At 46.5% G+C, this 57,671-nt stretch carries 56 protein-coding genes and 2 pseudogenes (2 of these 58 cut by a window edge); 26 read left to right on the forward strand and 32 right to left on the reverse strand.

What is annotated here, in order from left to right; genetic code table 11:
- The 4 genes from MHO32_RS07820 to MHO32_RS07835 form a co-directional block, all read left to right on the forward strand.
- Positions 1-2,401, forward strand: the 3' portion of a protein-coding gene (locus MHO32_RS07820; protein ID WP_239211081.1) for a GH92 family glycosyl hydrolase. The gene continues 20 nt to the left of window position 1, outside the view; 2,401 of the gene's 2,421 nt are visible here — the last part of the coding sequence; the start codon falls outside the window, past its left edge; its stop codon occupies positions 2,399-2,401.
- A gap of 47 nt (positions 2,402-2,448) precedes the next feature.
- Complete coding sequence (locus MHO32_RS07825) at positions 2,449-5,154, forward strand: GH92 family glycosyl hydrolase (RefSeq protein ID WP_045454298.1); 2,706 nt, start codon at positions 2,449-2,451, stop codon at positions 5,152-5,154.
- A gap of 72 nt (positions 5,155-5,226) precedes the next feature.
- The gene (locus MHO32_RS07830; RefSeq protein WP_021484329.1) at positions 5,227-7,683 is read left to right on the forward strand and encodes a GH92 family glycosyl hydrolase; all 2,457 of its coding nucleotides are present in this window, start codon (positions 5,227-5,229) and stop codon (positions 7,681-7,683) included.
- Between the two features lie 89 nt (positions 7,684-7,772).
- Positions 7,773-10,253, forward strand: coding sequence for a GH92 family glycosyl hydrolase (locus MHO32_RS07835; RefSeq protein WP_239211085.1), 2,481 nt, complete (start codon positions 7,773-7,775; stop codon positions 10,251-10,253).
- Between the two features lie 64 nt (positions 10,254-10,317).
- Here MHO32_RS07835 and MHO32_RS07840 read toward each other — a convergent pair whose 3' ends face one another.
- Positions 10,318-10,683, reverse strand: coding sequence for a VOC family protein (locus MHO32_RS07840; protein WP_239211087.1), 366 nt, complete (start codon positions 10,681-10,683; stop codon positions 10,318-10,320).
- Positions 10,684-10,764: 81 nt separating this feature from the next.
- Positions 10,765-11,631 (reverse strand): LysR family transcriptional regulator, encoded by an 867-nt coding sequence (locus tag MHO32_RS07845; RefSeq protein WP_239211089.1) that lies wholly within the window; start codon positions 11,629-11,631, stop codon positions 10,765-10,767.
- 103 nt (positions 11,632-11,734) lie between these two features.
- Between MHO32_RS07845 and MHO32_RS07850 the strand changes: the two genes are divergently transcribed.
- Both MHO32_RS07850 and MHO32_RS07855 read left to right on the forward strand, forming a co-directional pair.
- Positions 11,735-12,346, forward strand: a complete 612-nt coding sequence (locus tag MHO32_RS07850) for a LysE family translocator (RefSeq protein WP_239211091.1) — start codon at positions 11,735-11,737, stop codon at positions 12,344-12,346.
- Between the two features lie 108 nt (positions 12,347-12,454).
- Positions 12,455-12,805, forward strand: coding sequence for a rhodanese-like domain-containing protein (locus MHO32_RS07855; protein ID WP_239211092.1), 351 nt, complete (start codon positions 12,455-12,457; stop codon positions 12,803-12,805).
- A gap of 79 nt (positions 12,806-12,884) precedes the next feature.
- Here MHO32_RS07855 and MHO32_RS07860 read toward each other — a convergent pair whose 3' ends face one another.
- Both MHO32_RS07860 and MHO32_RS07865 read right to left on the reverse strand, forming a co-directional pair.
- The gene (locus MHO32_RS07860) at positions 12,885-13,967 is read right to left on the reverse strand and encodes an AarF/UbiB family protein (RefSeq protein WP_239211095.1); all 1,083 of its coding nucleotides are present in this window, start codon (positions 13,965-13,967) and stop codon (positions 12,885-12,887) included.
- Positions 13,968-14,095: 128 nt separating this feature from the next.
- Positions 14,096-14,965 carry an SDR family oxidoreductase gene (locus MHO32_RS07865; protein WP_017818456.1) on the reverse strand — a complete coding sequence of 290 codons (870 nt, stop codon included), beginning with the start codon at positions 14,963-14,965 and terminating at the stop codon, positions 14,096-14,098.
- A 187-nt stretch (positions 14,966-15,152) separates the two neighbouring features.
- On the opposite strand from MHO32_RS07865, the gene MHO32_RS07870 reads away from it, so the two are divergent.
- Positions 15,153-15,698 carry a TetR/AcrR family transcriptional regulator gene (locus tag MHO32_RS07870; protein ID WP_017818455.1) on the forward strand — a complete coding sequence of 182 codons (546 nt, stop codon included), beginning with the start codon at positions 15,153-15,155 and terminating at the stop codon, positions 15,696-15,698.
- 92 nt (positions 15,699-15,790) lie between these two features.
- Here MHO32_RS07870 and MHO32_RS07875 read toward each other — a convergent pair.
- A pseudogene (locus tag MHO32_RS07875) lies at positions 15,791-16,246 on the reverse strand (LysR substrate-binding domain-containing protein); the annotation flags it as partial.
- On the opposite strand from MHO32_RS07875, the pseudogene MHO32_RS07880 reads away from it, so the two are divergent.
- From MHO32_RS07880 to MHO32_RS07890, 3 genes and pseudogenes are all read left to right on the forward strand, one after another.
- Positions 16,239-16,493: pseudogene (locus tag MHO32_RS07880) on the forward strand (enoyl-CoA hydratase/isomerase family protein); the annotation flags it as partial. The pseudogenes MHO32_RS07875 and MHO32_RS07880 overlap by 8 nt on opposite strands.
- Before the next feature lie 216 nt (positions 16,494-16,709).
- On the forward strand, positions 16,710-17,141 hold the full coding sequence (locus MHO32_RS07885; RefSeq protein ID WP_239211096.1) for a DUF2000 domain-containing protein: 432 nt from the start codon (positions 16,710-16,712) through the stop codon (positions 17,139-17,141).
- 340 nt (positions 17,142-17,481) lie between these two features.
- Positions 17,482-19,218 carry an ABC-F family ATP-binding cassette domain-containing protein gene (locus tag MHO32_RS07890; protein ID WP_239211098.1) on the forward strand — a complete coding sequence of 579 codons (1,737 nt, stop codon included), beginning with the start codon at positions 17,482-17,484 and terminating at the stop codon, positions 19,216-19,218.
- A gap of 45 nt (positions 19,219-19,263) precedes the next feature.
- Here MHO32_RS07890 and MHO32_RS07895 read toward each other — a convergent pair whose 3' ends face one another.
- Together MHO32_RS07895 and MHO32_RS07900 are read right to left on the reverse strand one after the other, a co-directional pair.
- Positions 19,264-20,148 carry a glutathione S-transferase C-terminal domain-containing protein gene (locus tag MHO32_RS07895; RefSeq protein ID WP_239211100.1) on the reverse strand — a complete coding sequence of 295 codons (885 nt, stop codon included), beginning with the start codon at positions 20,146-20,148 and terminating at the stop codon, positions 19,264-19,266.
- 63 nt (positions 20,149-20,211) lie between these two features.
- Positions 20,212-20,751, reverse strand: coding sequence for an NADPH-dependent FMN reductase (locus MHO32_RS07900; RefSeq protein ID WP_010646864.1), 540 nt, complete (start codon positions 20,749-20,751; stop codon positions 20,212-20,214).
- A 149-nt stretch (positions 20,752-20,900) separates the two neighbouring features.
- Between MHO32_RS07900 and MHO32_RS07905 the strand changes: the two genes are divergently transcribed.
- Complete coding sequence (locus MHO32_RS07905) at positions 20,901-21,851, forward strand: LysR family transcriptional regulator (RefSeq protein WP_239211102.1); 951 nt, start codon at positions 20,901-20,903, stop codon at positions 21,849-21,851.
- A gap of 116 nt (positions 21,852-21,967) precedes the next feature.
- Here the strand turns inward: MHO32_RS07905 and MHO32_RS07910 are convergent, their stop codons facing one another.
- From MHO32_RS07910 to MHO32_RS07935, 6 genes are all read right to left on the reverse strand, one after another.
- Positions 21,968-22,399, reverse strand: coding sequence for a VF530 family DNA-binding protein (locus tag MHO32_RS07910; protein WP_005436283.1), 432 nt, complete (start codon positions 22,397-22,399; stop codon positions 21,968-21,970).
- Positions 22,400-22,564: 165 nt separating this feature from the next.
- On the reverse strand, positions 22,565-24,169 hold the full coding sequence (locus tag MHO32_RS07915) for an ABC-F family ATPase (protein WP_078609968.1): 1,605 nt from the start codon (positions 24,167-24,169) through the stop codon (positions 22,565-22,567).
- 206 nt (positions 24,170-24,375) lie between these two features.
- Positions 24,376-24,834 carry a hypothetical protein gene (locus tag MHO32_RS07920; RefSeq protein WP_009697950.1) on the reverse strand — a complete coding sequence of 153 codons (459 nt, stop codon included), beginning with the start codon at positions 24,832-24,834 and terminating at the stop codon, positions 24,376-24,378.
- Between the two features lie 13 nt (positions 24,835-24,847).
- Entirely contained in the window at positions 24,848-26,521 is a 1,674-nt protein-coding gene (locus MHO32_RS07925) for an LruC domain-containing protein (protein ID WP_239211104.1), read from the reverse strand.
- A gap of 236 nt (positions 26,522-26,757) precedes the next feature.
- Entirely contained in the window at positions 26,758-27,177 is a 420-nt protein-coding gene (locus tag MHO32_RS07930) for a VOC family protein (protein ID WP_239211106.1), read from the reverse strand.
- 4 nt (positions 27,178-27,181) lie between these two features.
- Positions 27,182-27,982, reverse strand: coding sequence for a PhzF family phenazine biosynthesis protein (locus MHO32_RS07935; protein WP_239211108.1), 801 nt, complete (start codon positions 27,980-27,982; stop codon positions 27,182-27,184).
- A gap of 346 nt (positions 27,983-28,328) precedes the next feature.
- Here MHO32_RS07935 and MHO32_RS07940 point away from each other — a divergent pair, with 346 nt between their 5' ends.
- The 8 genes from MHO32_RS07940 (at position 28,329) to cydX (ending at position 34,711) form a co-directional block, all read left to right on the forward strand.
- On the forward strand, positions 28,329-29,285 hold the full coding sequence (locus MHO32_RS07940; protein WP_009702263.1) for an MBL fold metallo-hydrolase: 957 nt from the start codon (positions 28,329-28,331) through the stop codon (positions 29,283-29,285).
- Entirely contained in the window at positions 29,275-29,589 is a 315-nt protein-coding gene (locus tag MHO32_RS07945; protein WP_009702264.1) for a hypothetical protein, read from the forward strand. The genes MHO32_RS07940 and MHO32_RS07945 overlap by 11 nt, the downstream gene beginning before the upstream one ends.
- A complete protein-coding gene (locus tag MHO32_RS07950; protein ID WP_010453176.1) occupies positions 29,577-30,443 on the forward strand; it encodes a DUF692 domain-containing protein in 867 nt (288 codons plus the stop codon). Before MHO32_RS07945 ends, MHO32_RS07950 begins: the two co-directional genes overlap by 13 nt.
- Complete coding sequence (locus MHO32_RS07955; RefSeq protein WP_085319608.1) at positions 30,436-31,167, forward strand: HvfC family peptide modification chaperone; 732 nt, start codon at positions 30,436-30,438, stop codon at positions 31,165-31,167. The genes MHO32_RS07950 and MHO32_RS07955 overlap by 8 nt, the downstream gene beginning before the upstream one ends.
- Positions 31,164-31,763 carry an HvfX family Cu-binding RiPP maturation protein gene (locus tag MHO32_RS07960; RefSeq protein WP_045374304.1) on the forward strand — a complete coding sequence of 200 codons (600 nt, stop codon included), beginning with the start codon at positions 31,164-31,166 and terminating at the stop codon, positions 31,761-31,763. The genes MHO32_RS07955 and MHO32_RS07960 overlap by 4 nt, the downstream gene beginning before the upstream one ends.
- A gap of 88 nt (positions 31,764-31,851) precedes the next feature.
- Positions 31,852-33,447 (forward strand): cytochrome ubiquinol oxidase subunit I, encoded by a 1,596-nt coding sequence (locus MHO32_RS07965; RefSeq protein ID WP_239211111.1) that lies wholly within the window; start codon positions 31,852-31,854, stop codon positions 33,445-33,447.
- A 9-nt stretch (positions 33,448-33,456) separates the two neighbouring features.
- Positions 33,457-34,593 (forward strand): cytochrome d ubiquinol oxidase subunit II, encoded by a 1,137-nt coding sequence (gene cydB / locus MHO32_RS07970; RefSeq protein ID WP_009701255.1) that lies wholly within the window; start codon positions 33,457-33,459, stop codon positions 34,591-34,593.
- Between the two features lie 10 nt (positions 34,594-34,603).
- On the forward strand, positions 34,604-34,711 hold the full coding sequence (gene cydX / locus MHO32_RS07975) for a cytochrome bd-I oxidase subunit CydX (RefSeq protein ID WP_005453120.1): 108 nt from the start codon (positions 34,604-34,606) through the stop codon (positions 34,709-34,711).
- 75 nt (positions 34,712-34,786) lie between these two features.
- Here the strand turns inward: cydX and MHO32_RS07980 are convergent, their stop codons facing one another.
- The 6 genes from MHO32_RS07980 to MHO32_RS08005 form a co-directional block, all read right to left on the reverse strand.
- Positions 34,787-35,281, reverse strand: coding sequence for a GNAT family N-acetyltransferase (locus MHO32_RS07980; RefSeq protein ID WP_009697959.1), 495 nt, complete (start codon positions 35,279-35,281; stop codon positions 34,787-34,789).
- A gap of 95 nt (positions 35,282-35,376) precedes the next feature.
- Positions 35,377-35,844: an Sbal_3080 family lipoprotein gene (locus MHO32_RS07985; RefSeq protein WP_009697960.1), complete on the reverse strand. Its 468-nt coding sequence runs from the start codon at positions 35,842-35,844 to the stop codon at positions 35,377-35,379.
- Between the two features lie 144 nt (positions 35,845-35,988).
- Positions 35,989-36,453, reverse strand: a complete 465-nt coding sequence (locus MHO32_RS07990) for an NUDIX domain-containing protein (RefSeq protein WP_239211112.1) — start codon at positions 36,451-36,453, stop codon at positions 35,989-35,991.
- A 30-nt stretch (positions 36,454-36,483) separates the two neighbouring features.
- The gene (locus MHO32_RS07995) at positions 36,484-36,813 is read right to left on the reverse strand and encodes a hypothetical protein (RefSeq protein WP_005453130.1); all 330 of its coding nucleotides are present in this window, start codon (positions 36,811-36,813) and stop codon (positions 36,484-36,486) included.
- A 141-nt stretch (positions 36,814-36,954) separates the two neighbouring features.
- Positions 36,955-37,503, reverse strand: coding sequence for a nuclear transport factor 2 family protein (locus MHO32_RS08000; protein WP_239211113.1), 549 nt, complete (start codon positions 37,501-37,503; stop codon positions 36,955-36,957).
- Between the two features lie 11 nt (positions 37,504-37,514).
- Positions 37,515-38,489, reverse strand: coding sequence for an alpha/beta hydrolase (locus MHO32_RS08005; RefSeq protein ID WP_038899290.1), 975 nt, complete (start codon positions 38,487-38,489; stop codon positions 37,515-37,517).
- Positions 38,490-38,680: 191 nt separating this feature from the next.
- On the opposite strand from MHO32_RS08005, the gene MHO32_RS08010 reads away from it, so the two are divergent.
- On the forward strand, positions 38,681-39,586 hold the full coding sequence (locus tag MHO32_RS08010; protein WP_038899289.1) for a helix-turn-helix transcriptional regulator: 906 nt from the start codon (positions 38,681-38,683) through the stop codon (positions 39,584-39,586).
- A gap of 145 nt (positions 39,587-39,731) precedes the next feature.
- On the opposite strand, the gene MHO32_RS08015 is transcribed toward MHO32_RS08010, so the two are convergent.
- Positions 39,732-42,155, reverse strand: a complete 2,424-nt coding sequence (locus tag MHO32_RS08015) for a formate C-acetyltransferase/glycerol dehydratase family glycyl radical enzyme (protein WP_239211114.1) — start codon at positions 42,153-42,155, stop codon at positions 39,732-39,734.
- A 2-nt stretch (positions 42,156-42,157) separates the two neighbouring features.
- On the reverse strand, positions 42,158-43,099 hold the full coding sequence (locus MHO32_RS08020) for a glycyl-radical enzyme activating protein (RefSeq protein WP_239211118.1): 942 nt from the start codon (positions 43,097-43,099) through the stop codon (positions 42,158-42,160).
- A 254-nt stretch (positions 43,100-43,353) separates the two neighbouring features.
- Between MHO32_RS08020 and MHO32_RS08025 the strand changes: the two genes are divergently transcribed.
- Entirely contained in the window at positions 43,354-44,028 is a 675-nt protein-coding gene (locus MHO32_RS08025; protein WP_239211120.1) for a fructose-6-phosphate aldolase, read from the forward strand.
- Positions 44,029-44,137: 109 nt separating this feature from the next.
- Here MHO32_RS08025 and MHO32_RS25760 read toward each other — a convergent pair whose 3' ends face one another.
- From MHO32_RS25760 to MHO32_RS08045, 5 genes are all read right to left on the reverse strand, one after another.
- Positions 44,138-44,272, reverse strand: coding sequence for a hypothetical protein (locus MHO32_RS25760; RefSeq protein WP_005453163.1), 135 nt, complete (start codon positions 44,270-44,272; stop codon positions 44,138-44,140).
- A complete protein-coding gene (locus MHO32_RS08030) occupies positions 44,269-44,697 on the reverse strand; it encodes a ribosomal maturation YjgA family protein (protein WP_239211122.1) in 429 nt (142 codons plus the stop codon). The genes MHO32_RS25760 and MHO32_RS08030 overlap by 4 nt, the downstream gene beginning before the upstream one ends.
- Positions 44,684-46,024 (reverse strand): cell envelope integrity protein CreD, encoded by a 1,341-nt coding sequence (creD, locus tag MHO32_RS08035; protein WP_239211123.1) that lies wholly within the window; start codon positions 46,022-46,024, stop codon positions 44,684-44,686. Before creD ends, MHO32_RS08030 begins: the two co-directional genes overlap by 14 nt.
- 75 nt (positions 46,025-46,099) lie before the next feature.
- A complete protein-coding gene (gene creC / locus MHO32_RS08040; RefSeq protein WP_239211144.1) occupies positions 46,100-47,542 on the reverse strand; it encodes a two-component system sensor histidine kinase CreC in 1,443 nt (480 codons plus the stop codon).
- Positions 47,542-48,252, reverse strand: coding sequence for a response regulator (locus MHO32_RS08045; protein ID WP_239211124.1), 711 nt, complete (start codon positions 48,250-48,252; stop codon positions 47,542-47,544). Before MHO32_RS08045 ends, creC begins: the two co-directional genes overlap by 1 nt.
- A 261-nt stretch (positions 48,253-48,513) precedes the next feature.
- Between MHO32_RS08045 and MHO32_RS08050 the strand changes: the two genes are divergently transcribed.
- Positions 48,514-49,026 (forward strand): DUF2799 domain-containing protein, encoded by a 513-nt coding sequence (locus MHO32_RS08050; RefSeq protein ID WP_050907231.1) that lies wholly within the window; start codon positions 48,514-48,516, stop codon positions 49,024-49,026.
- 26 nt (positions 49,027-49,052) lie between these two features.
- Here MHO32_RS08050 and MHO32_RS08055 read toward each other — a convergent pair whose 3' ends face one another.
- Together MHO32_RS08055 and MHO32_RS08060 are read right to left on the reverse strand one after the other, a co-directional pair.
- Positions 49,053-49,511, reverse strand: coding sequence for a GNAT family N-acetyltransferase (locus MHO32_RS08055; RefSeq protein ID WP_009697975.1), 459 nt, complete (start codon positions 49,509-49,511; stop codon positions 49,053-49,055).
- Between the two features lie 91 nt (positions 49,512-49,602).
- Positions 49,603-50,073 carry a GNAT family N-acetyltransferase gene (locus tag MHO32_RS08060; protein WP_026000275.1) on the reverse strand — a complete coding sequence of 157 codons (471 nt, stop codon included), beginning with the start codon at positions 50,071-50,073 and terminating at the stop codon, positions 49,603-49,605.
- Positions 50,074-50,205: 132 nt separating this feature from the next.
- Here MHO32_RS08060 and MHO32_RS08065 point away from each other — a divergent pair, with 132 nt between their 5' ends.
- The 3 genes from MHO32_RS08065 to MHO32_RS08075 all read left to right on the forward strand — a co-directional run bounded on the left by MHO32_RS08065 (position 50,206) and on the right by MHO32_RS08075 (position 53,365).
- Positions 50,206-51,396, forward strand: coding sequence for an MFS transporter (locus tag MHO32_RS08065; protein WP_239211125.1), 1,191 nt, complete (start codon positions 50,206-50,208; stop codon positions 51,394-51,396).
- Complete coding sequence (gene yidZ / locus MHO32_RS08070; protein ID WP_239211130.1) at positions 51,371-52,342, forward strand: HTH-type transcriptional regulator YidZ; 972 nt, start codon at positions 51,371-51,373, stop codon at positions 52,340-52,342. The genes MHO32_RS08065 and yidZ overlap by 26 nt, the downstream gene beginning before the upstream one ends.
- Before the next feature lie 183 nt (positions 52,343-52,525).
- On the forward strand, positions 52,526-53,365 hold the full coding sequence (locus MHO32_RS08075; protein WP_171358541.1) for a class I SAM-dependent methyltransferase: 840 nt from the start codon (positions 52,526-52,528) through the stop codon (positions 53,363-53,365).
- Between the two features lie 88 nt (positions 53,366-53,453).
- Here MHO32_RS08075 and MHO32_RS08080 read toward each other — a convergent pair whose 3' ends face one another.
- The gene (locus MHO32_RS08080; RefSeq protein WP_239211132.1) at positions 53,454-53,795 is read right to left on the reverse strand and encodes a hypothetical protein; all 342 of its coding nucleotides are present in this window, start codon (positions 53,793-53,795) and stop codon (positions 53,454-53,456) included.
- A gap of 113 nt (positions 53,796-53,908) precedes the next feature.
- Positions 53,909-54,799, reverse strand: coding sequence for an alpha/beta hydrolase (locus tag MHO32_RS08085; protein WP_199450259.1), 891 nt, complete (start codon positions 54,797-54,799; stop codon positions 53,909-53,911).
- Between the two features lie 148 nt (positions 54,800-54,947).
- Here MHO32_RS08085 and MHO32_RS08090 point away from each other — a divergent pair, with 148 nt between their 5' ends.
- Entirely contained in the window at positions 54,948-55,865 is a 918-nt protein-coding gene (locus MHO32_RS08090; RefSeq protein ID WP_009699284.1) for a LysR family transcriptional regulator, read from the forward strand.
- 8 nt (positions 55,866-55,873) lie between these two features.
- Here the strand turns inward: MHO32_RS08090 and MHO32_RS08095 are convergent, their stop codons facing one another.
- Positions 55,874-56,749, reverse strand: a complete 876-nt coding sequence (locus tag MHO32_RS08095) for an aspartoacylase (protein WP_239211134.1) — start codon at positions 56,747-56,749, stop codon at positions 55,874-55,876.
- A gap of 61 nt (positions 56,750-56,810) precedes the next feature.
- On the reverse strand, positions 56,811-57,671 hold the 3' portion of the coding sequence (locus tag MHO32_RS08100; protein WP_239211135.1) for a 6-carboxytetrahydropterin synthase. It continues 18 nt past the right edge of the window; 861 of the gene's 879 nt are visible here — the last part of the coding sequence; its start codon lies beyond the right edge, outside the window; the stop codon is at positions 56,811-56,813.

Below are 57,671 nucleotides of genomic sequence, written 5' to 3' on the forward strand. Positions count from 1 at the left end.
CTCTTTGGCTATCCTGGTTGGTCTGACGGGTGGCTTGGCAGGCTGTAACAGCGACAACGATTCTTCCTCTTCACTGCCGGGCGATCCAATTGTTGATCTCGCGGTGTTGAAATACGTCGATCCAATGATCGGCACAGCAGCTTCTGGTCATACATTCCCGGGCGCGACGGTACCGGCAGGTATGGTTCAACTGTCTCCAGATACTTTCATCGGCTCTAACACAGACCATGAATCAGGACTTAACCCTTGGCACTCGGCTTCTGGCTACTGGGATTCATCCAACTACGAAACTGGCGAAGTAGTTAACACTGACGTTCCGCTGTACGGCTTCTCCCATACTCACCTTTCAGGTACAGGCGCAACGGACTTAGGCGACATCTTGGTTCTGCCATACGCAGACATGGCGAACACACAGCTGAACTCTTTCGACAAAGCCAATGAAGAAGCAAGCGCAGGCTACTACAAAACCAAGCTAAACCAAGGTCAAATCGAAGTAGAACTGAGCGCAACCAAACGCGTTGGCTTGCACAAATACACCTTTGCTGATGGCGCTGACCGTAACGTGAAGTTCGATTTGGGTCATACCCTAATGAACAACAACGGCAAATCTTTGAAGAACAAAGTAGAAGTGGTGGACGAATACACCATTCGCGGTCGTAAAACATCAACAGGCTGGTTCCAAGGGCAAGATCACCAAGGTCAGGACATCTTCTTCTACGCGAAATTTAACCAACCAATCGCCAAAGCACTGTTAGGCGAACAAGATCTAGAACCAACGCGCGAAATGCGTGATGGTGCGGTTTACTCAGGCGATGATCTGACCGCTTACCTAAACTTCGGCACTGGCGAAGAGCCAATTGAAATCCGCGTCGGTATCTCCCCAGTTAACTGGCAAGGCGCACAGAAAAACTTAGAAGCAGAAGCACCAAGTTTCGACCTAGCAAAAGTGAAAGAAGACGCAGAATACGCGTGGGCTGAGAAGCTAGCGAAAATCAAAGTTGAAGGCGGCACTGAAGCAGAGAAAACCAACTTCTACACTGGCATGTACCACATGATGATCGCGCCAATCGAGTTCTACGATGTGGATGGTCAATACGTGGATATGCTTGGCACGGTGCGCACGCTGAAAGATGGCGACACACCAAACTACTCGATTTACTCAACGTGGGATACGTTCCGCGCCGTTCACCCAATGTGGACCATCATCGACCCAGACCAAGCAACGCTATACGTGAAAGACTTGATTCGTAAATCCAACGACGAGTTTGGTTTATTGCCGAAATGGGAAGGTCATGGTTCAGAAACCGGCACCATGATCGGCTACCCATCGGCAGCGATTCTGGGCGATGCGGTGACCAAAGGCTTGATTGATGCAGAGCAAGCTTACACCGCATCAGTGAAATCAGCGCGTTACACACCGCATGAGTACCCACAGATTCATGACGACATACTAAGCTCACTTATGGCAGGTCAGTTGAACTACCACGAGAAAGAACAGTGTGTTCGTTACCCGAACTGGAACTCAGTGTCGTACTCGTTGGAATTCTCATTCTACGATTGGACGATCGCAGAAATGGCGAAAGCTGCTGGCGATATGGACGCGTATGAAGAGTTCAAAGCTCGTTCTTACAACTCTTTGAAACACTGGGATGCGAAAGCTGGTAACGCTGACGGTACGGGCTTCTTCGTACCAACAGAACTGAAAGAAGGCGACCCATGTGCGCTGAAATACGCTTCAACTGACTTCGACCCTTACAAGTCTGACGCGTTCTACTACACAGAAGGTAACGCGTGGCAGTGGCAATGGGCGTTCATGCAAGACTTGGACAAGCTGACTGAAATCATGGGCGGCACGCAAGGTCTGAACGACAAGCTGAACAACCTATTTACTGCCGATCCAAATGGCGGCGAAGCACACCAAGACATGACAGGCTACATCGGTCAGTACATTCACGGTAACGAGCCTTCGCACCACGTCATCTACTTGTACAACCGTACTGAAGAGTCTTACAAGGCGCAGGAATACCTAGACCAAGTTTACGACCAGTTCTACAAACCGACGCCAGACGGCATCATCGGTAACGAAGACGTAGGTCAAATGTCGGCGTGGTACTTGATGTCAGCACTGGGCTTCTACCAAATCTCGCCAACCGATCCAACCTACAGCATCGGTCGTCCAATCTTCGACAAAGCGACGGTAGACATTGGTTCTGGCACCTTCACGGTAACGGCTGAGAACAACGGTCCAGACAACATGTACATCAAAGAAGTGACCATCAACGGTAAGCCTCTGGATGTGTACAACACCTTCCAGCACAGCGAATTCAAAGCAGGCGGCGAACTGCACTTCGTGATGACAGCTGACAAGTCTGAAGCAATGCAAGCCAACCTAGGCGAATAATGATTTTGAGGGGACCTCATGTCCCCTTTTCTCGTGGAATAAAAACAATGAAACTAAAAAGAACCCTACTCTCTACTGCAGTGTTAACCGCCATGCTTGGTCTTGCTGGTTGTGGCAGCGACTCTGATCCAGAAACTCCAGTTATCTCTACCCCTACTTTGGAATTCGTTGATACCTTGATCGGCACCAAAGGTCTTGGCAACGTCAACCCATCTCCAGTCATGCCAGAAGGTATGATTCAACCTTCACCAGATAACTTCGATCCAAACGGTTGGAATGGTAAAGGCTCGCCTGTTGAATACGATCCTGTGCACAGCCTGCTTTCTGGCTTCTCAATGACTCACATTTCCGGCGCAGGTAAAGGCGACCTAAACGACTTCGCTTTCTTGCCATACACCGGCTTCAATACCGATGCCGTGACCATGGATAAAAGCTCGGAAGTGGCAGAAGTTGGTTACTACTCGGTTGATCTTGTAGAAACTGGCGTAAAAGCTGAACTGTCGGCAACCGACCGCGTGGCGTTCCAGCGTTACACCTTCAAGCCGGGTGAAGACCGCAAAGTGCGTATCGACCTGCAACACGAACTGTTGGAGCAATACGGCAACCATTCTCGCAGCATCTACTACAAACGCGTTAACGACACTACAGTCGTAGGCGCGCGTACCTCAAACGAATGGGGTCAATGGCAAACCGTGTTCTTCGCAGCAGAATTCTCTGATCCAATCATTGAAGAGAACCTGTACACCAAGCTGGCTTCTGAGAGCAAACTCACCCCAACTGACGCTACCGAAGTCGGCTTGGAAGACTACCGCGGCTACGCAGAGCACAAACCAATGCCGGGCGAACCAGAACCTGACCCAGAACGTTTGGCGAAACGCGCAAACGATGTCCTGACTCATTTGAACTTTGGTAAGAGCGATGAGCCATTGGTAGTCAAGGTAGCGATTTCTGGCACTGGCGTTGACGGCGCACTGAAAAACCTAGAAGCAGACACCAACGGCTGGGACTTCGACAACGTCGTACAACAAAACCGCGTGGCTTGGGAAAACATCCTTGGCGAGTTTGAACTGGAAGGCGGCAACAAAGCCGACAAGACCATGTTCTACACCTCGCTCTACCGTACGTTCGTTGCCCCATTCCTATACCAAGACGTGGATGGTAAATACCGTGGCATGGATGGCAAAGTGCACCAAGCAGAAGATGGCTTAGTGAACTACTCAGTGTACTCAATGTGGGATACCTTCCGCGCCGCACACCCACTGAAAACCATCATCGATAAAGACCGCGCGATTGAACACGCACGCGATCTATTGAACAAATACCAAACGGGCGGCGTGCTGCCAAAATGGGAACTGCACTCAGATTACACTGGTGAAATGGTCGGTCATCCTGCGGTTTCGGTTATCGCCGATATCATGGTCAAACACCCAGAAGCCTTTACTGCCGCTGAGTTTGATTTGGCACTGAAAGCCGCTGACGAAACCGTCAACTTCAACCTTGATAAAACAGAGAGCTGGGTGCCTTACCAAGACGCTTGGAACGGCGACAAACGCTTCACAGTAATGACGCGTCATAACGACTACCAAGAAGACGTCGGCTTTATTCCAGCTAACACCAAATGGGCGCCGGATTCTGGTGACAAACCGGGTTACGTGGAAGGCTTAAAAGTCGATAAGTACGACGAGCTTGTGAACGAATCGGTGTCTTACGGTCTTGAGAACGCTTACTACGACTGGTGTATCGCTCAGATCGCTAAACTTGCGGGCAACGACCAACAGTACGACCGCTACATGGCACGTTCTGAATCGTTCAAGAACTACTTCGATTACAACCCAGAGCAATACGGCAAACTGCAAGACACCAAAGGCAACGCATTGGGTGCGACGGGCTTTATGCGTCCGGCTTACATGAACAGCGGCAGCAAGGTTTGGGCGAACAACCTGAAAGCCGAATGTTTGGACGAGAACATGGCGCTGTCTATCCCAGACGGTATGGACTACAACGCGTGTAAAGACCGCAAAGCACTCAACGAAAGTGACGTGTTCTGGCCTTACCGCGCCGAGCACCGTGGTGAAGACTTCACCGAAGGCAATACATGGCAATGGACATGGTTTGCACCGCACAACTTGAACGGTCTGGCTAACGTGATGGGTGGCGAGCACATCGACCGCACTGACTTCTCTCTTCCTGAAGACGTAACCGAACAAGGCAAAGCGGCATTCCTCGCTAACCTGAATGCGCTGTTTAATGCGGACTCCAACGCCGATACGAGCCAATCACACGACATGTCTGGCTACATCGGTCAATTCGTGATGGGTAACGAGCCTGATCACCACGTTCCTTACCTATACAACTGGACGGCGGAACCTTGGAAGACACAAGAAATCGTCGATCAAGCGATGAACGAGTTCTACCACCCAACGCATGAAGGTCTGATTGGTAACGAAGACGTCGGTCAGATGTCGGCGTGGTATGTGATGTCTGCATTGGGCTTCTACCAAGTCACGCCGGGCGAAGCAAGTTACACCATCGGTCGTCCTCTGTTCGACAAAGCCGTGATTCCAGTCGCGGACGGTAAATTCACCATCACCTCAGAAAACAACAGCCAAGAGAGCATCTACGTGAAGTCGGTGACCATCAATGGCAAACAATTGAGTGACAACTTCAGCTTCGCGCACAGCGATTTGAAAGACGGTGGTGAGCTGCATTTCGTTATGACTTCAGACAAATCTGAAGCGATGAAAGCGCAGTAACTGATACCCATCCAAATAACGAAAGGGGGCATCTAGCCCCCTAAAAAACTTCACTTCAGTGGAACCATAAAAATGAAACTAAAAAGAACCCTTATCTCTACCGCTATACTCGCTGCCATGTTTGGTCTTGCTGGTTGTAACAGTGATGACGACAACAGCAAATCTGGAACCCCTTCCCTTGATACCACACTAACTCAATACGTCAATCCATTGATTGGTACAGGTGCAGACGGTCACACCTTCCCGGGGGCGGTTGTGCCTTACGGTTTGGTACAACTATCTCCTGATACCGAAATGGAAGGCTGGGGCTCTGCTGCAGGTTACTTCGACCACGGCAAGCTGACTGAAATCCCAGTGTATGGTTTTTCCCACACTCACCTTTCTGGAACAGGCATTACCGACCTTGGTGATATCTTAGTTCTGCCTTTCACCAAGAAAGAAAACGCCGTTTTCAATACCTTCGATAAAGACAACGAAACCGCAGAAGCGGGTTACTACGCGGTTGAACTGAACAAAGGCGAAATCAAAGCTGAGCTAACTACCACGCAACGTGTTGGCTTCCACCGCTACACCTTCAAAGAAGGCACTACGCCACACATCAAGTTCGATTTAGACCACACCCTCAACAAAGGTCACTTCAATAACCGCACCATGAAGGGCGATTTGGAGTTTATCGACGCTTACACCATTCGCGGTTTACGTAGCTCGAATGGCTGGGCGAACAACCAGCACGTCTACTTCTACGCCACCTTCAACCAACCTATCGTCAAAGCCATTGCTTTAGTTGACGGCGCAGAAACGGAAATCGATGTAAACAACGACAACATCGACGCAGTGAAAACCATCGCTTACCTAGAATTCGCACCATCATCAACACCGCTAGAAATCCAAGTAGGCTTGTCACCCACAGGCACAGAAGGTGCGGAGAAGAACCTAGAGGCAGAAGCGAAAGACGTGTCATTTGATACTGCGCGCGCTCAAGCCAACGATGCATGGCACCAAGAGCTTAGCCGCATGATGGTATCTGGCGGCACAGAAGATCAGAAAGAGATCTTCTACACCGCGCTTTACCACGCCTCTATCGCGCCAATGATTTTCCAAGATGTCGACGGTCAATACCCAGCGATGCGCACTCGCATTCAAAAAGACGCGGGCGACACACCAAACTACTCTGTGTACTCCATGTGGGATACCTTCCGTGCAGCGCATCCACTGAAAACCATTATCGATCCAGAACGTGCCGAAGAGTTTGCCAACGACTTGATTCGTAAATACGAAGATGGTGGCATCTTGCCGAAATGGGAACTGCACAGCCATTACACTGGCACTATGATCGGCTTCCCTGCGGTTTCTATCATTGCTGACGCGATGGCGAAAGGTTTAGACATCGACCCACAACTGGCCAAAGAAGCGGCTGAGTTTACGGTGCGTTACCACGAGGCGTCTGAGTTCCCAGATTGGACGGAAGACAACAACATCGGCGCAGCAAACGTTGTGCAAGTGAAAGTGTACGAAGAAAACGGCTTTGTTCACCACGGTTACTGGAACAGTGCGTCATACACGCTTGAGTTTGCTTATGGCGACTGGGCAATGGCAGAAATCGCGCGCATGGCTGGCGATGTAAAACTTCAAGAAGAGTTTATGACTCGTGCCGACAACTGGCTTAACCATTGGGATGCAGAGACAGGCTTCTTACGTCCGAAAAACCACCCGCTAAGCTCATCACCAAACAAACCGCCTTTGGAGTTCAACCAGCCGATTGATGAAGAGCGTTTGGATGAGTGTGAAATGGTTGAATGGCCTGAAGGCTCAGGCGTGATGAAAGAGAAATGCCCATTGCTACCATTCGACCCTTACTACGTGGACGAGTTTGCCTACACCGAAGGGAACGCGTGGCAATGGAAGTTCCAACCAATGCACGATTTCAACCGTCTGAAACAAGAAATCTACCAAGCAGACTTGGCGCAAGGCAAAGACACCACGCCAGAGAAAGCCTTCCGTGAAGACTTGGACGAGCTATTCAATGCGCGTTCTTCAAACACAGGTGAAGAACTGCCAGACCTAACGGGTTACATCGGTCAGTACATGCACGGTAACGAGCCATCGCACCACATTCCTTACCTATACGCGCTAACCGATGAGCCATGGAAAGCGCAAGAGTACCTAGACCGCATCATGTCAGAGATGTACACCAGCGAACCAACTGGTTTGATCGGTAACGAAGACGTGGGTCAGATGAGCTCTTGGTACTTGATGTCGGCAATGGGCTTCTATCAAGTGACGCCTGCGGATCCGGTCTACACCATTGGTCGCCCGATGTTCGATGAAATCACCATTCCAGTGGAAGGCGGCGAGTTCAACGTCATTGCAGACAACAACAGCCCACACAACAAGTACGTGAAGTCCGTAACCATCAACGGCAAGCCGCTGGATGCCAACTTCACCTTCAAACACAGCGAAATCAAAGCGGGCGGCGAGCTTCACTTCGTCATGACGGGTGACAAGCAAGAAGCGCTTCAAGCTCAGTAACGTTTTATGTAATTCGTGTTTAAAGAATAAGCAGATAGATTAACTCGGTGGCAGGAAGTGAGGCGCTTCCTGCCTAAGGAATCAAGATTATGAACTTTACGAAAACCGCTATCGCCACCGCTGTGATTGCAAGTGTTATTGGTTTGGCTGGCTGCAACGATGACGACGATAACACCTCACCAAGCGTCGATACTTCCAATCTAAAATACGTCGACCCATTCATTGGGACAGGGTTTAACGGACACACCTTCCCGGGGCCTGTTGTGCCAGAAGGCATGGTGCAACTTTCTCCAGATACCGAGCTTATCGGCTGGCACTCTTCATCAGGTTACCACTTTGATAAAAAGACCTTGTTTGGCTTCTCCCACACTCACCTATCCGGCACGGGGATGGGCGGCTTAGGTGACATTCTGTTCCTGCCGTTTACCGAAAACAAAGCTAAGTACATCGAAGACAGCGACGATTACCGCGAAGCGATTTCGGTCAAGATGGACAAAACCTCAGAAGTGGCAGAAGCGGGTTACTACTCTGTGAAGATTGCAGAAAACGGCATCAAAGCTGAGCTTACTGCTTCTGAACGTGTCGGCTTCCATCGTTACACCTACCCACAAGGTCAACCACAACGTTTGAAGATTGACCTCAACTCCATCCTAAACAGTGACTGGGGTTCGACCTCTCTGCGCAACAAACTGACGGTGAGCGAAGACGGTCATACCATCACAGGCGAGCGCGATGCAGCGCACTTCTCTGGCTGGGCGAAAAACCAAAAAATCTTCTTCTATGCAACTTTTGATAAGAAGATCAAAGACGTCTACATCCTTGCCAATGGTGAGCCTGTTGATGGCCTAACGGCAGAGCACGTTTCTGAATTGATTTACGATGACCAAGGCAATGCCATCAAGCGTGTCAAAGCGGACGTCACTGCCTACATCGAATTTGAAGATGAAGGCTCACAAGAGTTGAATGCTCAAGTGGCGTTATCTGCGGTTGACCCACAAGGCGCAGAAAACAACTACGATGCTGAAGCAAATGTCTCTTTCGATACTGCGCGTAACAACGCACGTGAGAAATGGGCAAAAGCACTCAACTTCTCTATCGAAGGGGGCACAGAAGATCAGAAAGAGATCTTCTACACCGCGCTTTACCACACCAAGATTGCGCCGATGGTGCATCAAGACGTGGATGGTCGATTCCGTGGCATGGGCAAAGGCTCGATTCGTGAAGGTGAAGGGGAATACTCCATCGCTTATGGTCAAGCAACAGAAGAGCAACCAAACTTCTCAGTTTACTCTCTATGGGATACCCAACGTGCATTACACCCACTAAAAACCATCACTGAACCAACCCGCGCGGTGCAATACGCGAAGAACCTAGTTCAGAAGTACACTGAAAGCGGCTTGCTGCCGAAGTGGGAGCACTTAGGTGACGAAACAGGCACCATGGTTGGCTACCCAGCGGTAGCAGTGATTGCGGATGCGATGACCAAATTCCCAGAAGAGTTTACTCAGCAAGAGAAAGAGCTGGCACTGAAAGCCGCGATCGACTCTTCGACTTACGACAACTACCCGGTACTGCAAGCAGATTGGGATCAGGGCGTATTGGATCGCACTTTAACCAAGCACATCGACTACATTGAGAAAAACGGCTTCACGCCTGCTATCCAGCGTGTCGATGGTGAACCAGTATTTGAAGACTACACGGTTGAGTCTGTTTCTTACGGTCTAGAAAACGCGTTCTACGATTGGGCTATCGCGCAAATCGCCAAAGCAGCCGGTGATACTCAAGCGGAAGAGCAATATCTTGAACGCTCAAAAGGCTACAAAAAATACTTCGATTACAACCCAACTGAATACGCAGAACATGGCGTGACGGGCTTTATGCGCCCAGTGATGATTGATGAAACCTTCATGACGCCATTCGACCCATACGGCACAGAACACGAGACAGGCAACTACACCGAAGGTAACGCGTGGCAGTGGACTTGGTTTGTACCGCATGACATCGCGGGCTTAAAAACCATCATGGGTGGCGATGCTGAGTTCCAGAAAAACCTAGAAGCAACCTTCACCGCAGAAAGCCAAGGCACTGAAACACCGGATATGTCTGGTTTGATTGGTCAAGTTGCGTTTGGTAACGAGCCTTCACACCACATTCCTTACCTATTCAACTGGACCGCAGAACCATGGAAGACGCAACAAGTCGTCGACCACATTCTTGATGACATGTATTTCGCTGCCCCAGAAGGCGTAGTTGGTAACGAAGACGTGGGCGCCATGTCCGCTTGGTATGTGATGTCTGCATTAGGCTTCTACCAAGTGAACGCAGCAGAACCTATTTACACTGTGGGTCGTCCGCTATTTGACAAAGCAGTGATTCCGGTGAAAGGCGGCACGTTCACCATCACCACAGAGAACAACGCCGATGACAACATGTACATCAAGTCCGTCACCATCAATGGCAAAGCTTTGGATAACGGTTTCTTCTTCGACCATTCCGAGTTCAAACCGGGTGGTGAGTTGCACTTCGTGATGACGGGCGATCAATCAGAAGCGATGAAAGCGCCTCAATAAACCTCTATCACTCTTCCCTCTTCAAAGGTCAGTTCGCAAGCGCTGACCTTTTTTCATACACAAATCAATCGATGTTCTGACCAATGCGCCACAGCACGCCACTAGGATCGTGCAAACAGAATTCTCGCATCTTCCAAGGTTGATCAACCAGTTCCGTCATTTTGGCTCCAAATGACGCCAGATCAACACTCGAAACATGTTCATGCCAACTGGCAACATCCTCCACCAACAAATGCATCATGAAATTATTGCAGTGTTTTGGTTCATAAAAATCTTGCAACAAGAATGAGCAACCGCCCTTGAAGAAGTACGCCACACCACCAAAATCCGAAGGCATCTCAAAACCCAACGCCTGATAAAAACGCTTTGATAGCTCATAATCTTTCGCCGGAACAAAAGATTTAATTTCAACAATATTGAGGTTTTCCATTTCCTAAATTTCCATTATGTAGCACGTATTCAACCACTCTAGGTAACTCAGCGCGCCCTGACTAGGGTCTCTCTTTGTTTCTTAGGTGCAAGGCACACACTCCGCCATTTGGTTTTGCAGCCAATGGACAAATTTTTGTTCCAGTTCAGAACGTGCTTTGTCTTGAGTCAATAAGACATAATCATGCCCTGACGGCACAAAACCAAATGGCGCGACAAGGTTGCCACGTTTGAGATCATCCATCACCAAAGGATAAGAGCCCATCGCCGCACCTAAACCGTCGACTGCAGCTTGAATGCAGAAATAGAAGTGTGCAAAAGACTGTTCTGTTTTTCCGTTTATCGACGCTTCACCAGAGCGCTGCATCCATTCTTGCCAAGCTTCAGGTCTGGTTTGGCTGTGTAATAGCTTCACGGAGTTCAAATCACTTTTCACTTGCTGCCAGTAGTCTGGTGAAAACACTGGACCTACCCACTCTTCCACTAACTTGGTTTTTGGGTAGTGATACAAAGGCTCAAAGTCATCTCGACGAATCGCCATAGCAAGCCCCGTCGAGCCAAGTGTTACAGGTCCTCCCGCAGTCGAAAGACGAACATCTGCGTCACAACCATCATTAAACGCGGAAAGCCTCGGCATCAACCAACGCATGGTTAACGTTGGCTCACAAGAGACTTCAAGGTATTGATGCTTTTCCTGTACCAGCTTATTCATGCCAGTTTCCAACGCTTGGAATGCTTGCTCGGTGTAGCTTTTCAGCATCTCACCCTCTTTAGTGAGCAGCATATTGCGCCCCTGTTTGTAGAACAGAGGTTGAGCCAGATAGGTTTCCAACACTTTGATCTGCTTACTCACTGCGCCATGCGTAATATTGAGCTTGTTTGCTGCTTCACTAAAACTCGCAGACGATGCTGCGACATGGAAAACATGAAAAGATTTAAGATGCCTCATCTGTGACTTTTTCTCACACTTAGCGGAATTTGTTTCGATTATAGTCTCCGAACTCTCGACCTACAATTGCCCCATTCATAACAACAAAGAAACAGGAAACACCATGGAGCTTTTCAGCCTTGCCTTATTAGGCATACTCATTGTCATCAGTCCCGGAGCCGATTTTGTCTTGGTTCTTAGAAACAGCCTCAACAGGGGCAGACAAGCCGGAATTTGGAGCGCCGTGGGCATCAGTCTTGCGATTTCGGTGCACATTACCTATTCATTGCTTGGCATCAGTTACTTAATTTCACAGAACGAATGGTTGTTCAGCTTGATTCGCTACTTAGGTGCGGCTTATCTGATCTATCTCGGATTGAAAGGGATTTTTGGGGCTGATTCTCAGCAGAAGATAAAGGGGGAAACACAAGAAAGCATCTCCATTTGGCAGTTCTTTTTCCAAGGCTTTTTGTGCAACGTACTTAACCCAAAAACCATGTTGTTTTTCTTAAGTATCTTTAGCCAAGTCATCGACCCGAATGCAGCATCGCAGCACTTAGCTTTAGGCTACGGAGTCTACATGATTGCGCTGCACGGGATTTGGTTTTCTATGGTTGCCATCTTGTTTACCTCACCGCGATCACAGAGCTTATTACTGCGCGTGAAACGCAGGTTGAACCAAGCTTGTGGTGCTGGCTTACTGGTGTTTGGTGCCATGTTAGGATTGAAGTCATAACACGCTGAGTTACGACATTTCGACCAATGCCACATCGAAGTTTGATAATCACACGTATAATCCTCGTCAAGACTATTTAGGGCAATTGACCTTGAGGAAAGGAACTCAATGAAAAAACTACTCCCGATCATATTCACTTGTTTGAGCTTAGCTTTCAGCGCGCCATCGGTATTGGCTTCTGAACGTGCAGTGCAGGGTTGGCAATGGATTGAGCAAGGCGCAATGGTTGTCGATGTGCGTACACCACAAGAATTTGCCGATGGTCATTTAGACAACGCGGTTAACTTCCCGCTTTCAGAGTTGGATAAACACTTTGCTAATGTCGAGAAAGATACGCAAATCGTGCTCTACTGCCGCAGCGGTAATCGCTCAGGGCAAGCGTATCAGTACCTACAATCGCAAGGATTTACCAACCTTCATAACGCGGGTGGCTTGGCTGAGATGCAACAAGTGAAGTAATGCCACTTAGCACCTGCCTAGACTATGGAATGGAAAAGCACACCGCTCGTGTGCTTTTTTGTTTTCTCGACGCCGAAAACTAAAGTTGGTACTGCAGCACCAATTCGTGTTTCTCTTGGTAGGTTTGAATCAGTTCGGCTTTACTCTTAGCGGCATTTTGATAAAACAACGCACCTCCTTCAACCAACAAATCATAATGTTGCTGCAGCATATCTAAAACAAACTGCACACGTTTAATTGTGTTTGGCGTGCAACTCTTACCATCCAAATCATCTTCAATATCGAGCACATGCGAACGAAACATCTCAAGCGTAAAAAGATGTTCCAACTCAGCATCAGATTTTAGCGCTGTTTGTATCTTTTCCATCGACGTTTGCACTCGCTCTACGATTTCTGGCACGGCATAGTTTTGAACTAACCAGTCCCGCTTATATTCAAGCATCTTAAAGCCTTGTTGTTTCACGTTTTTGAATAGCTGCACTGCCTCTTTTCGGGAATAATTTTGCTCCAATAACCAACCAGAGAAGAAGCGCGTTTCAAACCGCTCACAAGCATCAAACATAGGGTCATGCATACCATTGCTGTTGAACTCTCTTAACGGGTCAAACCGATACATATAACCAAAATCGAACAACTTTAGCTGACCTTGTTTATCCACCAGCAAGTTCCCTGAACACAAATCCCATTCAAACAATCCACTTCGCTCACAGACAAATAGAGTCGAGAATAACTGCCTTAGTAAGTCCTCAGTTAGGGCTTGAATAGGCGAACCCTCAATCCAATCTGAAACAATGATTCCTAAACGATAATCAGCATAAACAGTCTCAACAATGTGTTTAAAATCCTCAGCTAGATTCGGATTGTCTTTTTGAGTTTGAAAATCAAGACGGCGTTGAACTTCATTCAGAAAGGAGTACTGACCATCAGGGTTTTGCACTTTCGCCTGTGGGCGTTTTTTCTTGAGCGTATAGTCTCGTCCGCCGACACGAATATGAAATACCTGCGCCGTCAAACCACTTTCAAACGTTTCGACAACATACTCTGAGTTCGCTGTCGTAAACGCCAAGATTTCTGGTGGCAATGGACATTGATCCACATTGCCGACAATTAAGTTTTGATCACTTAAGTCAAATACTTGCTGCTGTAATTGGCGTTGGTTCATGAAGTGCTCCCTGCTAACGATTCAGATATTGTTTACTTTATCGACAATGAAGCACATGACCTCCCCCTTTCTGACCAAAGTCATGGTTGAGTACTTGGGTGGAGTCCTGTTTAAATCGATGAATTGATTCAGCTGTTGTCTTCTTCAGAGAGCTTGCGAAAGTAGTCTTCCAGTCGATGATGCCCATAAGTCGGCGCGATGTTATCTCCACCTAGCATGGTCAGGAAGAACTCAGCAGGACCGCCCCACTTCTCTGGTAGGTGGCTTACTATTACGAGAGCAGCTCTGCGTAACAAATCCGGCAAATGCGTATTTTTCTCCGGCTTATTCTGAGATTTGAATGCAAGCTGAGCAATTTGGTTTACTGAAAACACATTCGGTCCGCCTACGTTAATCTCCGTTTCAGTGCTATCGATAGCCTCAACACAAAATCTCGCCAAATCTTTTCCGTGAATGGGGTTAAGCAAGTTTTCACCATCGCCAAAAGTAAACACTCGACCCGATTTCGCCATGTTGTACACCTCGGTAATATCAGAGAAAAAACCATTCGGACGAATCACACAAGGGGTTAATTTTGTTGATTGCAAAAGTCGACTCGCAAAGCGCTCTTTCGCCTCTAGCAGACGAACTTGAGGATATTTCTGAGCATTGAACGCAGAGATATAAATGAATTTACCAACACCTGCTCGCTCTGCTTCTTCGAGTAAGTTCAAGTTTGCTTGGTAGTCGACATCCAAATAACCTAATCCATCTTGCTGACGAGTAATGCCCAAGCATGAGATAACAACGTCCACACCCTCGCAAACTCCTTTTAGCTCATCGGGGTGAGTCACCTGAGCTTCTACTGCCTGCGACTCTTGTAAGCCCATCGCAAGGAGCTTGGTTTTGCTTCTCGCCAACGCTTTAAACTCGGCGTGCTGCGCCATGAGAAATTCAACAATATTCGATCCTAAATAACCCGTTGAACCGACAATTAAAATTCGAGGCTGCGTTTTCATATCGATGTTTCCTATTCTTGGTAGAGGAACAAGACAAAGAGTCCCTTAGTCTTTATTTGGACCAATTGGTCTTTTTAAGTTAGTACGATTCAAACACAAGGTAAAGATCTTTCTTGCCCACTTGGTCTAAAAAAAGAATCTTGTGATATACTGCCGTGATTACGCTAACCATCGAAAAGAGAAAAATATGCCTAAAATCGTCGATCACGATAAAAAACGAGAAGAAATAGCGCTAAAAGCAACAGGTATATTTCTTGAATTTGGCTACAAAAATCTTGGGATGAGACAGCTTTGTGAACAGCTTGGCATGAGTAAAAGTGCGGTCTATCACTACTACAAAAGTAAAGATGAACTGTTCAAAGCCGCTACCGAGGCAATGGTTAACTTCGATGCAGAAATATTGGCAGGAAGACCGAGCTCAACAAGCGCTAACCCTGAACAACAAGCAGAGAACTTTGTATTAATTTTCCAACAGATGGCACCGCGTTTCTTCCAAGAGATGAAGTTAGTGTCTGATTATATTGATGTGATTGGGCAAGAAAACGTAGCTACCGATCCATGCATGTTACTAGCGAATCAAAAGTACATGACGATGCTAGAAAACTACGTTTCAGCACAACACAAAGAATCACTTTATACCCTAATGCTTGGACTGCTAAACCATCAGTTGATGTTAGGTAAAGCACTAGAAGAAGCGTTTATTATTGAGCAAGTTGAGCGCATTTTAGTTTAGATTCAAACTCGCCTTTAAAATCAACGTGAAAGAGGCTCCGTCGAGCCTCTTTTGTCTAGGTTAATATGATGAAGCCTAGTCGCTTAATAGCTCTACTTCCCTCGCCCATACATCTTATCGAAGTTTGGGATGTTCTTTTCCCAAATGGGTGTCTCTTCTCCCACAATGGATTTGAGTGTGTCGATAAATAACTTGGTTTTGATTGGTGCATCTCGGTGCGGGTACACGGCGTAAAAGGTACCGAAATCATCAATGTTCAAGTGCGTCATGATCGGCACTAGCTTGCCTTGTTTGATTTCGTCTTGAACCATCTGTGCGGTCACCACAGCAAGTGTGTTTCCTCCTGCTGCGCTTCTTGCCAACATTTCCACATCATTCACTTTATAAGCGACATTAAGCTGAAAATGCTGTTGTTTACCTTGCTCATCTTGATAGCCGAATTTATCGAATAACAAACCTGGGGCGGCGTAAATAGTGGCGGGTAAAGATTCCAACTTCTCCAGACTGTTCACCTCACCATGCTTTTCTAAAAACGCAGGGGCGGCAACATTGGGCGTGATTAGCCAACTAGAAGTGCGTGACATCGTAATGTACAAAAAGATCATCGCAACCTCTATCAAAGATGAAGACGCAGGAGCAGAGCTAGAATTGCGTTACTTCTTAGAGCGCGCAAAAGAGCAAAAAACCGCAGCGATCATCGGCGCGTTCCTAAAACACGGTGGTCAAACAGAGCGTGAAGCGAAAGACATCCAAGGCATCTTTGTTGATACTGCGGCAGAGCTAAACAAACAATAAAACTCGGTTCATCATCAGCTTAAGGCACCTACCGTCCGTTGGTGCCTTGTCTATTAGAAAACTTGGGAAATCTTATTGCATGAAAAACGATTAAAGCATTCGTTTATTGCAAACTTGGCTTTTCGACAGCAATGTTAGAAACAAAATTGCGCGTGCGAGGAAATACAATGGAGACAGTTAAACAATAGCCAGATTACTAGAGAAACGAGGTCCTCCATGAATCAACTTCCCAACGAAAACCAAAAACGATTTGTTGCCGTAATCAGTAAAAAAGTCGAAGTGGGACGCGCCGTTAACGTATTAGGACACTTGAGTGTAAGCCTTGCCAATCAACTTTCTGATGGAGACGCAGTCTACACCGACTATCGCGACCTCGACGGCAATGTTCATCCAAACATCTCCCACTATCCGTTTATCGTCTTGAGAGCGGATAACTCCAACAAAATCAGAAAACTTCGCCAAGAAGCACTCGATAAAGGCATCCCCTTCTCCGATTTTACTCACACCATGGTAGAAGGCGGCTCTGAAGTTCAACAACAAACCACCAAAAACACGCCGGAAGCTGAATTAGAATACTTGGGTATTTGTTTGTTCGGCGAGACTGAAACACTTCGAGAATTGACCAAGAAGTTCAGCTTATATCGCTAAAAGCGCGTGATACCTTGGTGATCCTCTCATCATTTTTTCATCAAGCTATCTGTACATTGCCACTTTTAGGGTTAGAATCTAGCGCATCTATCAACCCAAAGTAGCAACACTTACAACGAAATTAAGGAGGAATTTATGTCTTTGTGGTGTTCAATCAACCCACGTTTTTATGGCATGAAGGACCGCTCAAGAGTTTCAGATTTCGCGCTGCGATAATCTCGACTTGAGCGAATAATTACCTTTCGACGAAAACACGTCACCCGAGTACTTTCCCTCAAGCTCGAAGAATTATTGTCAGCTATGACAACGGCGTCTTACGCCCAAAATTCTTGAGAACACTATGAGTACTTTTTTAACTGCACAATCATTAACCCTTTCTCACACAGCAACACCAATATTCAAAGATCTAACGTTTACGATTCATCGTGGCGACAAAATTGGTCTTATCGGTCATAACGGCTGTGGTAAAAGCTCCCTACTCAAACTGCTTAGCGGTCAATTTGAACCAAGCCAAGGCACGGTTGCCAAAGCCAGTTCATGTTTGATGCGTTATGTTGAGCAGCATTTACCTGAGTCTTTAAGCACACATTCTGTCTTAGATGCGTTAGCGGAATCCTTATCCGATGATGAGATTTGGCGCGCCGAACTCTTATTGGATGAACTCGGATTTTCGACCACAGAACGACACATGCCGGTTGAGAATTGCAGCGGAGGTCAGCAAATGCGACTCCTGCTTGCACGTGCGATTATCCATCAGCCTGACTTGCTGCTTCTGGATGAGCCGAGTAACCACTTGGACTTGCCATCGCTCCTTTGGTTAGAGCAATTTCTATCAAACTGGAAAGGCTCATTCGTATTGGTATCTCACGATCAAACCTTACTCGATCGCGTCACCAACACCACTTGGGTCATGCGAGATCGCTCTCTGCATCATTTCTCTCTGCCTTGTTCTCAAGCAAGACAAGCACTGAAAGAGAAAAATGAAACCGATCAACTTCGCCATGCCAGCGAGCAGAAAGAGATCGACCGAATCGAAAAAAGCGCCAAGCGTTTAGCAACTTGGGGCAAAGTCTACGACAACGAAGATCTTGCTCGAAAAGCCAAGACGATGTTTGCGCGCAAAGAACGTTTAGAGGAAGAACAAACCGAACTGACAGAAGGCACACCGTGGGCGCTACAACTTCAAGGTGAATCAATGCCAGCAAATCGACTGTTAGAGGTTTTGCCTTTCTCGGTAACGCCACCAAACAGTGATTATCACTTGTTTGATATGGCAGAAATGCGCGTGAAAAGTGGCGACCGAGTTGCCGTTCTAGGCAGTAATGGTTGCGGTAAATCGACTTTGTTGAATCTGCTTTATCGTCAGTATGAAGCCATCCAAACCGACCTAGGCAACCAACATGAGAGTGTGACTTTCCACGATCGCTGTCGCTTGGGTTACTACGATCAATCCCTAAAGCAACTCGACGATCATCAATCCATCACGGATGCGTTGCAGTCGTTTGCCAGCATCAGTAGTGAACAGGCAAAACGTTCACTAATTGGTGCAGGATTTGAGTACGCAAGACACGAACAGAAAGTCGTCAGTCTAAGTGGTGGAGAGCGAGCAAGGCTGCTGTTTGTGGGCTTAACCCTCGCTCGTTATCACATGTTGTTTTTAGATGAACCGACCAACCATTTGGATATGGAAGGCAAAGAGGAGTTGATTGAAACTTTGCAAAACTTCGAAGGTGCCGCCCTATTGGTGAGTCACGACCGAAGCCTTATAGAACAAAGCTATAATCGATTCTGGTTTATTGAAAATGGCTTACTGACGGAGTATTTAAGCGCAGAAGATGTGTATCAACGCGTAACTGATACTGCACCGAAATCAGCCATATCGCATCATTGCAATGAAGTAATGTCGATGGAAACAAACACCGCGTCTGATGAGCAATCCGAAGAGCAAATGCTGGAAAGACTGTTGGAACTGGAAAGCTTGCTGGAAGCCGATTTAGGACGAAAGCCCAAACATCAAAAACCAGCGATGCAAAAGCAATGGCAGCAAGAGATAGAGGAAATTACGGCGCAGCTATAAAAACAAAGCCGGAGGTAATCTCCGGCTTTCTTTATTAGATTCGAATTAGATCCACTCAATCTCAGGTCCTGCAGGCACAATCCCATTTGGGTTGATGTGCTTGTGCGAGAAGAAGTAATGCAGCTTCATGTAATCAATATCGATTGTGCTGCGAATGCGTTCATCGACAACCAAATCCAGCATGTAACGATACAAGTTTTGGTGCGCCTTTAGGGGCTTTTTGTTGGCTTTGAAGTGCACTTCATACACCGCCTCGAAGCGCACTAATGTTGGCAGCAAGAACAAGTCTGATAGGGTAACGTCTTCACCATGCAAGTAGCGCGACTGCCCCAAACGCTTATCCAGCTGCTCTAGCGCATCAAACAAGGTTTCACTCGCTTGGTCATATTGCGCTTGCGTGGTTGCAAAGCCGACTTGATATACCTTGCCATTCACATTGCTATGAAGCCATCGATTTAGGCTTTCGATCTCTTCACGCAATGCGGCTGGTACCAACTCCACCGGATGTTTTGCCAAAGGTAGCCAACGCGTAGCGAGGTCCATTGCCATTGCGGCTGAATCATTACCCACAATCGCATGGTTTTGCTTATCCCACAGTAAAGGGACGGTTACGCGTCCGGTGTAGTCGCTTTTCGCTTTCGCATACAACGCCGCTAGATTATCCGCGCGGTACAGAGGATCAGGATGTGCACTATCAAACTCCCAACCATTGCTGTAACGCTTTGCAGCAACGGAAGAGATGGAAATGACCTCATCCAAACCAAGGTACTTGATCACTAAGTAAGGGCGATGGGCAAATGGACAAGCCAACGACATGTACAAGTGATAGCGACCTGCTTCGATCTGACTTGGTAACGCGAATTGATCTTCTGCTGTCAGCTCACTTGCGTCTTTGTTTGGATACCAAACGCCTTGTTCTAATACCGCCATATCTTACCTACCTTTCTTGATTAGCTACCCTGATGAATCACTACTCATGCGAGTATAGATAACTTAAAGAGACTTCTCGAAAGACACCATTAGCTCACTCAGTTCCGCTAAGGTCGCAACATCAAATTCGCCATCTTGGAATTTGTCGTAGAAGCCGCCTAGACTGTATGTGCCTTTTACATCGCCACCCCACCAAGGCATCAACTCAGCCATGGTTTTGATGTTAGTTGCGCCGCCGTTTGCACCTGGAGATGTGCTCACTAGCAGAACCGGCTTCTTGGTGTCACCAAAGAAAGACGTACCTTGGGGTGCAACACGCGATAGCCAATCAATCGCATTTTTCAGGAATGCTGGCATTGAGCCGTTGTGCTCTGGTGATGCAATGATGATCGCATCGTATTCGTTTAACGTTGCACGCAGTTTGTGTGCGTTTTCTGGGATGCCCTGACCTTCAACGTCCAAGCCGTACATTGGCAATTCAAAGTCATTTAGGTCAATGGTGTTTACTTCTGTTTGTTTAGCTTGGTTTGCCAACGCTTGAACTAAAAGGCTGTGGATTGATTGGCTGTTGTTGCTACCAGTAAATGCGACGATCTTTTTCATAGTGGAATCCTAATTACGTTTGCCCCTACTTATGTCGGGCACTCAGTGAATGAGGTGATATTAATTAACTCCCACCAGTGAATAAACACTATAATAGTGGCTATATAGTTCACCATTAGTGAACAATAAAAACATGAGGAAACTAATGCGTGGATAAGATCAGAGCATTAACCGTATTTCGTCGAGTGGTGGAGCTAGGTAGCTTCGTCGCGGCAGCAGAAGATTTAAATCTCTCAAAAGCCGCCATCAGTAAAAACATCAATGAGTTAGAGAGCTATTTGAAAAGCCCTTTGATTAACCGCACGACGCGTAACTTGCACATTACCGATAATGGTCAGCTCTATTATCAGCAAGTGTGTCAGGTTCTCGATGCTCTCAACAACGCAGACCGCTCAGTGATTGAGTCTTCCCACACATTAAAGGGCACACTCAAAATCAGCATGCCGATGTCATTAGGGTTGATTGAGCTGAATCCCATCATCTGTGAGTTTATGAAGCAGCATCCAGAGCTATCCATCGAAGTGGTGATGAGTGATGAACATATTGATTTGATTGAGCAAGGGGTTGATATTGCCATTCGTGGCGGAGGCGAATTGGGTAACTCTAGCCTACGCTCGCGTAAACTATTGGATATCCGCCGTGTACTTTGCGCTTCCCCTCAATACCTTGAAGAGTCGCAGCCGTTTAAATCTCCACGTGACGTTATAAACCATCGCCTACTTAGCTATAGCCTCTCTTCAACGTCTCGCCGCTGGACATTTCAAAATGGCAGTGAGGTACTGGAAGTTGATCTGCCTGCGAGTGTTTACACCGTCAATAGCGGTTTGGCACTCACCCAAGCGGCATGTGCCGGACATGGGGTTGCGTTGTTGCCAGACTTCTTTGTTGAGCCTCAATTATCTTCAGGTGAATTGGTTGAGATTACCCCTGAATGGCAGATGGAAAAGCACGCGCTGTACATCGTCTACCCTTACCACAAAGAGCAATCGCAAAAGTTACGTGCCTTTATTGATTATGTGGTGGAGAGCTTCCAAGCACGATTCAGCCGTCAGTCAGATCCGCAGCAGATGTATTCTTCGATTATCAAGCTAGGGTCTTGATAACAAGGTTTAGCTGAAGAAAAGACAATAAAAAAGCCAAACTGGGTAGTTTGGCTTTTCATCAAAATCATCCTGCTCTTAGACATCGAGCCTACAAGAACAAGAAAACTGAAAGTTTATCGACGGCGGTTGTTAAAACGAGCACGATCTGAGCGTTGCTTAGCTGAACGCTCTTTGTGCGCAGACGCAGCCTTTGCTTGTGAAGCCAGAATCGATTCAACCGTCAGCTCCATTGGCTCACGCGGCTCCAATCCATGACGGAAAGTACGTGCGCGTGGTGGTAGGTTGTATTCGTATTCCGACGCCTTTGGCATGCGCTTGTAGCGGTATAGGTAGAAGTTCTCTACACGCTCGCGAGCCCATTCTGTTTTCTTCAGGTATTTAACACTGCTCGCAATGCTTGGCTTAGTATTGAAACAGTTCATACGCATTGCTGTGTCGAGGATTTCCCAACCGTAATGGTCAACAAGCTGCTGCAACATGTCTTCTAATTTAAGACCGTGCAGAGGGTTGTTCTTCTGCAGTTCAATACGTTCTTCGTCGGTCATAAATTCATGGCTCATGAACGGCTCCTTAATTGTGGGTGGCGAGCGTTGTACTCACCACCTTACCTCTATTAGGTTTAGATTAAATCACTATTGCGAATAATCTGTTGTATTCGTCGTCTCAAAGACGAACTTTACGTCCAATTATTCACGATGATCGGCGCTTGATTACGCAGCGCTAAGCACCTTTTGTTGGTGTGCCATGTACTCTTCAAATGTACCTTGGAAACTCACCAACTGTTTGTCTTTTACATCAATGATTGAAGTCGCCAATGACGATACAAACTCACGGTCATGACTAACAAAGATCAAAGTGCCAGTGTAGTCTTTTAATGCGCTGTTTAACGCTTCAATCGCTTCCATATCCATGTGGTTGGTTGGCTCATCCATAACCAAAACGTTGATGTCTTGCATCATTAGCTTACCAAACAGCAGGCGGTTCTTCTCACCACCCGAGCAGTTTTTCGCTTTTTTGTTGGCATCATCAGCGGTAAACAACAAGCGACCTAGAATGCCACGCACCATTAGGTCATTGTGCTTCACGGTACGCCACTGAGAGATCCACTCAAAGATGGTCAGATCGTTATCGAAGTCTGCACTGCTGTCCTGTGGGCAGTAACCAATCGAAGCGTTTTCAGACCACTTTACTACGCCCTGAGTTTGCTCTAGTTCGTTCACTAGGCAACGCAGCAAGGTCGTTTTACCCACACCGTTTTCACCGATGATCGCAAGGCGAGTGCCTGCTTCGAGTAACAAGTTGCCTTTTTCAAACAACAGCTCATCACCAAACGAGTGACCAAGGTCCTGCAGTTCCAATGCTAAACGATGCAGTTTTTTACCCTCACCGAAATCAATCGACGGGCTAACACGGCTACTTGCTTTCACTTCGTCGAGTTGGATTTTTTCCATCTTCTTCGCGCGAGAGCTGGCTTGTTTCGCTTTCGATGCATTCGCACCAAAACGGTTTACGAATTCTTGAAGTTCATTGATTTCAGCGGTTTTCTTCGCGTTAGAAGCCAATAACTGCTCACGACGAAGACCAGACGCCTCAAGGAAGTATTCATAGTTGCCAGGGTAAATGCGCAGTTCGCCGTAATCGATATCTGCCATGTGAGTACACACAGAGTTTAAGAAGTGACGGTCGTGCGAGATGATGATCATCGTACACTTACGTTGGTTCAGCTCTTCCGCCAACCAGTTGATGGTGTGAATATCCAAGTTGTTGGTTGGTTCGTCGAGCAACAAAATATCTGGGTTAGCAAACAGAGCTTGCGCCAAAAGCACACGCAGCTTCCAGCCCGGAGCAACTTGTTGCATCAAACCAAAATGCAGTTCTTCTTCAATACCCGCTTGAAGCAAAATATCGCCAGCACGGCTTTCTGCTGTGTAGCCGTCCATTTCTGCGAATTCGCTTTCCAGCTCAGCGACTTTCATACCATCTTCTTCACTCATTTCTGGTAATGAATAGATGCGGTCACGTTCCTGCTTCACTTCCCAAAGCTTGCGATCGCCCATGATCACAGCGTCAATCACACTGTATTGCTCAAACGCAAACTGATCTTGGCTCAATACGCCAAGTTTCAGCCCCGGAGTAATAGAAACGTTGCCCGAGCTTGGCGCTAATGCTCCGCTCAGGATTTTCATAAATGTCGACTTACCACAGCCGTTTGCGCCAATCAGACCATAACGGTTGCCGTTGCCAAATTTAGCAGAGATATTTTCGAACAGTGGCTCGGCACCAAATTGCATGGTGATATTGTTTGTACTAATGATAGCGGCGTCCTCGAAGGAAATTTCTTTTAAATAACAAGTTGTTAAATCACTTTCGAGATACGGTTAGAAAAGGGCATATTGAAAGTGGCCGCCATTCTATCTGATTCGTTCAATAGGTGATATAGGTCACGCTAATGTTGCGAAGGATTTTTATCAAAAACAAAGCGTGGCTTTAATCACGCTTTGCTTATTAACGACATCTTGGATTAAAAATCGAGATGGTAATTGTTGTTGGATTGATTCAACGAAATCACCCAGTTCTTCTCAGATTCACTAGCGCTCATTGGCACCCATTGTGCGTACAACTTGGTCCAATTACCATTCACCTCCAACTCAACCTGGCTGGTTCGCGTTGGGTAGACTGTTGTTATCCGTGACATAGGGTCCGCGATCACATCCCCATTCTCAGTGGTAAATGCCGCTTTAGTATAGAGGTGTAATGCACCATCAGCAGAGCCTTGGTAGTTCATGGACAGAGTAATCGTCTCACCAATATCAAAAGAAAAGTCGCGCTGCGCCACAATGTCTTGCGTATCATCAACCTCGTCAGCAACAGGTGTTGGTGCTGGCGTAGAAGAACCGCCACCTCCGCCGCCCCCGCCTCCACAAGCAGCGACTAAGGTTGAAGCAAACATGATGGTCAGTAGTTTTGTCGAAGTATTCATGTGATGCTCCTTGTTATTCCGTTGCTGAGATAGCTTTGCCGCTGGCTGCCGTCTTGTACCAATCAGTATCCGTTTCGCCACTGCTGGTTACCCATGTTGGGAATCCTGTGTAGGCGTGGCTGATGTCAGTATTCTCGGTTGGGTGATCCCATTCATCACGAATGTTGATTGCCCAAGGCATATTGTTACTGGTTAGGAAGTATTCTGAACCGCCCGTGTCATCGTCATGCAAGTTGTACAAAGCGTTATTCATCTCGCTTGTGCCAGAAAACGACTTAAGGTGGGTTTGCCACGTCATCCCCGGGAAGGTTGCGACAAAGTCACCGTGGTACGTGCCTTCTGCCGCAAAGATGAATGAGTCATAAGGCGGGTAGCCGACTTGGTCTCGTGCGACTGGCGTGGTCAGTTCAACCACCATTTGGTAGCTGAGAATATCGGTCGCTTGCTGATTCAAACAATTGCTCTGAGTACGATAATAAGTACAACCTGATGTCAAAACGCCGAGTGCATCCAGTTCCGCTCTTAAGTTCTCAGATACCACCAACACTGTTTCACTGCCAGATTGAAGCACCGTATGTTCCACCGCTTGACCATTTTTGGTCACCGTTACTGATGCTACGTTGGACGAATCCACATTAGGGAGATTCACGGCAAAACCATTGGAATAGCCTGCTCCCATGGCTTGCAGGGTGTAATCGACGGTAATGGTCTTTAATTCACGTTGACCATTCAAAAGTTCGGTTACACGATAGCGCCACACCACATCGTTGAAGTCGTAGTCACCCATTAACGGCCAGCGATCTTCGAACGCCATCGTCGCGTAAGTATCAGAGCTTGGGTAAACTGATGTGACTGTGACTTCCGGATCATTTTCTTGAACCAACACTTCGTATTTCGAATCGGTAGTGCCATCGGTGTTCACACCATCCACCGCCGAGAAAGGTGTAATGTCCACGGTAAAAATCAAGTCGTTGAAATCGTTATCGCCACTCGGACGGCGAATGTCTTCAAAACCAAGCACCAAAAATTCATTCTCGGTATCCAAGAACGCAACGTTATGGCGGCGGTAATTAGCGGTCGTTTCTGGATTCAAGCTGGATAGACTGTAGAAAGGCGTATTCCAGGGACCAAGATACGGAATGTTATTGTAAGTACTTGCACTCCAACCATTTGGAATAACAAAGAAAGCTAAGGTTTGTCCTGCGGTCAGTTGAACATCAAGTTCAATCGTGTCCCCTTCTTGCATATCCCCATCAGGCGCTTTGGATGCGTTCGGGAAGATAACCATATGAGTGACAATATCGTCTTTGCTTGCTGGCGGGTTGTCAGTGTCATAAACAAAATACCCGAGAGAATTACGATACCCAGCCCCTTCGTTTAAAAAAGTGACAGACGCTGTCGCATAATCCGCACCGTTGAGTTCATCATCGATGTCGATATTAGAATAACGGTCCGGCGCGATAAATGCGGTATTGACGTAAGTACCTTCTGGCAGCATCGAATAGACATTCGTCAGGGTATCTTGAGGCAAAGTATCCGCAATAGAAATGGTCTCAAGTGGTTTACCCTTGATGGTGTAATTTGAATTGTCGCTGCCTGATTCGAACGATAAATCACTGGTAGTGAGTGCGTATCCGGACATCGATACGCAACAACTGGTTAGCGCAATAAGTTTCCCTGCTTTCATATTATTCCCCTCATCAACTGAATCGTTGGTCGTAGAGGGTTAACGCAAATATGATGCCGAAATTACCTCATTTAAAAACATAGAGTTATATTGATTTAAATGTCATTCTCATTTTGAGAATTAAGCTGATAGGCAAAGTGAAGCGAAATGGGAAGAGAAGAAAAAAATGCAAGAGGCGGACATTTGAAACAAAAAGAGCGCCCCGAAAGACGCTCTTAATATCGATGAGTTCGAATCTATGAACGCACAGCCATTGGGTGGTTTGGACTCATTTCTAGCAAGTCCCACAGGTTGCCATAGAGATCTTCAAATACGGCGACAGTGCCGTAGTCTTGCTCCGCTGGCGGGCGAACAAACTTAATGCCCTGCTCTACCATTCGGTTGTAGTCGCGCCAGAAGTCATCGGTGTTTAAAAATAGGAACACACGTCCACCAGTTTGGTTACCGATGAAGTCATGCTGCTCTGGCTTAGACGCTTTGGCTAGCAATAATGTCACACCATTAGAACCCGGTGGAGAAACCACAACCCAGCGCTTATCTTGTTCTGGTTGGTACGTATCTTCCATCAGCTCAAACTTCAGCTTATTCACATAAAAGTCTATCGCTTCATCGTAATCTTTTACGACCAAAGCAATATGGATAATGGATTGTTTCATCGCGTTATACCTTTAGTTTTCCGCTGATTACCGTCTTTGCAGAGCCAATCAGTTTAATGCGTCCGTTTTCAAGCAATTCGGTTTGTAAATGGCCACCGCGGGCTGAGGCTTGATAAGCGCGGAACTGGTTTTGACCGAGTTTTTGCGACCAAAACTGAGTCAGTGCGCAATGGGCTGAGCCTGTGACAGGATCTTCATTCACGCCCACCCAGGGGGCGAAGTAACGCGAGATAAAGTCGAGATCCGGAGAATTCGATTGAGCAGTTACCACCACACCACGCCCTTGAATGTTCTTTAATGCGTCAAAGTTAGGCTCGAGTTCCAACACGGTTTTTTCATTGTCGACTTCAATAAAGCCTTTGCTGTCAAACTGAGCGTAAGAAACCACCTGCTCCGCTTTCAATCCAAGTGCCGCTAGCAACGTAGCGTCTTGTTCAACATCCATTTCAAGCTGAGTCGAAGGAAAATCGAGCTCAATTGTCGACTCGTTTACTTTTGCATGAAGCTCACCAGAGAGAGTTTGAAAGGCAATGGTATCGCCAACCTTCGCTAATCCTTGTTCTTTTAAGATTTGCGCTGTGGCTAATGTGCCATGACCACATAGCGCCACTTCTACCTTAGGTGTGAACCAGCGCAGTCGCATGTCTTTCAGACAGAGAAAAGCAGTTTCTGATACCGCCATTTCTTCAGCGATAGAGAACATCAATGCTTCTGGTAACGGTTCTTGTGAGAGACTGACTCCAGCAGGGTTTCCTTTGAAAGGTTCGGTGGTGAAAGAGTCCACTTGGTAGATATCGAGATCCATGATGCGCTTCCTAATACTGCTATTTTGGCAAGATACCAAACAGCTTATCGGTTTCATGGTAAAGCGACAATGCATGCCCTGATTGTTCTTGCAAAACACAAATAAAAGGCACCTTTCACGGTGCCTTTTTACATTCTGATGCTTGTTCAGCTCAAACTAATAACGTTCAATTTACCTGAACGAAACTTTAAAATTACTAGATATAATTAACCATTCATATTGGATATCTTATTCCCGTGCTTTGACGGACATCAAAAACAAATCGTTTTTCCTGCCTCTTCAACACTTCTTTGGATGCTCACCCAAAGGAAATAAATAAGAAAAATCAAACTCATAGGTATTTGATATGAAACAGCCTTTAAAAGCGTTAGTGCTGGCTCTGGGGTTATCTCTCGGAGCCGCCAACAGTTACGCACTCTCTCTCGAACCGCTAGACAAAGATTTTACTTTGCAACTTCTTGGTTCTGGCGGACCAATCTCTGATGACCTTCGTGCCTCGTCTGGTGAACTGGTTTGGTGGAAAGGAAAATCACGCGTGATGATCGATGCCGGTGGCGGTGTTTATCTGCGTTTTGGGCAGGCGGGCGGCAAACTGGAAGACTTAGATTTCCTTGGTTTAAGTCACTTTCACACCGACCACGTTGCCGACGTTCCAGCCCTGCTAAAAGGGGGGTACTTCTTTGATCGTGAAGATCCTCTCGATATCGCGGGTCCAGAAGCGGGCTCTGCATTTCCTAGCTTGACTGGTTACATGAAAGCGCTTTTCGACGGTGATGAAGGCGCGTACGCATATCTGAACGGTTTGTTTGATGGCAGCGATGGCTTGTTCCCTGTCACCATTACCGATGTGCCATACAAAACTTCCCAAGGCACCAAGGTGTACGAGCAAGATGGGTTAACCATTTACGCACTGGGTATCCCACACGGCGACGTTCCTTGTCTCGCTTTTCGAATCGAAAGTGCCGAAGGCGTGATGGTGATTTCCGCTGACCAAAACGGCAGTAACCCTGACTTCATCGACTTCGCTAAAGGTGCGGACATCTTATTGATGCCATTAGCTATTCATGAAGAAGCCGACGAAGTCTCATCGTTTATGCACGCTAAGCCATCGGTTGTCGGCAAGATCGCCGCAGAAGTGAATCCAAAACTCTTGGTGCTTAACCACTGGATGGGCTTAGGTCTAAAACTCAAACCAGCTTCCATCAAGATCGTTAAAGAGTACTACCACGGTCAAGTTATTGCTGGTCACGATTTATCTAGCTACCCAATGAGCGCAGCGAAGGAGATGTCTCATGAACAATAAACTTGCTCTATCTATCGCGATGACGTCTGTCATTACTTTGAACTCAAGCATGGCGTTTGCCGATGCACCCACAGAAGCTCCCGTAGAGGCTCAATCCAGCTCTCAACATGGCGGTAAGTGTGCGGCTGGTAAATGTGGTACAGAGAAACGCTTTGAGAAACAAGAACTAAAGAACGATCCACAAGGTCGCTTGGTACGCGCTCGTGACGGCAAATGTGGCGTGACTGGCGAAGGTATTAACCCTTCAGAAGAAACCATCAAACTCACCAAAAGCAAAGTAACAGGTGGCGTATGCGGACAATAACCGATACATCAAAAGGGATTGGGCTGCGCAGCGAACACGTTGACTTGCTGTGTCAGTTGCCCGAGCACCCAGATATCGATTTCCTCGAATTAGCACCGGAAAACTGGATGAATATTGGCGGCTTGAAACGTGAACAGCTGCAAGACATTGCGAAATATTATCCGCTTGTCGCTCATGGCTTGAGCTTATCGATTGGTGATTGCCAACCGTTAAACGAGTCTTTTGTACGAGACGTCGCACGCTTTCTCGATGAATTTAATATCGACATCTATAGCGAACATCTGAGTTTCTCTAGAGACAATCAGGGCTATTTGTATGAACTGCTTCCGATCCCTCGACATAAAGAGAACATTCCGTATTTGGTCGAACGCATTCAACGCGTGCAAGACATTATTCAGCGTCCATTGGCGTTAGAGAATATCTCTTACTACCACGATTACGGACATGAAATGCCAGAGGGCGAGTTTATCGCTGAAGTGAGTGACCGCAGTGGATGTGAGCTGCTTATCGACATCAACAATGTGTTCGTCAACAGCCGAAATCATCATTTCTGCCCTTACGACATGCTGAGTACTTTACCAAGCGACGCGATTCGTTATTACCACATTGCGGGTCACTTGAAAGAGCGTGATGACTTCTTGCTCGATACCCATGGAAAGCCAGTGCCTGATGAAGTGATTGATCTGGCTCGTTACACCTACTCGGTGCATGGCAGCAAACCTTTACTGCTTGAGCGCGACCACAATGTGCCGTCGTTGCTTGTTCTGGCTGAAGAGCTTCGCAGCATTCATGGCGAGATCTTGGATTTCAGTCAAACACTCGAAGTGTTGTGTAAGGAGGTGCTCAATGCTTAATCCTCCGAGCAAAATGCGCGCGCAAACCGAGTCCCTAACGGCTCTAATTCGCACGCCTATGAATCAGCATGCGCTGTGTCGATATAGCGAATTTATCCGCGACAACATCTTGGGTGTCGTTGCGAATACGTTCCCTCTATTTTCTTCGCAGTTCGCTGATGAACAACTTGAGCGCATGGTGGATGACTTTGTGGTGATGCATGGCGCATCCGAGCCTGAGTTTCATCATATTGCCACCGAGTTTGTTCAATTTTTGCAGCAGAAAGTGCATCAAGACTCTAGCTCTATTTCTGCCGATCAGATGGCGTTGTTGGAATATGAATGGGTGGCGTTCAATGTAGAAATTGACACCTTAGTCGCGGCATTCACTTCTTCATCGAATCCGATACTAGAAGAGAACCAAGTGCTGCAACTCAACCCAACATTAAGGCTGCTCGAAGTGCCTTTCTTGCTGCATCAAGACTCCGTGACTTTCCTAACTCAAAGGCGTCACCCTGTGTTTTATGGCGTGTTTCGGAACTCACAACATCATGTGATATCGCAAAAGCTCAGAGAAGTGGATGTCGCATTGATTCAGCTATTACAACAGCAACCAAACCTGACTCTGGCGCAACTACAACAAATGATTGCTCAGCAACTCGCCAGATTCAGTTTCATGGAGTGGGCTCAACACTTCAGTGAACTAGGACTCGTCAGCGTCCGCCCTTCAGGAGAAAAATTATGATTAAGTCAGCCCTCAATTGGTTCGACGGTCTCGTCGAGAAATGCAAAAGATACGATTACTTAGCGTTGCTTGCGATTCGTCTCTACCTCATTCCGGTCATTTTCGTTGGCGCTCGCTCTAAGGTGCTGGGCTTCTCTGGCACCGTCGCGTGGTTTGGCGCGTCCACCGCAGATGGAGGTTTGAACTTACCATTTCCCGAGTTGTTAGCGTTTCTTGCCGCAGGTACGGAAGTGCTTGGCTGTATTTGTATCGCTTTGGGTTTGTTTACCCGAGTGATGTCGATTCCGATGATTTTCTTGATGAGCGTTGCGAGCGCAATGGTGCACTGGAAACACGGTTGGGATGCCATCGCCACCAGCGGCATGGAAGCAACAGTACGTTTGAACGGCTTTATTGAATGGTTAGCAACCAACTTCCCAGGTCGATACAACTACATCACCGAATTGGGCGACCCAGTAATGCTCAACAACGGTATGGAGTTCGCAGCCACCTACTTTGTGATGTTGCTGGTGCTGTTCTTCTACGGCGGTGGTCGCTACGTAAGCTTGGATTACTGGTTGAGAAAACCTTTCTCTCGCACACCAGCAAAAGCGTAACTCAAGCGCCCCAAGCTTTAACGCTTAATTAAACAGACTAATAATAACCTTATCTAACCCGCTACTCTGGTAGCGGGAAGGAGTCCTTATGTTTGCAGATGTCGTTGATCTGTCGCGGTTTCAGTTCGCTAGTACCGCACTCTATCACTTTATATTCGTCCCACTGACCATAGGTTTGTCTTTCTTGCTGGCTGTTATGGAGTCTTTGTACGTCATGACGGGGAAAACCATCTACAAGGACATGACCAAGTTCTGGGGTAAGTTATTCGGGATTAACTTTGCCGTGGGCGTGGCGACCGGTCTTACCATGGAGTTTCAATTTGGTACCAACTGGGCGTATTACTCTCACTATGTGGGTGATATTTTCGGGGCACCGCTTGCCATCGAAGCCTTGATTGCCTTCTTCCTCGAATCCACCTTAGTCGGCATGTTCTTCTTCGGTTGGGATCGATTATCAAAACGCCAACACTTGTCGGTCACTTGGCTGACGGCTCTGGGTTCTAACTTCTCTGGCTTGTGGATTTTGATGGCAAACGGCTGGATGCAAAACCCTGTCGGCGCAGAATTTAACTACCAGACCATGAGAATGGAAATGATCAACTTTGCTGATGTGGTGTTTAACCCCGTCACGCAAGTTAAGTTTGTTCATACCGTGGCTGCCGGTTATACCACAGGTGCTTTGTTTGTAATGGGCATCAGTGCTTACTACTTACTCAAAGGTCGAGATATCTCTTTCGCTCGCCGATCGTTTGCAGTGGCGTCAGCATTTGGCATGGCTGCGATTGTGTCGACATTGATGCTGGGTGATGAATCGGGTTACGAGCTTGGTGATGTTCAACAAGTAAAACTCGCGGCAATTGAGTCCGAGTGGCACACCGAAGAAGCACCTGCCTCGTTCACGCTATTTGGCTTACCAAACCAAGAAACCATGGAAACCGACTACGCCATTAAGATTCCATATCTAATGGGGATCATCGCGACTCGCTCGCTGGATGAGCCAGTGATGGGCTTACGCGATCTGATGGCGCAGAACGAAGATCGCATCCGCGATGGTATCCAAGCTTACGGCATGCTAGAGGAACTTCGCGCAGGTAACGACAGTCCTGAAAACATCGCTCAATTCGATGAGATGAAGAAAGATCTCGGCTACGGTCTGCTATTGAAGAAATACACCGAGAACGTCACCGACGCGACTGAAAGCCAAATCAAGCAAGCTGCGCAAGATACGATTCCTCAAGTAGCACCTCTGTTCTGGAGCTTCCGAATCATGGTGGCTTGTGGGGTATTGATGTTCGCGATTATCGGTTTGTCTTTCGTCCAAGTCTGCCGCAAAAAGTTGGGTTCGAGCCCTTGGCTATTGAGAGCAGCACTATGGGCGATTCCATTGCCTTTCATTGCTTGTGAAGCGGGTTGGTTCGTTGCCGAATACGGACGTCAACCATGGGCAATTGGTGAGGTACTTCCGGTCAATATGGCGGTATCTAACCTCGCACCAAGTGACATTTGGATTTCGCTCGGCTTTGTTTATGTACTCTACACAACGTTCTTGATTGTAGAAATGTTCTTGATGGTGAAGTTTGCCAAACGTGGACCAAGCGTGCTTAAAACGGGTCGCTATCACCACGAAGAAAACAACAAAAAAGACAAACAATCCGACACATTCAAACTGATTGATCAGCACTAAGGAGGCACTATGTTTGATTACGAAAACCTACGCCTATTTACTTGGGCGATCGTTGGTGTGCTGTTGATTGGTTTTACCATCACCGACGGATTCGATATGGGGGTAGCCGCGCTGCTCCCTGTTATGGGGAAAAAGAACCTAGAGCGCCGCGTAATGCTTAACGCTATCGCGCCGCACTGGGACGGCAACCAAGTTTGGCTGATCACCGCTGGCGGTGCCATCTTCGCGATATGGCCCTTGGTATACGCCGCAGCGTTCTCCGGATTCTATATTGCCATGCTGTTGGTACTCGCATCCCTTTGGTTGCGCCCTATTGGTATGGATTACCGAGCTAAAATCGATAATCCGCAATGGCGCAATGTGTGTGATATCGCCTTGTTCATCAGCGGTGTTATTCCACCGATTATCTTTGGGGTTGGCTTCGGTAACTTGTTGGTTGGCGTACCGTTCGAGTTAAACAACTTGCTGATGCTCGATTATCAAGGTGGGTTCTTTGACTTGCTCACTCCATTCCCAATTCTGTGTGGCTTGGTGAGTTTGACCATGGTGGTGACGCAAGGTGCTGCTTTCCTTCAAATGAAGACAAAACATGATCTACGAGCACGAGCACAAAACATCACGTTGTGGGGTGCGGGTGCAACCATGATGTTATTTATGTTCGGTGGTTTGTTTGCGGCATCGCAATCCGGTTACATCATCATCGGCGCGATGCTAAAAGATGGCATTTCAAACCCACTCAACAAACAAGTGGTGAGTATTGCTGGTGATTTATTGCATAACTTCAGCGAAATGCCACAACTTTGGCTGATTCCCTTCACTGCGGTAACCAGCTTACTCGTGTGCTTTTGGGCAACCGTCTCTCGCCGTGCTGGGGTGGCGTTTACCATGTCGAGCATTGCGATTGCTTGCATCATCTTAACGGCAGGCGTCACCTTGTTTCCGATGATCATGCCGTCAAGCATCAACCCATCGCACAGCTTAACGTTATGGGATGCCACATCGAGTGAGAAAACGCTTGGCATTATCTCTATCGTTGCCATCATCGTTGTGCCTGTGATTCTGGGCTACACCGCATGGTGTTACTACAAAATGTTCGGACGTTTGGATAACAACTACATCCGCAGCAACAGCTCATCGCTCTATTAAGGAGGCAAGTATGTGGTACATGTGTTGGGTACTTGGCGTATTGCTCGCCTGCGCCTTTGGTGTCATCAATGGTTTATGGCTAGAGAACGCAGGACGCTTTGAAGAGGATGAGTTCTAATTTCTCACTTCATAATGGAACATTCTCAATAACAAACGCCCTCATTCACGAGGGCGTTTGTTCATCTCAATGAATTTACTCTGCCGACAATCGATAGCGGCGCACTTCGTATTGGTCTTGTTCTGAATAAAATGTATTGAGAAACTCGCCACCCGCCTTTTCGATCACGCGCCTTGATGCGGTATTGTTCACATCACAAGTAACGATAGCGCTGTCTTCTATAACCTCGGCTTTCACCCAATTCAACATGAATGTGGCGATGCCTTTGCCTTGAGCATCTGGCGCGGTTTCGTAACCAATATGCCCTATCACATTTTCAAGATAGTCGTTATTACCATCACGAACCCGAATCGAACCAAGTATCACCCCTTCCTCTATACAGAAGTATGTCGAAGACGGCGTCCAACCTTCCGGCAAGCCTTCGCCTTTCGCGTATCCAATTCGTTTTTTCAGCAACGCTTCACTGTCGCTTTGGGCGATGATGTACATTTCCATTCCCGCCAGAGCACACTTTTCAACATACTGCTCAAACGCTTCAAAATGGCTGAGATTGGCTTTAACTATTTCCATATAGCACCATCTTTTCAGGCTTAAATATCACAAAAAATAAAGCTCAAAAGAAGGACATTACTTTCGAGCTTTCATTATGTTCTTAAGCTGTGTATTTAGATTTCACCAGATTTGATTTTCTGTTGAGCATCGCTAATTGTCTGCTCTCCAAATAAGATCTTAATCATCGACTCGATACGCTTGGTATCTGTACCAAATTTGTCCAAATTACCATTGTTTGGCGCTTTAAATTCAACTTGACCAACTTTCTGGTCATTTTTATAAGCGTTAATCTTTGCATCCGCAATAAAGGTTCTAAAGTCCCAACTCCAGCGAGACACATAGGTTAGCGTCAGTTCATCTGCCTTAGGTGCAGTGCCATCACTGACCACTGTACATTTACGCGCAGTGTCTAAGCACCATTCTTGCAAAGAATCTAAGAACACTGCTCTTGTCGCATTATCTTTTACGATGGTGATTTCTTTGCTTTGATTCGACTGCGCAATCGGCTCAGCCGTATATTTAGGTGCGGAACAACCTGCTAATACAACAGGAAGAGCTAGAACTAGAGCTTTTTTAAACATATTTTTTCTCTGCTTATAAATAACAACCAATGACGCCAAATGAATAATCAGCATCGAATGTTGGATACTGACAGTTTTCATTCAATGCCTCAATAATCTTTCTCACAAAATCAACAGGATAAATACATTCTAGTTCGATGATTATTACGAAACTAATGGCTCGATGTTTTCTGCAAATAAGCACTCAAGAGGATAAGGTAAAGCAAGTGTCGGCATATCTGATCTCGAGAACCAAGCCAGCTCGAGCGTCTCCTCATCTAAGTCTTCTGCAAACTGTCCTGTTTGTTGACACTTAAACATGATCACTGTGTATTCAACTTGGTCTCCGTTTGGATAAGCAAAACCAAATCCCTCTCCACCAAAAACACCAAGCACACGTTCAACTTCAACCGCGAGTCCGGTTTCTTCTCTTACTTCTCGAATCACAGCTTGCGAAGGTGACTCTCCTGGTTCAATCATGCCTGCTGGTAAGCTCCAACTGCCATCAGATTTCTTTTGCAACAGAACCTGGTTGCTTTCATTAAGGATCACAGCGGCAACGCCCGGAATCATTAATACTTGATTACCTATTTTGCTGCGTAGCTCTTTTACGTAGTGACTGGCACTCATTTATCTTCCTTGAACTTAGTATTTAGTTTCTCACCAGACATTCATTTTGAAATACAACAAGAAACAGCTGATAAAGATCAAGCCACACCATGAAAAAAAGCTTATCGCCTTCTGTTCAGTCGTTGCTTCCTCAGGATCTGGGTGCAAAATGCCATAAAGGCAGGCAATGGGGATCAACTCGTAAGTTTTGCCAATGTATTGATGCCCCATTTCGAGAAATGGTGGAATGTACAAATACACCACAGCGTAAGTAATAAAATAAAGTATGCCGAGGATCCGGTTCAAGCCAATGACTTGCCCTTCTCGATAAAACCAAATTAACGCCGCTACCCCTGCAAGTATTGCGATGAGTAAAAACATCCGTTCTTCTACCCTTCTTTTTAATTTTCTCCCACCCTATTTAAACCACTCAATTAATCAATCAGTTATGCAACTAAACACGATACAGCTCAAATAGAAAAAGGCACCAATTGGTGCCTTTGTGACGCTCTGACGCGTTTATTAGTACGTCACTTTCAGTGCTTCGCGCACTTTTAAGTTCTGCGCTGCATGCTTAGGCGCGTCTGCCAAGATATTTCGGCTACCTTGTTCTGATTTTCGATTCAGTGTCACTGAAGTGATTTGCCAGTTATCGCCCGCCCGTTGCAAACCAAACTCGTATTCACCCGAAACCGCCCAAAAACCCTCTTCACCGAGCCAATGACTTGCAGTGAAATCCACTGTCGCACTCGCCTTATCGCCATCAATAGAGACGTTCAGATTGCTCAAGTCATGGAATGTCGCATCAAACCCAGGCAAGAATCCCGCCCACTGCTGCATTAAATCTTGGCGTTTGACTTGTTGGGCTTCACCGCCAAACAGCGTGGTGTAATCCACCGTCAATTCTGGAGCGAACAATCGACCTAAGTATTCAAATGCGCCTTGGTCTGCCAAAGCCGAGAAGCTGTTAATGTTGCTACGAATTTTCGCTTCGTCCAAAGACATGGTTTGAGCATTCACATTCATGGCAATCACTCCGACAAACAGCAACCATAGTTGTTTAAGCTTCATCACACGATTCCTTATAGGTTCGCTTCGAAATGCTCGACAACTTCATCGACAGCCAGTTTTACCGCTTCTGACTGGTCATAGAAATCGAATTGATTGATGTCGTATAACCATACTGCGTTAACGTTGCTACCAGCATTCTCGATGTAACGATGCGCACCAGCAGGCAGAGCCATGGCTTCAGATGCCACCATTAGCACTGGTTTATCTTGTGTTGCTGCGCTTGCTTGAGCGTCGTAGTTCAACCAACCAGCCCATGATGCAACGTTGTATTGGTTGTCATATTCAGGAATCAAACCGCGGTCAGTCTCCGTGTAGTAAGGCGCTTGGAACATCAATGCGCTCTCATTGGTTGTGCTTGCCGCTTCGATGTAAACCGGAGTCGATGAATGTGCTGCCTCTTCCGCTGCTGCAAGTAGGTTTTTCGCGCTTTCTTCGCCGCCATAAATTTCAGTCGCCATCGCTTTATCGTGCAGCCAAGGAGCAACCACTGCCGCGGCTTTTACTTTGTCATTACCGGCAACCGCATCTAGCATGTAACCCGCCGATGCACAGATACCCAAACCACCGATGCGTGATGCATCAACGCCATCGAGTTGACTCATCGCTTCAATCACTGCGCGAATGTCTGCGGTTTTACGTGCAGGGTCTTCTAAGTACATCACGTGGTCTCTGCTTTCACCCCAACCACGGAAATCAAACGTCAATGCCGCGTAATCTCGCTCTGCCAATGCTTGGGCATAAACCGCCGGCATCTGCTCTTTCACTGTTGTCCACGCCCCCGTCACGATAACAACTGGGGCATTCTTCGCACCTTTTGGTAGGTAAAGGTTTGCAGCTAGTTGACCAACTTGAGTATTGAGTTCGATGTGTTTCATGGTGGTGTCCTCTAAAGCTAGGTTCGTGTTGTTGTCATTTGCAGAAACTGAGTGAGCAAAGGTGGTGAACGGCAAACTACCTAATAGTAGTAAAAGCGATTTCTTAAACATGGCATCCTCTCTGTCTTATATTTTGCCTGAGCTGTCCGGCTAACTTGGGTATAGATTAGCGCTGCACCGCGAGAGAAGATTGAACATTCCTGCCCAAGTTTTTGTACTTTATTGCCCCCTCAATGAGTTGACGAAATGTGCAAAACTCGGCTAATTTCAGCTAGCAAGTGGAAGAGTACAAAGGAAAGAAAATGAAGTCCGAGCTTAAGTTTTATGACTCTGAATCTAATGCGCTATCAAGCTGTGGCGACGTGCTGGATATTGAGTTTTCAAACCATGGATTAGATTGGTCGGGCGTATTGGTAGAAAAAGGCACGTCCCCTTATTTCTACCCGAAGAATGTCTACACCCCTTACTTCTACTTTGCATTGGCACTAGAAAAAGATTTGAACTGGAGCGTCGAAAAAGATGGCACGTTCGCCGATCTGAAAACCAGCCCGGGCAACATTTGGATTAATCCACCTAAAACCCCGTTTACCCATGATGTGGCAGAGCCTTGTTACTTCGTGATTTTGGCGATTGAAGAACAAGAGTTTTTCTCACACTGCCCGCTAAATTTAGAGGGAATTGAGCTGCAATTTTTGAACAACTACAACGTGTTGGATGAAACCATCAAAGGCATCATTGAGCTGTTTATGTTGGAAGCGAAAGCCAAAGGACGAAATGGCAAAACCTACCTCAACAACTTGGTTTCACTCCTAGCAACCCACTATATCCAAAACTACTCCAACTACTTTGACCTTAAGAACAACCAGCTTGCAGCCTCTAAATTTGACCAACACCAAGTCGATAAGATTGACCAATACATCGAAGAAAACATCGGCAACAACATCTCGGTCGATGATCTCGCAGACTTGCTCGGTTGCAGTAAGTTTTACTTTCTGAGGGAGTTCAAAAAGCTCATCGGCGTAACGCCTTATCAGTACCTGATGAATAAACGTTTAGAGCAAGCACGAGTGGCGCTCTCTTCTGGCTCTGTCAATATCGCTTTAACGGCGCACGAGCTTGGCTTTAATGACCAGTCCCACTTTACTCGAGCATTCAAAAACCATTTCGGCATGACACCGGGACAATTCGTCAAACAACAAGAAAGCTAATCTTAAGACTGGTTAGCTTTCTTCCACTGTAAGGGGTGTAGTAGATCTTGCGGTAAAATACGCCACGAGCATATGGGTAAATAAACTCATACCAAAACGCAAAAAGGCACCAATTGGTGCCTTTTGTTTTACTTAATCAGTGTACTTACAGTTCGTGCTCAGTACGTGCGATGATGTCGTCTTGCGCATCTGGTGATAGCGCGGTGAAGAAGGCTGAGTAGCCTGCAACTCGCACAACAAGATCACGATATTGCTCCGGGTTCTTCTTCGCAGCTAGCAAGGTCTCACGAGAGACGATGTTGTATTGCACGTGCCAACCTTTGTGGTGGTTGAAAAAGGTGCGAATCAGCATAGAGAGCTTGAGCTTATCCCCTTCAGACTCAACCGCCGCCGGGCTTAACTTCTGGTTAAGCAGCACGCCACCAAGGATCTTATTCGCTTGGATCTTACCGACCGAGTTGTATACCGCTGTTGGACCTAAACGGTCTGAGCCAGACGACGGGCTTGCACCTTCTGCCAATGGTGTTTTCGCTTTACGACCGTCCGGCGTTGCCATGGTTGAAGCACCGAATGGGACGTTTGCCGAGATACTTGAAGTACCTGCGTAATAACCTCCGCCAATTGGACCACGCCCATGACGCGTATTAACAAACTGCTCTAGCTCATCAATGTAAACTTGGTACGCGTCTGCCAGTAGTTGGTCTACCGCATCATCATCGTTACCGTATTTTGGTGCAAAGTTGATAAGACGTTGGCGAAGTTGCTCGTTCTCCATGCCGTCGAAATCTTCTGCCAATGCTTTTGCTAGCTCAGGCTGAGTAATCTGCGCGTCATCGAAAACAAGGTGTTTGATTGCTGCTAGGCTGTTACCCAAGTTCGCGATACCGACTTGCAAGCCAGATACCCAATCGTATTTCGCGCCACCTTCTTTCACGGTTTTACCGCGAGCCAAACAGTCATCCACCAGCGTTGAACAGAAGATGTCTTGTGCCTGCTGTTCAAGCACACTGTCGACTACCGTATCAATCTCAATCGATTTACGGGTGTAGTAGCGGATTTGCTCTGCCCAAGAAGCCGTCACTTGCTCAAAGTTCTCAAAGTTACCTTTTGCTAATGACTTATCGTGCGGCAAGAAGGCTTTACCCGTTGTTGCATCCACACCTTCGTTCAATGAAGCGAGCAGGATACGAGCGAAGTTAATGAAGCTCATGCCCGTACAACGGTAACCCCATTTGCCGGGAACCGCCGTCTCGATACAGCCGATAGAGGCGTAGTTGTAAGCGTCTTCTTTCTCTACGCCAAGCTTGATGAATTCAGGGATGACAATCTCATCGTTGTTGAACGCAGGCATACCGAAGCCGCATTTAATCACTTCGATACAACCCATCAGGAATTCTTGGTTCAAACCTTCATGGTAACGCACACTCAAGTTAGGTTGCGTCGAACGTAACTGACCACAAGATTCTAGAATCGCCCAAGAAAGTGGATTCACTGCGTCTTCAGGCTCACCCTTTTCATTCAACTTCTGACCACCGATACACACGTTTTGATACAGCGGAGAACCTGCCGATGCTTTCGAGTGCGCACCAGAGCGGATCTTGTTTACTTCAAGCAGCTTCAACCAACAGCTTTGTAAAAGCTCTAATGCAAAGTCTTTCTCAATTGTGCCGTTTTCGATATCACGAACATAAAACTCGTTGAGGAACTGGTCCATACGACCGAAAGAAACCGAGTGACCGTTCGATTCGATTTGTAGCATCAATTGAACAAAGTAGCTCAATTGCAGTGCTTGCCAGAAGTTTTCTGGTGCGTGACTTGCTACATGACGACAGTTTGCCGCAATGCTTTCTAACTCAGCTTTGCGCAGCGGGCGCGTCTCTTCAAGCGCCATTTTTGCCGCCAATTCAGCGTAGCTCACCATGTGATCTTGAATCGCAAGCAGCACGATTTCGACTGACTTGTAGAACTGCTCTTTCTTCAAGCCTTCAAAGGTCGAAACATCATTGTTAGCACGGTGCTGACGAACATCCTCTAACAAGCCGTTCATGCCTAGCTTCAAGATTTTCTCGTTATCCACCGCAAGGTGCGCGTCACCCGAAGTCATGTTGCCTTCAGCTTTAATGATGGTGCTGGCTAAGATTTCTTGCTGCTCATCAGTGAACAAGCCATAACAACGGTCTTGAACGGTTTTGCCACGCCAGTACGGTGTGATGCTGTGGATGCTTTGCTTATCTTCTTCAGTGACCGCAAAGCCTGCACCAGGACGGTCAGCTAGCTCATCAATTTCCGCTTCAATCCAACGCACTGTGTATTCTGGGAAAATAGGCGCAGCGCGCACTTTGCTCGCTTGGTTACCGACGATCAATTCATCGTGCTTAATCCAAATCGTACGAGTGCATAAGTGCTCTTGCAGTGCTAGCGCACGTTGGACAATCACAGGTTTGTCTTCGTTCGCTTGATAAGCACGAGTGTATGCCTCTGCGCGCTCGGTACAGACAGGTGGCGTTACGATATTTACCAGTGCCGATTTGTGCGCTTTGATACGCTCAGGAAGGTAATTCAGGTCCATAGTTAACCTCTTACAATCACGTTAAGTTGGGTGTTTTCGCTTGCGTATTGCATAGCGCTTTCTAGCAGTTCTGGTTTGTTTAATGGCTTGTCAGAACACTCGTAAGGCATATCGAGCAAACGGTATTTATTGATGCCGAGCGTGTGGTACGGCAGCAAGTGAAGTTCTTGGCAGCTTTCTAGTGAAGCCGCAAAATCGATGATGTCTTTCAACTCTTCGATGGTGTCATTGAACCCCGGCACAACGGGAACGCGAATCACAATGCGTTTCGCGATAGGTGCCAGTTTTCGGAAATTGTCTTTGATGCGTTTTAGTGAACCTTTCGCCCAGCTAAGAAACTTTTCTTCATCAATGTGTTTTAAATCCGCCAACCAGCAATCGATATGCGGCGCGGCTTTTTCGACGTTCTTCCACGGCACATGCATGCACGATTCAATAGCGGTAGAGACTTGGTTGTCATGCAGACGCTGCGCGAGCTCTGCCACCAAATCTGCTTGCATGAGTGGCTCACCACCCGAGAAGGTCACGCCACCTTGGCTTTGGTCGTAGAAAGGTTTGTCTTTCATTAAGGTGTCGAACAACATGTCTGATTTCGCTTCTTCACCACATACAGTCAGTGCTTGCGTAGGACAGACGTCTCGCAGCGCGATCAGTTGGTCTTCTTTGATGGCTTTGCGATTGATGATGATCTGGTTGTCGATGCGTCGAATACCATCACCCACCGTTTCACTATCCGTTGTAGATTGAGTTGTGGCTTGATAAGCAGAAACGCACAGTTGGCAACCTTCCATGCAGCTTCGCTGATCAAACAGCAGTGAATGCTTTTCGCTGCGGCTTTCTGGGTTTTGACACCAAGGGCAAGACAAGCTGCATCCTTTAAGAAAAAGAATGGAACGAATGCCATCGCCATCATGGGTAGAGAATCGTTGGATATTGAAATACATCTCTGCTTGCCTCTTGGTCTGTGCTACCGCTGTGTACTTAATCCGTTTCTTGCTGGTTAAGTCTTATCAGCGGCTTTTCTTTGTTCGAACTGAAAGCTTCATTTGAGCCTTTACAAGTTTCACTTAACTTTCATTTAATGAAATTATTATAGTTTCAAATGAAATTTCAATTGATCAAAATCAAGATCTCGTTCGATTGTCAGATCTATAGTGATCCCATCATCAAAACGAAGATTTTGTTTAAGGTAGAAACCATGATTGAACTTTATTTAGATACTGCTGATGTGGCAGAAGTAAAACGCTTTAACCAGTGCCTACCGCTAAAAGGCGTGACGACAAACCCAAGCATTTTGGCGAAATCAAAACAGGGACTGAATGAAACCCTAGCAGGCATGCAAGAAGCACTTGGCGGTACACCTCGCTTTCACGCTCAAGTCGTGAGTTCAACCGTCGAAGGCATGGTGGCAGAAGCACGCCAACTGAACGAATTGCCTTACGATATGGTGGTAAAAGTGCCAGCAACAGAAACCGGCTTGGCAGCAATTAAGCTAATGAAAAAAGAGGGAATTCAGGTTCTTGCTACCGCTATCTATTCAGCTCAACAAGGTTTCCTAGCGGCACTGTGCGGTGCTGACTACCTAGCACCTTACGTAAACCGCATTGATGCGATGAACGGCAACGGTGTTGAAGTGGTCGCGGATCTTCAATTGTTGCTCGCTCAAAACCAACTACCAGCGAAGATTTTGGCAGCCAGCTTCAAGAACACTCAACAAGCGATGGAGGTGATGAAACTGGGCATCGAAGCCATTACATTGCCAACCGATGTGGCGGCACAAATGTTCGCTCACCCAGCAGTAAAACCGGCGGTTGAGCAGTTCGATAAAGACTGGAAAGAGACGTTTGGCGATAAACTTTCATTTGAAAGCTAATTAAAAGTAGCAGCTAGACGTCTCAATGAATAATAAAGGGAATCTTCACTCACCCTGTGCGCCGGTGAGTTTAAGATTCCCTTTTGTATTTCATATAAAGAGGTGAGGTTTACAGCAGTTCTCTATTGGTCAGTGACCAAAGGTACACGCGCTTTAGTAAACTGATTTTGATCCTTTTACGAATACCTCGTTTGGAATGGCGGAGTCGGTTTGGTAGCGCAATGGCTTTCATCTCGTTTTTCATTTCTTTTCCATCCACCAACACAGTAGACCTCCGATGCAGTAAGCCAGCAGATCTTTCCAATCAAATGTGGCACCCAAAATTACAGCCAGAGGCGATGAAGATTCGATACCAAGCCAAGCTGCGACCTGAAACAATTGCCCCAACTCGACGGCAAACGCAATCAACACCACCAATGAAACCAGCCAGTTAACGGGCATAGAGAACATACTTGCAAGAAAGTAGTAGAGCCAAACCACAACGAGAACATCGCCAAATGTCGGACGAATAAAGCTGTCTCGAACATAGAGCGCAATAACGACCAATGCGATAAAACACACCAAGCTTTTGAGTCCATTTTCTGCAGAAAATCGCAGGTGGATAGCGGACGTCTCTTCCACCATATCGCTTGGCTGACCAGTGAGAGTTGCTCGTTTAACCATTTTCATGATTCGCCTTTGCACTTTCTTCTGCTTTCTTATTTCGTGCGTACCAGTCGATGTTGCGTGTAATGACCATAGTGAAGCTCAAAATCGCGAAACACAGTAATGTCCCCATCACCAATGCGTAGCTTTCTGCTTGTAGCAAGCCAAACAGTAATCCGTAGAGAGTAAGTAAACAGGCTCCGAATATCGCTCCGTGTTTGGTGTTGCTCAACATACCACTCACGTACACACTTAAAAGCCCCGTCGATGCGACTGCTGACACCACATACGCCCAGTTAAAGCCGAGGTGTTCACTCATCGAAATCAGCAACAGATAGAAAAGCGCTAAAGCCAGACCAATAAAGCCGTATTGCACTGGGTGAACCGGACGCGCTTGTAATAGCTCCAGTAAGAAGAAACTTGCAAACACTAATGTGATAACCAACAGTGAATAGTTCACAGCTCGGTGAGACTTCAAGTAATGGTCAACGGGATCAATCAAATCTACGCCCATTTGTCGCTGTTCAAGCTCGTGACAAGCGTGATTCGATGACAAACAGCTTTGGAACAGCTGCTCGATATTGGTAGAGAAGTTATTGCTCGCCCATTGTGCATTAAATCCATCTTCGGACACCTCTGACGACACTGGTAAGTAATCACCGATAAAGCTTGGATGCGCCCATGCTGAAGAGAGCTCAACCGTTGTTTGACTGCCGATTGGTGTGACTTGAAGCTGACCCATCCCTTGCAGCAAGAAGTTAAGATCGAATGCCAAAGGTTGTTCTGCGTTTAGGTCTGCGAGTGTCAGAGCACTGTGGAAGCCTTGTGGTAACTGATCTAACCCGGTTCCCGGAGCGACTTCGATAGCAGCACTCGCCATGATCATGTCATCCAAACGAATCAATCCACGGCTGTCTTCAATGCCAACCACTAGGCTCATGTTTTCAATATCAAGCCCCTGCAATGCCGTGAGATCGTCTGCATCAAAAGTGCCTTTCAGCGCCACTTGTGCTTTGTATAAACGCGCGCGGTAAATGCCTCGGTACTTTTCAAAACTGTCCAGATTCGCGCTCATATCAAAAGTGCTGGGTAGGAGGAATTTACGACGCTCTTTAATCTGTACTTTGTCATCTCGGTAACTGGTTTCGGTGTAGTTAACCATGATGAATGGACCAATGATGCGCTGTTCGCCGCTGCTGCTGCGTGCGATGTCGTTTCTGACTTCATCTTGGCGATATGAGCGCTCTGAGATCAACCCTGTGACCATTGAAAGCGGGATTTGCAGTAAGACAAACAAAAACAGCACGAAGGCGAACTTCGTGCCGAGTTGGTTATTGAGGATCTTTTTCATGTTTCATTCTCCATTTGCTGATGGGAGTAATCTAAATCAGCAATTTGGAGAACGAATGGAGCTAATGTGGAGTTTCTATGGAGTTGGTAAAATCAGAGTCACTTTCACGCCAGCATCGACGTTTTCTACTTGCAACTTACCCTTGTGCAGTTTGATCACTTGCTCAACAAAATTCAGCCCGAGCCCAGTGCTCTTAACACCATTTTCCCGAGCGAGGGAGTAGAAGCGCTCGGTTAAACGAGGCATTGCATAGTCGGGAATGTGAGGACCTGAATTGAAAATCGACAAGCACACTTTCTCTTTCGCGACCTCAGCTTTCCATTCAATGCATCCCTCCGAATCAACAAAATCCAGCGCATTGTCCATCAAGTTAAAAACGGCTTGTTTCAGCAAGAAGGCATCACCAAACACGGAGAGATGGTCATCAATTTGGATTTTGGCAGTGACCGACTTAGCACTCAAACGCGCATCCGCCGATTCAACCACTTCATTGACCATTTGTTTTAGCGAGATAGCTTCGACTTGTTCTAACTCGGGGCGCTTTTCAAGGCGAGCAAGTTCGAGCAACTTATCAATCAATGACTGCATGCGGTCGCTTTCTCGCTCAATGTTGCCAGCAAAGCGCGCGACCTTTTCTTCAGGCAACGGCATTTGCAATATTTCACTCGCGCCTTTAATCGCTGATAACGGGCTTTTCAGCTCATGAGTCAGCGTCTGTACGTACTCTTCCACATACTGTTTACCATCAAGCTGGTTGCGCATTTTCTCCAATGCGTCGCTTAGCGTGCCGTACTCATAAAAGATACGAAATGTTGGCTTAGAAACCTTTTCGCCCTCACCCATTTTGGTCGCGTAGTCTTCTAACTTGTTCAGTGCCGAGTGAATTCGCCAAGCAAACAATGCCCCTGCCAAAAGCACTAAACCACTCATCCACACCATCCAAAACAACACATTGCGTTTAGACAGATCGATGAAGGGTTGTACTGAGCGATTGGATTTTGCCACCGTCACGCTGCCAATGATTTCGCCTCTGTGGTAAATGGGCGCAGCAACGTGCATAACGGTTGAGAGCGGATCTTTCGGGTCTTCGATGGTACTGCGCGCACCGTATTGACCGCGCAACGTGAGATAAACATCGTTCCATTGCGAGTAGTCTTTGCCTACGTCTTGCTGCCAAGAATCCGCAATCACAATCCCTTGTTTATCGGTGATGTAAATTCGATGGTTAATCGCTTTTTTGCCAATTTCCCAAATTCGCGCTTGAGGTTCTCGCTGCCCATAAGCCGCTAATAGTTTGGAGAAGCGACTCTCAGACAACTTTCCGTTTGCAACGTCCTCTTCTGCCAATACCGCGAGCAAGTTCGCCATATCCACCAGCGTCTCTTCGGTGGTTTGACGCACGGTTGGCTTAAGTTCTTGGACGACAGTTTTGCTCACCATGTAAGCCGTCATTCCGACTAAGATGAAGTAGAGAAAAAACAGTCTGAGTCCAAGTGGGATCTTCGGCCAACGATTCATCATTCACCTTTAATGCAGTAAAAGTAACCAAAGCCACGTTTGGTACAGATGCGTTCAGACATCTCAAACGGCTTCAACTTATGGCGAATCGCTTTGATATGGGTATCGATATTACGCTCATATGCAGCCTCTGGTGCCATGTCTGCCGCGTTCATAAGTTGCTCTCGACTCAATACATTGGAAGAGACGGAAATCAGCTTATCGAGGATCTTAAATTCCACCGCTGTTAACCCAAGCATTTGTCCACCGACACCATAATCAAAGTTCTGCGCAACCAAATCGTGACTAAATTGAGATTGCTCTATGGTTAATGTTGGTTCTGGTTTATGTTCCACCATCGGTGCTTTGGATTTGATTCGTAACTTGATGCGCGCCAACATTTCACGCGGACTAAATGGCTTAGTCACGTAATCATCCGCGCCAATCTCCAAGCCCACTACACGGTCAATTTCATCGCTTCTTGCGGTGAGAAAGATAATTGGAATATCAGAAAACTCACGGATAGCTTTGCAAAGCTCAAATCCGTTGCCGTCTGGCAAGCCAACATCCAATACAAGCAAAGCCGCGGTATTGTGCTGCAAAAAAGCGAAACCTTCTCCTGCCGTTGCAAACCACTCTACGTGGTAGCCATCCATCTCCAATACATGAATCAAGTTGTCGGCAATAGCAGATTCATCCTCGATAATGACAACGGTTGATTGGTCACTCAATGTCTAAACCTCATTGACTATGTTTATCTTAATGTCATTGTTGCGTGTCTACTTTGATGCAAAGGCTATCGAATTGATACAACAAAGGCAAAATCCGTGAACAATATTAATCAAACTCGAATTCATTCAGCGAATTGAACTTATCACTGATATTGATGACTCACTACAATTGCGAATACAATGATTTCAACTATTGATATGAACAGTGTTCATTTTACACTCAACCATATCAATTCGATTTTGTTTAAAGGACAGTAACTGATGAAAAGAGCGCTAATCCCCCTAGCAGTACTCACTTTGCTCTCTGGTTGCACCAGCATGTCTCCAGATGAGTGTAAGACAGCAGACTGGTACAGAGTAGGCTACAAAGATGGGCAGGAAGGTAACAATCCGAGCATCATTAACAGCTACGCTGAAGACTGTGGTGAAGCGGGTGTCACTCCAGATCGAGAACAGTGGAAAGAAGGCTTTGATAAAGGCACGATTCTTTACTGCTCACCAGACAATGGCTATACCGTCGGTATTGAAGGGAAAGAATATTATGGTGTGTGTAGCAATAAACAGTTCATTGAAAACTATCAGTTAGGTCATCAAGAGTACCAACGCCAACAGCGTATCCAAGAGATCGATAATGAAATTTCTATCATCGATAATCAACTGGATAACAACCCAGATAAAGACAACGCTAAACGCTTAAAAGAGAAGAGAAAGCGATTGGCTGACGAACGTTCAAACCTCTTGTCGCCAACCATCAATTTCAATTTGAACTTCTAATTTCAACTCACTATCAATCAATGACCCTAGCTCAATTCTAGGGTCATAAACTGGCTATTTGGATCGAGTTCGTAGTCACCAAACGGATCGCAATACACAAAGCCATGCTTTTCATACAACAGGCGCGCAGGTTTAAAAAATTCCATCGAGCCAGTTTCTAAACTTAAGCGCTGCAAACCTTTTTGCTTCGCTTGCTCAATCACATGAATCAATAATTGAGACGCCACACCTTGGTTTCTTGCCGCTGGCGTGGTGCGCATGGATTTAAGCTCAGCATGTTGATCATCCAGCTCTTTAATCGCTGCACACCCAAGCAGTTGCTCATCCTTCCATCCGGTCCAAAATGTCACTTCTGGCGCTTTGAGCTTAGCTAAATCTAACGCATGCACACTCTCTGGCGGCGATGTGGCATACATGTCTTGTAGATGTTCTTCTAGTAATGCGATTACGGCTGTTCTTTCTAAATTGTCGACTTCAATTTTCACATATCGTCCTTGAGAGTTCGTGGTTACTCATTCAGTTGCATCAAATTTATTGCAAAATTTTAGTAGGTACAATCTATTGCTTTGTTCTTCTTTACAATTCCTGTCGCATGATGTGCTGAGGTCCAACTGGTCCACCATGATAAAGCTCATTAGTATCTTCAAAACCCGCCTTTAGGTAACACTGATAGGCGGGGACGTTTCGACAATTAACCGTTAGGTAGAGAAATTCAAATGTTGGATAGTGCAACTTAACAAAGTCCCTAAACAAACCAATGGCTTGCTTCGCAATACCTTTGCCTTGATGGCGATGATCCACCAGTAATGAGCGAACACCTAAACTTCTTTGAGGGCAAAAGTCATAATCTTCACTGTACGCAGCATCAAATAAAAAGAACCCGACCACACGATCATCTTCAAGGATCAAATGAGGCAGCTCTGTCGGTTTAAGACTTTCCAATCGCTGACCAATATTCTCAACCGTAAACTGAGCTTGATCTTCCAAGACTTGCAGCTCAATGGTTTGCGCGTGTCGACATGGCGTATACTTTTCAATAGTAATCATGGTCATCCTTGTTGAATTTACGTTTGATTTATACAGGGTATGTCGTAAATGGAAATACCTACGGTCGCAATTCCCACTCGCTGGCAAACGTTTCACACATTATGATCCTCACCAATTGTTAGTGAGGTTGCCATGTTCCGTTTTTTGCTTTGTAGTTTTTCCCTTGTATTACTCTATCCTACCGCGATTGATCTTTACCTTGTAGGTTTGCCTCAAATTGCCGCGGATTTAAACGCCAGTGAATCACAGTTACACATTGCGTTCTCTATCTACCTTGCTGGTATGGCTACGACTATGTTGTTTGCAGGAAAGATCGCCGACTCCATTGGTCGAAAACCTGTTGCTATGGTTGGCGCTGCGATCTTCATTGCAGCATCACTACTTGGTAGCATGGCTGAGCAGTCCGAGGCGTTTTTAATTGCTCGATTTACCCAAGGTATTGGAGCTGGCTCTTGCTATGTGGTTGCTTTTGCCATTCTTCGCGACACGTTGGATGACAAACGTCGCGCGAAGGTACTATCTATGCTCAACGGCATTACCTGCATCATTCCTGTCATCGCCCCCGTTGTTGGCCATCTCATTATGCTCAAATTCCCTTGGTCAAGCCTGTTCACCACAATGGCAGGCATGGGTGTGGTGGTTTGTTTGCTTTCAACCTTGGTGCTCAAAGAATCAAAACCTAACGTAATACCACAACAAAGCGCCGCTTCAGCTTCTAACCAAGAAACCTTCTGTGAGCGCTTTTTTATTAGCCGACTCATCATTACTGCCATTGGCGTGACCACCATTCTTACCTACGTGAATGTCTCTCCAATGCTGGTGATGGGCGAACTTGGTTTTGATCGTGGTGGCTATTCTTCTGTCATGGCAGGCGCGGCACTCGTCAGTATGCTCACCTCTTTTTCTGCGCCATTGGCTTTGTCTTATTTTAAACAACGTACACTGATGCTGACGTCGCAAACCGTGCTTGTCAGTGCTGCGATGGTGATTGGTTTTGCGCATCTAGACCAATGGGGAATCCCATTTTACTTATTCGGATTTGGGCTGATTTGCGCTGGCTTCTCGATTGGCTTTGGCGTGGCCATGAGTCAAGCGCTCAGCCCATTCTCTCAACGTGCAGGTGTAGCAAGCTCATTGCTGGGCATCGCTCAAGTGTGTTGCTCTGCGATCTACATCTGGTTCATGGGATTGATTGGCGTTAATGCGCTGAATATGTTGGTGTTTATCTTAGCAATAGGTGGCGTAATCAGCTTGGCTCTAATACTATTTATTCCTAAGCCTGCTCATGAAAGCCACTATGAAGAAATCACTAGCCCGTCTTGATCTCAACTTATTGTTCACTCTGCAATTGCTGCTGCAAGAGCAGAGTGTTTCCAAAGCGTCGAAGAAATTAAACGTTACGCCGTCAACGGTAAGTAAATCGCTCAATAAGCTTCGTGACTGGTTTGATGATCCTCTGTTTGTCAAAACACCGAAAGGATTAGCGCCGACTCCGTTAGCACAAAGCATGGAGCAAGATCTGGCGGAATGGCTACAAATTGGCAGCCAAATTGCGGAAAAACGCAGCGATATAGCACCAAAAGGCGTACGCTTTGATTTGACCATTGAATCCCCGTTAGTGCTGACGATTCTTGATGATCTTCTTATCGCAATCCACCAGCGTTACCCGGACGCTAAAGTCAAAACCAGTAATTGGGATTATGATTCACTCGATGCGATTGTGCGTGGAGAAGCAGACATCGGCTTTACAGGAAGAGAGAGCCATCCCCGCTCGAAAGAGTCACTCGACCTGCTCCCTTACTTCCTCGATTTTGAAGTGCTGTTCTCAGACCTACCTATGGTGTACCTGCACAAAGATCACCCTGCTTTGAAGCAGGAATGGAATCTTGAGACCTTTTTGAGCTATCAACACATCAATATTGTTTGGGAAAAGAGTGAAACATGGGCATTGGATGAAGTATTGAGTGAACTGGGCTTACAGCGCTCAATTGGCTTAACCATGTCGAGCTTTGAGCAGTCTCTATTTATGGCCGCACAGCCACACCACAATATGCTGACCACCGCACCGCAATACTGTGAAAGTTACACCAAGAAGCTACACCCAGATTTGGTGTGTCTACCCATTCCATTGGAACAAACTCAACAAGATAAACTGCTGATCCCGTTCACCATGATTTGGCACAAACGTAATGCGTACAACCCAAAACTGGTGTGGTTACGAAATACCATTAAGTCACTTTATGGGGAGAAGAGCAGCAGCAATACGTGATTGCTTCTTCCACACATTACTGATAAATTTCGCGCGTTTTTAACCCTATTTTCAAGGAGGTATTTCCAATGATTCGTTTTCAACACACTCATTTTAATCAACGTCCTTACGTTGTTTTAGGATAACTAAAACCCCTAAATTCAAGTAAGGACGACAAGCTAACTTATTGTCGGAATTACAACTATGTTTAAAAAACTGAATGAAGCAACTGCCAAACCAGCCGTTTGGTCAGCATACACTGCGGACGTACTGTGGACAGATAACCACATTGCGAAACAGATGCTCAGCTTCCACCTAAACCAAGAAATCGAAGCCGCGTCGCGCTCATTCAACTTCATTGATGAATCTGTTGACTGGCTGGTGACTGAATTTGGTCTCAACCAAGATTCAAAAACCATCGATTTTGGTTGCGGCCCTGGCCTTTACACCCAACGTTTAAAAACGCGTGGTGTAGGCACGGTGCTGGGATTGGATTTCTCGCAAAACTCACTGGAATATGCGACTCAACAAGCAGCGTCTTCTAACCTCGCTATTGAGTATCACTTAGGCAATTACCTAGAGTTCAGTGACACACGACAGTTTGATTTGATCACGCTTGTTATGTGTGACCTTTGCGCGCTCAATCCAACTCAACGTGCGACGTTGTTTGCTAAGTTCAAAACACTGTTGGCTGAGAATGGTGCGATTGCATTAGACGTGTACACGCAAACACGTTTTAACAAGCAAGCTGAAGCGCTGACACTCAATCAAAATGCCATGAACGGTTTTTGGAGTGCAGAAGATTACTGGTGTATTCAATCTTCATTCAAATATGACACTGACCTTGTAACGCTAGACAAGTACGTGATAACTGAAGCGCAACGAGAGTGGACAGTCTATAACTGGCTGCAACACTTCACTTTAGACATGCTTAAAGCAGAACTTGCGCCGCATGGTTTAGAAGTTCAAGCAACCTACAGCGACTTGCGCGGAAAGCCGTTCGTAGATGGTGACGAAATGGCGGTGGTGATTCGTCATAAATAATGACCAATCCAAGCTAGAGCGACACTGCTATCAATAGCAAAAGGGGCGATATTCTCGCCCCTTTTTCGTGTTTCGCTATTTGCATTTGTTACGCATGAACCAACTCAACCGGTCCGTGATCGTCACAGTGATCGCCGTGTTGATGGTGAAGCCGACCATCGACAATGTAATCCACATGATCGCCATGTTGTATTGCCTCATGTCCACAACCCGGCCCATGTACATGCCCACCGCAAGAGTGCACAGGATGACATCCATCAGGATTGGTATCACTCAATCCAATAACATGTTCATCGCAGTGATCACCATGTGGATGATGCAAGGTTCCATCTACTAAGTAATCAACATGACCATCATGATGTATTGCCGTATGCCCACAATTTGGACCATGAGCATGGTTTGAATGTGAATGCGTTTTAGAGCAAGCCATCGACCCACCTCCTTTTTATAGGTTTATGCTTTCATATCAATGTTAGCTGTTGCACTGCCCTGCATTCCCTATATTTTAGATTATGTGAGCGATCTCATGCGTAACATGCATGATCAATGAAAAAACTCGACGATCTGCTCGACTGCTTGATCAACATATTCGTCTTCATCATACAGCGCGATGTGATTCGCACCTTCAATTCTAATCAATTGTTTAGGCTGCGAAGCCGCATCAAACATTTGCTCACTTTCGTATGCGGAATCCGCTTCTGTACCGACAATCATCAGCAGTGGTGTCGGTGTCAGGTTTGCAGCAATATCCAACGCAGAAAAGTTAGCCAACGTCTCATAAGACCAAGGCAAAAACTTGCTTTCGTATAAGCCTTTTGCTCCGCGCTCTGTCATGTAGTACTGGTAGAACTCTCTAAACAGACGTGGCATTTCCTCACTGTCTTCAGTTGGTGCATGAGGCAGAAAATCAATCTGCCCAGTAGCAAGATAACGTTCTCTCGCTTCATTACCTTTAAGCAGTAAATCTAACAAACCCTCTCGACCAATTACGTTGTGATAAAAACCTCGGTGGTCAAAGTAAGCACTCACAGTCGCAAGTGATTTTACGCGTCTATCTGTCGCAACGGCATGAGCTAAATACCCGCCGCCAGAACAAACACCTAACCCATGGATTTGCTCGTTGTTCACATACGTTAAAGAACGTAAATAAGTGACCCCATTGCGGCAATCTTCCGCTTTACTGTATGGGTTCTCATGAAATCTTGGTGCACCTTCACTCGCGCCAAAACTGGCATGGTCAAACGTTAATACCACAAATCCCTTGGCAGCAATTTTCTCGGCGTAGATTCTTACCGTCTGCTCTTTCACACCCGCCTGTGGCGCTGCAATCAAAACCGCGGGTAAAGGATTCTCCACTACGGATGGACGATGAATTTCTGCTGCAAGTCGGTTGCCATTGCTGAAAAATGAAGCCTCATATCTTGTTACTGTCACTCGATTCACTCTCTATGGTTAACGGTTTTTTAGACGATAGAGACGAGCATTCACAAACATTTGTACTCTGCTCCTCTCTTTTAAACCAGTATAAGGAGCGCTATTATTCAGATATATATAGGCATTATGAAAACACTGTTAGGTTTACATGAACAATCTATCTTGGCGAGGTATTCGAGCGTTTATTTATGTGGCGGAATGTGGAAGCTTTACCTCCGCAGCCGAAGCGATGGGCGCATCAAAAGCAAACGTGAGTCAGCTCGTGAGTGAATTAGAGTCCTCGCTAGGTGTTCAATTGCTTTATAGAACCACACGTCAGCTTCGCCTTACTGAAATTGGCGATGGCTACTTTCGCAAGTGCAAAGAAGCAATGCTACAACTGGATGCCGCCGCAGAGTGGGCACAGCAAACCACCAGCGAAATTAAGGGTCGGATCCACATGAATTCTGTCGGAGGGCCGATTGGCGAAGAGCTCATTGCACCATTGGTGATGAGTTTTCAATCCGCCTACCCGAACGTAGAAGTAGAGCTCGATTTCTCAAAACATCGCGTTGATCTCATTGAAGATAGCTACGACTTAGTCCTCCGAGTCGGCGAAATGCCAGACTCCACTCTCATCGCGCGCCGACTCACCACACTTCGCACGCACTATGTCGCAAGTCCAGATTTTCTGGAACGACACCCGAACATCCTCGTCCCAGAAGATCTTAAAGCCTTGCCTTTGATTCATGGCAGTGTTGATCATTGGATTATGAAAAATCACAAAGAACAGCGCATTATCAATGTAGGGCAAGGTATTAAAGCGGCTACTGGCAGGACCATGCGGCACGCGGCGGTTTCTGGACTAGGGGTAACGCGACTAACCGATGTGTACTGCCATGCTGATTTGGCATCCGGAAGACTTATCGAGGTGCTCCCGGAATGGTCAGAAAAAACCTTACTTTCGCTCGTCTGTCCGCCAGTCAAATATCAACTACCAAGAGTCAAAATGCTTATGGACTGGATAAGCGACCGATTCGAAGAACACTATAAACAGTTCAGAATTGAGGGCGAACATTCAAGCTAAGCTCGGTTTCAATCACTCGTGCGAACGCATTTTTTCTCAGCAAGTGCCATAGCGATATTGGCTTTGCTGTACGCACTCTCGTTGATGAAATGCGGATAGATATCCTGCTTGCCTTCCCAGAAAATATCGTAACCAAAGAAGCTCGCGAGTAGTGGTTCGCCCAGTTTGACTACCTCGAAATCTCGTCCACAGATCATAGGATGTACTGTCGCGACACGCATACCATCGTGGTCGACAGGGATCATGACTTCTTCGGTGTAAAAATACGCGTCGTAGTCGTTCAACTCACCAACACGATCAAGGTTATGCTGTTCAAGGTAATCTAATACCATGGTCAGCATCTTTTTCATTAGCTCTAGAGTGTCGTACTTCAGTGAACCATGCGCTTGAGCTCCAACTTCGATCATCACACCATGCTGCCCGGTGGTGCACAAATAAGGTTGGTCATCCCACGCTTTTCTGTCTTCAAACAAGATGTTGGCTTCTGGCATGCGTTGCTTCACATACGCCCCCATCTTGCGATAGAACACGTCATTAGAAACCAAAATCAAGGTCGCACCCATGTTACTGGTGGTGTTGTGCAGATCGATGATCAATTGATTCTCTTGGTGAGCATGTACTTGCGTGAATTGCTGCGCGATTTCAGTTTCTTGCTGAGTCGCAGGCGATGATTGATTCGCCAAGGCAAATTCACGGTTGAGATCGGTCTCCACATAACGAACGTTTTGCTTTACCGCTTCAGGGTTGCCAAGCACACACTGAGTATTGAACGTCGAACGGTCAGCAACATAGAGGCGATCTTTGATGAGCTTTTGAAGATAAATGCCAGAAAGCTCGTTACCATGCGTACCTGCCACGAGCAGAACACGATTAAGTTTGTCCATAAAAGTGATATTCCAAATATTGAGTAAAAGTGAGTTTTAATTGAGATTGAGCAGCGCCCTCTTAGCGAAACGCCATCGCTCCTTTTCCCACACCTTCATAGGCGATAATTTGCAGTGACTGCCCCTCATTTAATGAAGGAGCAATTTCATTAGCGATAAATACGGCAAGCAGTTCCACCGTTGTATCCGTGTTCAGCACTTCGGTTTCACTGTGTGCAATCGCTAACTGGAAGTCCCCTTGAGAAGTGGTGTAACGAAAGCCAAAGTGGGTATCGCTACTGCTGCCATTAGCGTGTTCACTCAACTCTAAATGCTCAACTTCAACTAAGTCTTCGATGGAGGCGAGATAGATATCTTGCCAACGCTGTGCAAAAGCGTGCTCGCGTTCGATATCACGCTGCCCATCAACCAGAATTTGGATCGGTGAACGATGTCCGTGTGCGATACGCTGACAATTACCATCATGTTTTTTTAAACCGTGGGTGTAGTGATAGTAAGCGCCATCGAGTTTTTCATGACGCAAGGTCACATCAATCGATGCCACATTACTCGGTAGATGACCTTGTAGAACATGGTGAATGTGTTTCGTCACGCTTTCTATTGAGATTTTTTTAGCATCAACAAAGCAAAAGGCTTCATCCGGACAATGTAGATGAATGCCCTTTTCACCACGCATAAGGTCGACTTGGGAATAGCCTGATTGAATACTTGTGGTTTCCACCGCGTCATTATCTACGGGAACAAGCAAACGGTGATCAACATATTGATCGACCAATTGTTTGATTTGCTTCTTCACTTTCGAGAAATCCAGCACCATGCTCATCTCATTGAGATCGCCATGCATTACGACATCCAGAATCCAGCTCTCGCCGACCATGCCTCGTTTTTCACACAAATACGATGCATCAATAACCGTGAGATC

The sequence above is a fragment of the Vibrio sp. MMH1-50 genome (assembly GCF_022347645.1).
GTDB lineage: Bacteria > Pseudomonadota > Gammaproteobacteria > Enterobacterales > Vibrionaceae > Vibrio > Vibrio harveyi.

Excerpts from the sequence above, each read along its gene's own strand:
- MHO32_RS07825 (WP_045454298.1), top strand. The coding sequence starts at position 2,449 with ATGAAACTAAAAAGAACCCTACTCTCTACTGCAGTGTTAACCGCCATG.
- MHO32_RS07830 (WP_021484329.1), top strand. The coding sequence starts at position 5,227 with ATGAAACTAAAAAGAACCCTTATCTCTACCGCTATACTCGCTGCCATG.
- MHO32_RS07835 (WP_239211085.1), top strand. The coding sequence starts at position 7,773 with ATGAACTTTACGAAAACCGCTATCGCCACCGCTGTGATTGCAAGTGTT.
- MHO32_RS07840 (WP_239211087.1), bottom strand. The coding sequence starts at position 10,683 with ATGGAAAACCTCAATATTGTTGAAATTAAATCTTTTGTTCCGGCGAAA.
- MHO32_RS07845 (WP_239211089.1), bottom strand. The coding sequence starts at position 11,631 with ATGAGGCATCTTAAATCTTTTCATGTTTTCCATGTCGCAGCATCGTCT.
- MHO32_RS07850 (WP_239211091.1), top strand. The coding sequence starts at position 11,735 with ATGGAGCTTTTCAGCCTTGCCTTATTAGGCATACTCATTGTCATCAGT.
- MHO32_RS07855 (WP_239211092.1), top strand. The coding sequence starts at position 12,455 with ATGAAAAAACTACTCCCGATCATATTCACTTGTTTGAGCTTAGCTTTC.
- MHO32_RS07860 (WP_239211095.1), bottom strand. The coding sequence starts at position 13,967 with ATGAACCAACGCCAATTACAGCAGCAAGTATTTGACTTAAGTGATCAA.
- MHO32_RS07865 (WP_017818456.1), bottom strand. The coding sequence starts at position 14,965 with ATGAAAACGCAGCCTCGAATTTTAATTGTCGGTTCAACGGGTTATTTA.
- MHO32_RS07870 (WP_017818455.1), top strand. The coding sequence starts at position 15,153 with ATGCCTAAAATCGTCGATCACGATAAAAAACGAGAAGAAATAGCGCTA.
- MHO32_RS07885 (WP_239211096.1), top strand. The coding sequence starts at position 16,710 with ATGAATCAACTTCCCAACGAAAACCAAAAACGATTTGTTGCCGTAATC.
- MHO32_RS07890 (WP_239211098.1), top strand. The coding sequence starts at position 17,482 with ATGAGTACTTTTTTAACTGCACAATCATTAACCCTTTCTCACACAGCA.
- MHO32_RS07895 (WP_239211100.1), bottom strand. The coding sequence starts at position 20,148 with ATGGCGGTATTAGAACAAGGCGTTTGGTATCCAAACAAAGACGCAAGT.
- MHO32_RS07900 (WP_010646864.1), bottom strand. The coding sequence starts at position 20,751 with ATGAAAAAGATCGTCGCATTTACTGGTAGCAACAACAGCCAATCAATC.
- MHO32_RS07910 (WP_005436283.1), bottom strand. The coding sequence starts at position 22,399 with ATGACCGACGAAGAACGTATTGAACTGCAGAAGAACAACCCTCTGCAC.
- MHO32_RS07920 (WP_009697950.1), bottom strand. The coding sequence starts at position 24,834 with ATGAATACTTCGACAAAACTACTGACCATCATGTTTGCTTCAACCTTA.
- MHO32_RS07925 (WP_239211104.1), bottom strand. The coding sequence starts at position 26,521 with ATGAAAGCAGGGAAACTTATTGCGCTAACCAGTTGTTGCGTATCGATG.
- MHO32_RS07930 (WP_239211106.1), bottom strand. The coding sequence starts at position 27,177 with ATGAAACAATCCATTATCCATATTGCTTTGGTCGTAAAAGATTACGAT.
- MHO32_RS07935 (WP_239211108.1), bottom strand. The coding sequence starts at position 27,982 with ATGGATCTCGATATCTACCAAGTGGACTCTTTCACCACCGAACCTTTC.
- MHO32_RS07940 (WP_009702263.1), top strand. The coding sequence starts at position 28,329 with ATGAAACAGCCTTTAAAAGCGTTAGTGCTGGCTCTGGGGTTATCTCTC.
- MHO32_RS07945 (WP_009702264.1), top strand. The coding sequence starts at position 29,275 with ATGAACAATAAACTTGCTCTATCTATCGCGATGACGTCTGTCATTACT.
- MHO32_RS07950 (WP_010453176.1), top strand. The coding sequence starts at position 29,577 with ATGCGGACAATAACCGATACATCAAAAGGGATTGGGCTGCGCAGCGAA.
- MHO32_RS07955 (WP_085319608.1), top strand. The coding sequence starts at position 30,436 with ATGCTTAATCCTCCGAGCAAAATGCGCGCGCAAACCGAGTCCCTAACG.
- MHO32_RS07960 (WP_045374304.1), top strand. The coding sequence starts at position 31,164 with ATGATTAAGTCAGCCCTCAATTGGTTCGACGGTCTCGTCGAGAAATGC.
- MHO32_RS07965 (WP_239211111.1), top strand. The coding sequence starts at position 31,852 with ATGTTTGCAGATGTCGTTGATCTGTCGCGGTTTCAGTTCGCTAGTACC.
- cydB (WP_009701255.1), top strand. The coding sequence starts at position 33,457 with ATGTTTGATTACGAAAACCTACGCCTATTTACTTGGGCGATCGTTGGT.
- cydX (WP_005453120.1), top strand. The coding sequence starts at position 34,604 with ATGTGGTACATGTGTTGGGTACTTGGCGTATTGCTCGCCTGCGCCTTT.
- MHO32_RS07980 (WP_009697959.1), bottom strand. The coding sequence starts at position 35,281 with ATGGAAATAGTTAAAGCCAATCTCAGCCATTTTGAAGCGTTTGAGCAG.
- MHO32_RS07985 (WP_009697960.1), bottom strand. The coding sequence starts at position 35,844 with ATGTTTAAAAAAGCTCTAGTTCTAGCTCTTCCTGTTGTATTAGCAGGT.
- MHO32_RS07990 (WP_239211112.1), bottom strand. The coding sequence starts at position 36,453 with ATGAGTGCCAGTCACTACGTAAAAGAGCTACGCAGCAAAATAGGTAAT.
- MHO32_RS07995 (WP_005453130.1), bottom strand. The coding sequence starts at position 36,813 with ATGTTTTTACTCATCGCAATACTTGCAGGGGTAGCGGCGTTAATTTGG.
- MHO32_RS08000 (WP_239211113.1), bottom strand. The coding sequence starts at position 37,503 with ATGAAGCTTAAACAACTATGGTTGCTGTTTGTCGGAGTGATTGCCATG.
- MHO32_RS08005 (WP_038899290.1), bottom strand. The coding sequence starts at position 38,489 with ATGTTTAAGAAATCGCTTTTACTACTATTAGGTAGTTTGCCGTTCACC.
- MHO32_RS08010 (WP_038899289.1), top strand. The coding sequence starts at position 38,681 with ATGAAGTCCGAGCTTAAGTTTTATGACTCTGAATCTAATGCGCTATCA.
- MHO32_RS08015 (WP_239211114.1), bottom strand. The coding sequence starts at position 42,155 with ATGGACCTGAATTACCTTCCTGAGCGTATCAAAGCGCACAAATCGGCA.
- MHO32_RS08020 (WP_239211118.1), bottom strand. The coding sequence starts at position 43,099 with ATGTATTTCAATATCCAACGATTCTCTACCCATGATGGCGATGGCATT.
- MHO32_RS08025 (WP_239211120.1), top strand. The coding sequence starts at position 43,354 with ATGATTGAACTTTATTTAGATACTGCTGATGTGGCAGAAGTAAAACGC.
- MHO32_RS25760 (WP_005453163.1), bottom strand. The coding sequence starts at position 44,272 with ATGAAAAACGAGATGAAAGCCATTGCGCTACCAAACCGACTCCGCCAT.
- MHO32_RS08030 (WP_239211122.1), bottom strand. The coding sequence starts at position 44,697 with ATGAAAATGGTTAAACGAGCAACTCTCACTGGTCAGCCAAGCGATATG.
- creD (WP_239211123.1), bottom strand. The coding sequence starts at position 46,024 with ATGAAAAAGATCCTCAATAACCAACTCGGCACGAAGTTCGCCTTCGTG.
- creC (WP_239211144.1), bottom strand. The coding sequence starts at position 47,542 with ATGAATCGTTGGCCGAAGATCCCACTTGGACTCAGACTGTTTTTTCTC.
- MHO32_RS08050 (WP_050907231.1), top strand. The coding sequence starts at position 48,514 with ATGAAAAGAGCGCTAATCCCCCTAGCAGTACTCACTTTGCTCTCTGGT.
- MHO32_RS08060 (WP_026000275.1), bottom strand. The coding sequence starts at position 50,073 with ATGATTACTATTGAAAAGTATACGCCATGTCGACACGCGCAAACCATT.
- MHO32_RS08065 (WP_239211125.1), top strand. The coding sequence starts at position 50,206 with ATGTTCCGTTTTTTGCTTTGTAGTTTTTCCCTTGTATTACTCTATCCT.
- yidZ (WP_239211130.1), top strand. The coding sequence starts at position 51,371 with ATGAAGAAATCACTAGCCCGTCTTGATCTCAACTTATTGTTCACTCTG.
- MHO32_RS08075 (WP_171358541.1), top strand. The coding sequence starts at position 52,526 with ATGTTTAAAAAACTGAATGAAGCAACTGCCAAACCAGCCGTTTGGTCA.
- MHO32_RS08080 (WP_239211132.1), bottom strand. The coding sequence starts at position 53,795 with ATGGCTTGCTCTAAAACGCATTCACATTCAAACCATGCTCATGGTCCA.
- MHO32_RS08090 (WP_009699284.1), top strand. The coding sequence starts at position 54,948 with ATGAACAATCTATCTTGGCGAGGTATTCGAGCGTTTATTTATGTGGCG.
- MHO32_RS08095 (WP_239211134.1), bottom strand. The coding sequence starts at position 56,749 with ATGGACAAACTTAATCGTGTTCTGCTCGTGGCAGGTACGCATGGTAAC.